Annotated in this window: 50 protein-coding genes, 7 tRNA genes, 1 other RNA gene and 3 pseudogenes (1 of these 61 only partly in view); 32 read left to right on the top strand and 29 right to left on the bottom strand. The window is 56.5% G+C overall.

Translation table 11 applies throughout. The features are described 5' to 3' along the window. Positions 1-24: 24 nt before the first annotated feature. Together cysK and cysZ are read right to left on the bottom strand one after the other, a co-directional pair. Positions 25-996, bottom strand: a complete 972-nt coding sequence (gene cysK / locus EDF75_RS11575; protein WP_041146648.1) for a cysteine synthase A — start codon at positions 994-996, stop codon at positions 25-27. A gap of 221 nt (positions 997-1,217) precedes the next feature. Then, positions 1,218-1,979, bottom strand: a complete 762-nt coding sequence (cysZ, locus tag EDF75_RS11565) for a sulfate transporter CysZ (protein ID WP_133599341.1) — start codon at positions 1,977-1,979, stop codon at positions 1,218-1,220. A 230-nt stretch (positions 1,980-2,209) separates the two neighbouring features. On the opposite strand from cysZ, the gene zipA reads away from it, so the two are divergent. From zipA to EDF75_RS11550, 3 genes are all read left to right on the top strand, one after another. Further along, positions 2,210-3,223, top strand: coding sequence for a cell division protein ZipA (gene zipA, locus EDF75_RS11560; RefSeq protein ID WP_166646158.1), 1,014 nt, complete (start codon positions 2,210-2,212; stop codon positions 3,221-3,223). 74 nt (positions 3,224-3,297) lie between these two features. Next, complete coding sequence (gene ligA, locus EDF75_RS11555; RefSeq protein ID WP_133599339.1) at positions 3,298-5,313, top strand: NAD-dependent DNA ligase LigA; 2,016 nt, start codon at positions 3,298-3,300, stop codon at positions 5,311-5,313. 1 nt (position 5,314) lies between these two features. Beyond that, positions 5,315-5,533: a DUF3820 family protein gene (locus EDF75_RS11550; protein WP_041147715.1), complete on the top strand. Its 219-nt coding sequence runs from the start codon at positions 5,315-5,317 to the stop codon at positions 5,531-5,533. On the opposite strand, the gene EDF75_RS11545 is transcribed toward EDF75_RS11550, so the two are convergent. Next, a complete protein-coding gene (locus EDF75_RS11545; protein WP_128877474.1) occupies positions 5,530-6,528 on the bottom strand; it encodes a bile acid:sodium symporter family protein in 999 nt (332 codons plus the stop codon). The two genes, EDF75_RS11550 and EDF75_RS11545, sit on opposite strands and share 4 nt — an antisense overlap. A gap of 89 nt (positions 6,529-6,617) precedes the next feature. Between EDF75_RS11545 and EDF75_RS11540 the strand changes: the two genes are divergently transcribed. Further along, positions 6,618-7,544: a LysR family transcriptional regulator gene (locus tag EDF75_RS11540; protein ID WP_133599337.1), complete on the top strand. Its 927-nt coding sequence runs from the start codon at positions 6,618-6,620 to the stop codon at positions 7,542-7,544. Positions 7,545-7,555: 11 nt separating this feature from the next. Continuing rightward, positions 7,556-7,714, top strand: a complete 159-nt coding sequence (locus EDF75_RS27085; protein ID WP_166646157.1) for a hypothetical protein — start codon at positions 7,556-7,558, stop codon at positions 7,712-7,714. Between the two features lie 51 nt (positions 7,715-7,765). Here the strand turns inward: EDF75_RS27085 and EDF75_RS11535 are convergent. From EDF75_RS11535 to EDF75_RS11515, 5 genes are all read right to left on the bottom strand, one after another. Continuing rightward, positions 7,766-7,902: non-coding RNA, RtT sRNA (locus EDF75_RS11535), on the bottom strand. 43 nt (positions 7,903-7,945) lie between these two features. Beyond that, positions 7,946-8,021 (bottom strand) — tRNA-Lys (locus tag EDF75_RS11530). Positions 8,022-8,025: 4 nt separating this feature from the next. Continuing rightward, positions 8,026-8,101: transfer RNA gene (locus tag EDF75_RS11525), tRNA-Val, on the bottom strand. Between the two features lie 46 nt (positions 8,102-8,147). Continuing rightward, positions 8,148-8,223: transfer RNA gene (locus EDF75_RS11520), tRNA-Val, on the bottom strand. A 44-nt stretch (positions 8,224-8,267) separates the two neighbouring features. Then, positions 8,268-8,343: transfer RNA gene (locus tag EDF75_RS11515), tRNA-Val, on the bottom strand. Positions 8,344-8,602: 259 nt separating this feature from the next. Here EDF75_RS11515 and gltX point away from each other — a divergent pair. Continuing rightward, positions 8,603-10,021, top strand: a complete 1,419-nt coding sequence (gltX, locus tag EDF75_RS11505) for a glutamate--tRNA ligase (RefSeq protein WP_133599335.1) — start codon at positions 8,603-8,605, stop codon at positions 10,019-10,021. Positions 10,022-10,063: 42 nt separating this feature from the next. Here the strand turns inward: gltX and EDF75_RS11500 are convergent, their stop codons facing one another. Then, positions 10,064-10,465 (bottom strand): YfeC-like transcriptional regulator, encoded by a 402-nt coding sequence (locus EDF75_RS11500; RefSeq protein ID WP_076947760.1) that lies wholly within the window; start codon positions 10,463-10,465, stop codon positions 10,064-10,066. A 4-nt stretch (positions 10,466-10,469) separates the two neighbouring features. Further along, the gene (locus EDF75_RS11495; protein ID WP_045856178.1) at positions 10,470-10,823 is read right to left on the bottom strand and encodes a YfeC-like transcriptional regulator; all 354 of its coding nucleotides are present in this window, start codon (positions 10,821-10,823) and stop codon (positions 10,470-10,472) included. A 219-nt stretch (positions 10,824-11,042) separates the two neighbouring features. Between EDF75_RS11495 and EDF75_RS11490 the strand changes: the two genes are divergently transcribed. From EDF75_RS11490 to EDF75_RS11480, 3 genes are all read left to right on the top strand, one after another. Continuing rightward, positions 11,043-11,118, top strand: a tRNA-Ala gene (locus tag EDF75_RS11490). 40 nt (positions 11,119-11,158) lie between these two features. Beyond that, a tRNA-Ala gene (locus tag EDF75_RS11485) sits at positions 11,159-11,234 on the top strand. Between the two features lie 208 nt (positions 11,235-11,442). After that, positions 11,443-13,623: a sensor domain-containing phosphodiesterase gene (locus EDF75_RS11480; protein WP_133599332.1), complete on the top strand. Its 2,181-nt coding sequence runs from the start codon at positions 11,443-11,445 to the stop codon at positions 13,621-13,623. Between the two features lie 41 nt (positions 13,624-13,664). Here the strand turns inward: EDF75_RS11480 and EDF75_RS11475 are convergent, their stop codons facing one another. Continuing rightward, positions 13,665-14,867, bottom strand: coding sequence for a NupC/NupG family nucleoside CNT transporter (locus EDF75_RS11475; RefSeq protein ID WP_041146639.1), 1,203 nt, complete (start codon positions 14,865-14,867; stop codon positions 13,665-13,667). 344 nt (positions 14,868-15,211) lie between these two features. Here EDF75_RS11475 and EDF75_RS11470 point away from each other — a divergent pair, with 344 nt between their 5' ends. Then, positions 15,212-16,450 (top strand): Nramp family divalent metal transporter, encoded by a 1,239-nt coding sequence (locus tag EDF75_RS11470; protein ID WP_045856173.1) that lies wholly within the window; start codon positions 15,212-15,214, stop codon positions 16,448-16,450. 61 nt (positions 16,451-16,511) lie between these two features. On the opposite strand, the gene EDF75_RS11465 is transcribed toward EDF75_RS11470, so the two are convergent. Next, positions 16,512-16,859, bottom strand: a complete 348-nt coding sequence (locus tag EDF75_RS11465; RefSeq protein ID WP_045856170.1) for a DUF2502 domain-containing protein — start codon at positions 16,857-16,859, stop codon at positions 16,512-16,514. A gap of 144 nt (positions 16,860-17,003) precedes the next feature. Next, positions 17,004-17,996: an L-glyceraldehyde 3-phosphate reductase gene (gene mgrA / locus EDF75_RS11460; RefSeq protein ID WP_133599331.1), complete on the bottom strand. Its 993-nt coding sequence runs from the start codon at positions 17,994-17,996 to the stop codon at positions 17,004-17,006. Positions 17,997-18,172: 176 nt separating this feature from the next. Between mgrA and EDF75_RS11455 the strand changes: the two genes are divergently transcribed. After that, a complete protein-coding gene (locus tag EDF75_RS11455) occupies positions 18,173-19,834 on the top strand; it encodes an alpha-keto acid decarboxylase family protein (protein ID WP_133599329.1) in 1,662 nt (553 codons plus the stop codon). On the opposite strand, the gene EDF75_RS11450 is transcribed toward EDF75_RS11455, so the two are convergent. After that, positions 19,831-21,066 carry an ion channel protein gene (locus tag EDF75_RS11450; RefSeq protein WP_133599327.1) on the bottom strand — a complete coding sequence of 412 codons (1,236 nt, stop codon included), beginning with the start codon at positions 21,064-21,066 and terminating at the stop codon, positions 19,831-19,833. The genes EDF75_RS11455 and EDF75_RS11450 overlap by 4 nt on opposite strands. 264 nt (positions 21,067-21,330) lie before the next feature. Between EDF75_RS11450 and glk the strand changes: the two genes are divergently transcribed. Continuing rightward, complete coding sequence (gene glk, locus EDF75_RS11445; protein WP_133599325.1) at positions 21,331-22,296, top strand: glucokinase; 966 nt, start codon at positions 21,331-21,333, stop codon at positions 22,294-22,296. 38 nt (positions 22,297-22,334) lie between these two features. Here the strand turns inward: glk and EDF75_RS11440 are convergent, their stop codons facing one another. Both EDF75_RS11440 and EDF75_RS11435 read right to left on the bottom strand, forming a co-directional pair. Then, positions 22,335-23,078, bottom strand: a complete 744-nt coding sequence (locus tag EDF75_RS11440) for a LytR/AlgR family response regulator transcription factor (RefSeq protein ID WP_123710394.1) — start codon at positions 23,076-23,078, stop codon at positions 22,335-22,337. An 11-nt stretch (positions 23,079-23,089) separates the two neighbouring features. Further along, positions 23,090-24,769 (bottom strand): sensor histidine kinase, encoded by a 1,680-nt coding sequence (locus tag EDF75_RS11435; RefSeq protein ID WP_166646170.1) that lies wholly within the window; start codon positions 24,767-24,769, stop codon positions 23,090-23,092. A gap of 399 nt (positions 24,770-25,168) precedes the next feature. On the opposite strand from EDF75_RS11435, the gene alaC reads away from it, so the two are divergent. Next, positions 25,169-26,407, top strand: a complete 1,239-nt coding sequence (gene alaC / locus EDF75_RS11430; RefSeq protein WP_133599322.1) for an alanine transaminase — start codon at positions 25,169-25,171, stop codon at positions 26,405-26,407. A 69-nt stretch (positions 26,408-26,476) separates the two neighbouring features. Here the strand turns inward: alaC and ypdK are convergent, their stop codons facing one another. Continuing rightward, positions 26,477-26,548, bottom strand: coding sequence for a membrane protein YpdK (gene ypdK / locus EDF75_RS11425; RefSeq protein ID WP_115193904.1), 72 nt, complete (start codon positions 26,546-26,548; stop codon positions 26,477-26,479). Between the two features lie 360 nt (positions 26,549-26,908). Beyond that, positions 26,909-28,114, bottom strand: a complete 1,206-nt coding sequence (locus tag EDF75_RS11420; protein WP_279538254.1) for a cyanate transporter — start codon at positions 28,112-28,114, stop codon at positions 26,909-26,911. Between the two features lie 217 nt (positions 28,115-28,331). Between EDF75_RS11420 and cynR the strand changes: the two genes are divergently transcribed. Further along, positions 28,332-29,234, top strand: coding sequence for a transcriptional regulator CynR (gene cynR / locus EDF75_RS11415; protein ID WP_133599319.1), 903 nt, complete (start codon positions 28,332-28,334; stop codon positions 29,232-29,234). A gap of 7 nt (positions 29,235-29,241) precedes the next feature. Here cynR and EDF75_RS11410 read toward each other — a convergent pair whose 3' ends face one another. The 3 genes from EDF75_RS11410 to EDF75_RS11400 all read right to left on the bottom strand — a co-directional run bounded on the left by EDF75_RS11410 (position 29,242) and on the right by EDF75_RS11400 (position 31,498). Further along, positions 29,242-30,042: a MipA/OmpV family protein gene (locus EDF75_RS11410; RefSeq protein ID WP_133599318.1), complete on the bottom strand. Its 801-nt coding sequence runs from the start codon at positions 30,040-30,042 to the stop codon at positions 29,242-29,244. 186 nt (positions 30,043-30,228) lie between these two features. Next, positions 30,229-30,705 carry a WbuC family cupin fold metalloprotein gene (locus tag EDF75_RS11405; protein ID WP_133599317.1) on the bottom strand — a complete coding sequence of 159 codons (477 nt, stop codon included), beginning with the start codon at positions 30,703-30,705 and terminating at the stop codon, positions 30,229-30,231. Between the two features lie 145 nt (positions 30,706-30,850). Beyond that, entirely contained in the window at positions 30,851-31,498 is a 648-nt protein-coding gene (locus tag EDF75_RS11400; protein WP_133599316.1) for a TetR/AcrR family transcriptional regulator, read from the bottom strand. A 127-nt stretch (positions 31,499-31,625) separates the two neighbouring features. On the opposite strand from EDF75_RS11400, the gene EDF75_RS11395 reads away from it, so the two are divergent. Both EDF75_RS11395 and EDF75_RS11390 read left to right on the top strand, forming a co-directional pair. Next, positions 31,626-32,285 (top strand): O-methyltransferase, encoded by a 660-nt coding sequence (locus EDF75_RS11395; protein WP_123551793.1) that lies wholly within the window; start codon positions 31,626-31,628, stop codon positions 32,283-32,285. A gap of 85 nt (positions 32,286-32,370) precedes the next feature. After that, positions 32,371-33,591 carry an arabinose transporter gene (locus tag EDF75_RS11390; protein WP_200851453.1) on the top strand — a complete coding sequence of 407 codons (1,221 nt, stop codon included), beginning with the start codon at positions 32,371-32,373 and terminating at the stop codon, positions 33,589-33,591. 19 nt (positions 33,592-33,610) lie between these two features. Here EDF75_RS11390 and EDF75_RS11385 read toward each other — a convergent pair whose 3' ends face one another. Together EDF75_RS11385 and EDF75_RS27330 are read right to left on the bottom strand one after the other, a co-directional pair. Continuing rightward, positions 33,611-34,006, bottom strand: coding sequence for a VOC family protein (locus EDF75_RS11385; protein ID WP_133599459.1), 396 nt, complete (start codon positions 34,004-34,006; stop codon positions 33,611-33,613). A gap of 63 nt (positions 34,007-34,069) precedes the next feature. Continuing rightward, positions 34,070-34,305 (bottom strand): annotated as a pseudogene (locus tag EDF75_RS27330) (xylose isomerase); the annotation flags it as partial. Positions 34,306-34,729: 424 nt separating this feature from the next. On the opposite strand from EDF75_RS27330, the gene EDF75_RS11375 reads away from it, so the two are divergent. The 5 genes and pseudogenes from EDF75_RS11375 to EDF75_RS27080 form a co-directional block, all read left to right on the top strand. Further along, complete coding sequence (locus EDF75_RS11375) at positions 34,730-36,169, top strand: MFS transporter (RefSeq protein WP_166646169.1); 1,440 nt, start codon at positions 34,730-34,732, stop codon at positions 36,167-36,169. Between the two features lie 60 nt (positions 36,170-36,229). Next, complete coding sequence (locus tag EDF75_RS11370) at positions 36,230-37,909, top strand: glycoside hydrolase family 43 protein (protein ID WP_133599310.1); 1,680 nt, start codon at positions 36,230-36,232, stop codon at positions 37,907-37,909. A gap of 428 nt (positions 37,910-38,337) precedes the next feature. Further along, positions 38,338-39,726, top strand: a complete 1,389-nt coding sequence (locus EDF75_RS11365; protein WP_133599308.1) for a carbohydrate porin — start codon at positions 38,338-38,340, stop codon at positions 39,724-39,726. A gap of 419 nt (positions 39,727-40,145) precedes the next feature. Beyond that, positions 40,146-40,418, top strand: a pseudogene (locus EDF75_RS11360) (PAAR domain-containing protein); the annotation flags it as partial. 629 nt (positions 40,419-41,047) lie between these two features. Continuing rightward, a pseudogene (locus tag EDF75_RS27080) lies at positions 41,048-41,349 on the top strand (type VI secretion system domain-containing protein); the annotation flags it as partial. 153 nt (positions 41,350-41,502) lie between these two features. Here EDF75_RS27080 and EDF75_RS11350 read toward each other — a convergent pair. Both EDF75_RS11350 and EDF75_RS11345 read right to left on the bottom strand, forming a co-directional pair. Next, positions 41,503-41,577 (bottom strand) — tRNA-Arg (locus tag EDF75_RS11350). A gap of 74 nt (positions 41,578-41,651) precedes the next feature. Further along, a complete protein-coding gene (locus EDF75_RS11345) occupies positions 41,652-42,560 on the bottom strand; it encodes a formate/nitrite transporter family protein (protein WP_133599304.1) in 909 nt (302 codons plus the stop codon). A gap of 270 nt (positions 42,561-42,830) precedes the next feature. Between EDF75_RS11345 and mlaA the strand changes: the two genes are divergently transcribed. Further along, on the top strand, positions 42,831-43,592 hold the full coding sequence (gene mlaA / locus EDF75_RS11340) for a phospholipid-binding lipoprotein MlaA (protein WP_076945824.1): 762 nt from the start codon (positions 42,831-42,833) through the stop codon (positions 43,590-43,592). 62 nt (positions 43,593-43,654) lie between these two features. On the opposite strand, the gene fadL is transcribed toward mlaA, so the two are convergent. Next, positions 43,655-44,995 carry a long-chain fatty acid transporter FadL gene (fadL, locus tag EDF75_RS11335; RefSeq protein WP_045856135.1) on the bottom strand — a complete coding sequence of 447 codons (1,341 nt, stop codon included), beginning with the start codon at positions 44,993-44,995 and terminating at the stop codon, positions 43,655-43,657. A 91-nt stretch (positions 44,996-45,086) separates the two neighbouring features. Beyond that, positions 45,087-45,260 (bottom strand): hypothetical protein, encoded by a 174-nt coding sequence (locus tag EDF75_RS27075; RefSeq protein WP_159236779.1) that lies wholly within the window; start codon positions 45,258-45,260, stop codon positions 45,087-45,089. Between the two features lie 106 nt (positions 45,261-45,366). Here EDF75_RS27075 and EDF75_RS11330 point away from each other — a divergent pair, with 106 nt between their 5' ends. The 4 genes from EDF75_RS11330 to sixA all read left to right on the top strand — a co-directional run bounded on the left by EDF75_RS11330 (position 45,367) and on the right by sixA (position 49,959). Further along, positions 45,367-45,651: a YfcZ/YiiS family protein gene (locus EDF75_RS11330; protein ID WP_133599300.1), complete on the top strand. Its 285-nt coding sequence runs from the start codon at positions 45,367-45,369 to the stop codon at positions 45,649-45,651. 158 nt (positions 45,652-45,809) lie between these two features. After that, complete coding sequence (gene fadI / locus EDF75_RS11325) at positions 45,810-47,120, top strand: acetyl-CoA C-acyltransferase FadI (RefSeq protein ID WP_133599298.1); 1,311 nt, start codon at positions 45,810-45,812, stop codon at positions 47,118-47,120. Continuing rightward, positions 47,120-49,264, top strand: coding sequence for a fatty acid oxidation complex subunit alpha FadJ (gene fadJ, locus EDF75_RS11320; protein WP_133599296.1), 2,145 nt, complete (start codon positions 47,120-47,122; stop codon positions 49,262-49,264). Before fadI ends, fadJ begins: the two co-directional genes overlap by 1 nt. A gap of 209 nt (positions 49,265-49,473) precedes the next feature. Continuing rightward, positions 49,474-49,959, top strand: a complete 486-nt coding sequence (sixA, locus tag EDF75_RS11315; protein WP_133599294.1) for a phosphohistidine phosphatase SixA — start codon at positions 49,474-49,476, stop codon at positions 49,957-49,959. Between the two features lie 21 nt (positions 49,960-49,980). On the opposite strand, the gene smrB is transcribed toward sixA, so the two are convergent. After that, positions 49,981-50,532 (bottom strand): endonuclease SmrB, encoded by a 552-nt coding sequence (gene smrB, locus EDF75_RS11310; protein ID WP_045856128.1) that lies wholly within the window; start codon positions 50,530-50,532, stop codon positions 49,981-49,983. A gap of 166 nt (positions 50,533-50,698) precedes the next feature. Here smrB and prmB point away from each other — a divergent pair, with 166 nt between their 5' ends. Genes prmB through EDF75_RS11280 form a run of 6 tightly spaced genes read left to right on the top strand, consistent with a single transcriptional unit; the run spans position 50,699 to position 55,244 of the window. Further along, positions 50,699-51,631: a 50S ribosomal protein L3 N(5)-glutamine methyltransferase gene (gene prmB / locus EDF75_RS11305; protein WP_041146611.1), complete on the top strand. Its 933-nt coding sequence runs from the start codon at positions 50,699-50,701 to the stop codon at positions 51,629-51,631. A gap of 35 nt (positions 51,632-51,666) precedes the next feature. After that, on the top strand, positions 51,667-52,752 hold the full coding sequence (aroC, locus tag EDF75_RS11300) for a chorismate synthase (RefSeq protein WP_133599292.1): 1,086 nt from the start codon (positions 51,667-51,669) through the stop codon (positions 52,750-52,752). A 3-nt stretch (positions 52,753-52,755) separates the two neighbouring features. Then, positions 52,756-53,580, top strand: coding sequence for a penicillin-insensitive murein endopeptidase (mepA, locus tag EDF75_RS11295; protein WP_133599289.1), 825 nt, complete (start codon positions 52,756-52,758; stop codon positions 53,578-53,580). After that, positions 53,580-54,389, top strand: coding sequence for a sulfite exporter TauE/SafE family protein (locus EDF75_RS11290; RefSeq protein WP_133599287.1), 810 nt, complete (start codon positions 53,580-53,582; stop codon positions 54,387-54,389). The genes mepA and EDF75_RS11290 overlap by 1 nt, the downstream gene beginning before the upstream one ends. Continuing rightward, positions 54,389-54,937: an elongation factor P hydroxylase gene (locus EDF75_RS11285; RefSeq protein WP_133599285.1), complete on the top strand. Its 549-nt coding sequence runs from the start codon at positions 54,389-54,391 to the stop codon at positions 54,935-54,937. Before EDF75_RS11290 ends, EDF75_RS11285 begins: the two co-directional genes overlap by 1 nt. Before the next feature lie 31 nt (positions 54,938-54,968). After that, positions 54,969-55,244: a YfcL family protein gene (locus EDF75_RS11280; protein WP_123709424.1), complete on the top strand. Its 276-nt coding sequence runs from the start codon at positions 54,969-54,971 to the stop codon at positions 55,242-55,244. Between the two features lie 81 nt (positions 55,245-55,325). On the opposite strand, the gene mnmC is transcribed toward EDF75_RS11280, so the two are convergent. After that, a protein-coding gene (gene mnmC, locus EDF75_RS11275) for a bifunctional tRNA (5-methylaminomethyl-2-thiouridine)(34)-methyltransferase MnmC2/FAD-dependent 5-carboxymethylaminomethyl-2-thiouridine(34) oxidoreductase MnmC1 (RefSeq protein ID WP_166646156.1) crosses the window boundary here: on the bottom strand, positions 55,326-56,757 show its 3' portion. Its footprint extends 557 nt past the window's final position; the window shows 1,432 of its 1,989 coding nt (coding positions 558-1,989); its start codon lies beyond the right edge, outside the window — the gene reads right to left on this strand; it ends in the stop codon at positions 55,326-55,328.

Genomic DNA, 56,757 nt, shown 5'->3' with positions numbered 1-56,757 from the left:
TTACACGATACTTACAAGCTGGCATCACTGTTGCAGTTCTTTCTCGGTGAAGAGATCGGCAAACAGGGCTGTGCTTAAATAACGCTCACCAGAAGAAGGTAGGATAACCACTATATTCTTATTGGTAAAGGCCTCATCTTCCTGCAGCTTAAGCGCGGCGGCGACGGCAGCGCCGGAGGAGATACCGGCGAGGATACCTTCTTCATCCATCAGGCGACGGGCGGTCGAGATAGCCTCTTCGTTGGTGATGGCCACGACTTTATCGACCAGCTTCAGATCGAGGTTGCCTGGAATAAAACCGGCGCCGATCCCCTGAATTTTGTGCGGGCCTGGCTTGAGCTCCTGGCCCGCCAGCGCCTGAGCGATCACCGGTGAATCGGTCGGCTCGACCGCAACGGTAATCAGATCTTTTTTGCCCTTGGTGCCTTTAATGTAGCGACTTACGCCGGTAAGCGTACCGCCGGTGCCGACGCCGGAGATAAAGACGTCAACCTGACCATCGGTATCTTCCCAGATTTCCGGGCCGGTGGTCTTTTCATGGATTTCCGGGTTTGCCGGGTTGCTGAACTGCTGCAGCAGCAGATATTTTTCCGGGTTGCTGGCAACGATTTCTTCGGCTTTTTGAATCGCCCCTTTCATGCCTTTCGCGCCTTCGGTCAGTACCAGGTTGGCACCCAGCGCTTTCAGCAGCTTACGGCGTTCGATGCTCATGGTTTCCGGCATGGTCAGCGTCAGCTTGTAGCCGCGGGCTGCGGCGACGTAGGCGAGGGCGATACCGGTGTTGCCGCTGGTCGGTTCTACCAGCTCAACGCCCGCTTTCAATACTCCGCGTTTTTCAGCATCCCAAATCATATTGGCACCGATACGGCATTTAACGCTAAAGCTCGGGTTGCGAGATTCAACCTTTGCCAGGATGCGTCCGTTACCGATTCGGTTCAGTCGGACTAGCGGCGTATGACCGATAGTCAGGGAGTTATCTTCAAAAATCTTACTCATGGCCCGTCCTTAACTGTATGAAATTTGGGAGTACGGCTTCAGCATACCCGCTTAAAGAATATGCGGAAGTAAGGATTTAGCATATCTATATTCGTAAGGGAAATAATGGCAAGCCAGAAGGAATAAGGCGCGGCATAAGCCGTCGCCCGGTAGCGCTGAAAATGAGGGCCGAGAAGTCGCGATTTTTGGCCCATCCCTGGACCTGGCTCATCCGTCAGGGCCTATTTCCACATCGCATGTTTATCGCGATAGCAGTCGACCCACATCGCCGTTGCGCCGCAAATGGCCACCGGCAGGATAACGAGGTTGAGGACCGGGATCATGGTGAACAGGCTGGTCAGCGCGCCAAACTGCATGTTGGTGATTTTGCGCGTACGCAGCGCCTCACGCATGGTTTTAAACGGTACCTTGTGGTTATCAAACGGGTAGTCGCAGTACTGAATGGCCAGCATCCACGCGCTGAACAGGAACCACAGCACCGGCGCCACGGTCTGGCCGATGCCTGGAATGAAGTACAGGATCAGCAGGATGATGGCGCGCGGCAGATACCAGGAAAACTTTTGCCACTCACGCTTCATGATGCGCGGAACATCTTTCATGATGCCGAATACGCCGACGTCGGGAGGCGTTGCGCCGGTTAGGCGCGCCTCCAGCTGCTCTGCCAGCAGGCCGCTAAAGGGGGCGGCAATCCAGTTGGCAATGGTGGAGAAAAAGTAGCCGAAGACCAGCAGAATCGAGATGACCATGACCGGCCACAGCAGATAGTTGAGCCAGTTCAGCCATTCCGGCACGTGGCTCATCAGCGAGGGGATCCAGCTATCAAGGCGCGTGAACAGCCACCAGAAGGCGCCGCCCATCAGGATAATATTGACTAATAAAGGCAGAAATACGAAACGACGAATTCCCGGCAGCCCGATCAGTTTCCAGCCCTGCGAAAAATAGTAAACGCCGCTACGCGGGGAAGTGGTGGATGTTGAAACCATGGTCAGGCGATGCTCCTTTTTTGGCATTCAGGCTGAATGCCCGCTTATTTTATCGGGTTGCCGGACAATAACCAGTTAGGAAATGTTCGAAAAAGCAGCAAAAAGCACGATTTAGTTCATCTTTATGTAGTGAAAGCGGTAGACCCACTTGCACTCGGCGTAATCGACAAATACTCTTAGTAAGTAAATGTTTGCCGTGGTGGCAAGGTGTTAGAACAACAGAGAATATAATGATGCAGGATTTGCGTCTGATATTAATCATTGTTGGCGCGATCGCCATAATCGCTTTACTGGTACACGGTTTCTGGACCAGCCGTAAAGAACGTTCCTCGATGTTTCGCGATCGCCCACTAAAACGTATGAAGTCTCGCGATGACGAAGAGTCTGAAAGCGATGGCTTCGATGACGATGTTGAAGGCGTAGGTGAAGTTCGCGTTCATCGGGTTAATCACGCCCCAAATGGTCACAATGGGGAGCAAGAGGCACCTCGTCAGACGCCGCAACACCAGTATCAGCCGCCTTACGAACGTCAGGTGCAGCCGCCCGTGCGCGCGGAAGAACCCGTTCGCCAGCCGCAGCCTGCCCATCACCAGCCGCAGGCCCCGCAGCCGCAAACCAGCGCGCCTCAGCATCAGCCGGTACCGCAGCCCGCGCCGCAGCAGCCAGTGCAGCATCAGCCAGTAGCGCAGGCGCCACAGCAGCCGGTAGCGCAGAGCGCACCGCAGCCTGCTCCGGTCCAGCCAGCCGCCGCCGCACCGACTCAGCCAGCGCCTGAACCGGCGATTGCGGAACCCGCGCCGGCAGCCCCTCAGCCAAAAGAGCGTAAAGAGACGGTCATCGTGATGAACGTGTCTGCGCATCAGGGCTCGCAGATCAACGGTGAGGTGTTGATCAACAGCATCCAGCAGGCGGGCTTCAAATTTGGTGATATGAATATCTTCCATCGTCATCTCAGCCCGGACGGCAGCGGCCAGGTCCTGTTCAGCCTCGCGAATATGGTGAAACCCGGTACCTTCAACCCGGACAGCATGGCGGATATGACGACGCCTGGGGTCACTATCTTTATGCAGGTGCCGTCCTTCGGCGACGAGCTGCAAAACTTTAAGCTGATGCTGCAGTCTGCACAGTACATCGCTGACGAAGTCGGTGGCGTGGTGTTAGACGATCAGCGTCGGATGATGACTCCGCAGAAAATGCGGGAATATCAAGACCGTATTCGTGAAGTGAAAGAGGCTAACGCCTGATTCACTGACCTGCGTTTCGTCTCCCAATCCTGAACCCCCGCCCGTCGGGGGTTTTTTATCATTGATGGTGCGATATGGAACCGATCGAACAAAAACTGACTGAACTGCGAACCACGCTTCGCCATCATGAATATCTGTACCACGTTATGGATACCCCTGAAGTTCCCGATGCGGAATATGACCGGCTGATGCGCGAACTGCGCGAGCTGGAAGCCGAGCATCCCGAACTCATCGTCTCCGACTCGCCGACCCAGCGCGTGGGCGCGGCTCCGCTGGCCTCCTTTAGCCAGATTCGCCATGAAGTACCGATGCTTTCGCTGGATAACGTCTTTGACGAAGAGAGCTTCCTCGCGTTTAACAAGCGCGTTCAGGACCGGCTGAAAAGCAGCGACGATCTGGTCTACTGCTGTGAGCTGAAGCTGGACGGATTGGCGGTGAGTATTCTGTACGAAAACGGCGTGCTGGTGCAGGCGGCAACGCGCGGCGACGGCACCACCGGCGAGGATATTACCTCTAATGTGCGGACGATTCGCGCGATCCCGCTGAAGCTGCGCGGTGACAATATTCCTGCGCGCCTGGAAGTGCGCGGCGAGGTGTTCCTGCCGCAGGCCGGGTTCGAAAAAATTAACGACGAGGCGCGTCGCAGCGGCGGCAAGGTCTTTGCTAACCCGCGCAATGCGGCCGCAGGTTCCCTGCGCCAGCTCGACCCGCGGATCACAGCGAAGCGACCGCTTACTTTCTTCTGCTACGGCGTGGGGGTGCTGGAAGGCGGCGAGCTGCCGGCGAGTCACTCCGGACGTCTGCAGCAGTTTAAGGCCTGGGGATTACCGGTTAGCGAGCGCGTAACGCTCTGCCGCACTCCAGAGGAAGTACTTACTTACTATCGTAAGGTTGAGGAGGACCGCCCGACGTTAGGTTTTGATATCGACGGCGTGGTCATCAAAGTGGATTCTCTGGCGCTTCAGGAGCAGCTCGGCTTTGTTGCCCGCGCCCCGCGCTGGGCCGTCGCCTTTAAGTTCCCCGCTCAGGAGCAGATGACCTTCGTGCGCGACGTGGAGTTCCAGGTTGGCCGTACCGGAGCAATCACGCCGGTGGCGCGCCTCGAGCCGGTCCATGTGGCCGGCGTGCTGGTGAGTAACGCCACGCTGCATAACGCCGATGAAATTGAACGCCTGGGTCTGCGAATCGGCGATAAGGTGGTGATCCGCCGCGCCGGGGACGTTATTCCTCAGGTGGTTAACGTCGTGCTCTCCGAACGTCCGGAAGATACGCGTGAAATCCTCTTCCCGACCCACTGCCCGGTATGTCATTCAGACGTTGAGCGCGTGGAAGGCGAAGTGGTGACGCGTTGTACCGGCGGATTAATTTGCGGCGCGCAGCGTAAAGAGGCCTTAAAGCACTTCGTTTCCCGTCGTGCGTTAGACGTTGAGGGCATGGGCGACAAGATAATCGACCAGCTGGTTGAGAAAGAGTACGTGCATACGCCGGCCGACCTGTTCCGCTTAAGCCCGGGTAAGCTCACCGGTCTTGAGCGCATGGGGCCAAAGTCGGCGCAAAACGTGGTCAATTCGCTGGAAAAATCGAAAGAAACGACCTTTGCCCGCTTCCTGTACGCGCTTGGCATTCGTGAGGTCGGCGAAGCAACGGCCGCGGGGCTGGCGGCGCATTTTGCGACGATTGAGGCGCTCGAGCAGGCATCCATTGACGATCTGCAGAAGGTGCCGGACGTCGGCATTGTGGTGGCTACCCACGTGCGTAATTTCTTTGCTGAAGAGAGCAACCGTGAGGTTATCGCCCAGCTGCGCGCGGAGGGCGTCCGCTGGCCCGCGCCGGTGGTGGTCAATGCCGAAGAGATCGATAGCCCGTTTGCCGGCAAAACCGTGGTCCTGACCGGCAGCCTGAGCCTGCTGTCCCGTGATGATGCCAAAGCGCGGCTGGTGGCGCTGGGGGCGAAAGTCGCGGGCAGCGTATCGAAGAAAACCGATCTGGTGATTGCCGGGGAAGCGGCGGGGTCGAAGCTGGCTAAAGCGCAGGAGCTGGGGATTGCGGTGATCGATGAAGCCGAAATGCTGCGGCTGTTGGGAGATTAACGTGGATAAGGAACGGCTTATCGAGATTGCCAATACGGAAATGCCGTTTGGCAAATATAAAGGCCGTCGTTTGATTGACGTGCCTGAAGAGTATTTGCTGTGGTTTGCCCGTAAGGAGCAGTTTCCCGCCGGGCATCTTGGCGAGCTGATGGCGTTAACCTTATTGATTAAAACCGAAGGGCTGACCCAGCTGGTTCAGCCCCTCAAGCAGCCGCGTTAAGCCTCTGGCGCGCTGGCGCTTTCACGCGCCAGCCGCTCTTCCGCCTGTCGTTTATAGCGTCGTGCCAGCACGGCGCACACCATCAGCTGGATCTGATGGAAAATCATCAGCGGCAGCACCATGATCCCCAGAATCGAGGTTGGAAAGAGAATATTGGCCATCGGGATCCCGTTTGCCAGGCTCTTTTTCGATCCGCAGAAGACAATGGTAATTTCATCCGCTTTATTGAAGCCGCATTTGCGCGCCACAAAGATGTTAATGGCGATAACGATGGCCAGCAGCACGATGCTGACGGCGACGATGAAAAGCAGCGAGCCTGGACCGACTTTATGCCAGATACCGTTCACCACCGCCTCACTAAACGCCGAGTAGACCACCAGCAGGATAGAGGTCTGGTCGGTTTTTGAAATCCATTTTTTATGCCGCGCCACCCACGCGCCAATCCACGGACGGGACAGATGACCGAGGACGAACGGCAGCAGAAGCTGCAGCATAATCTTGCCGACCTGCTCCAGGCTGCCGCCGGCGCCGTGCAGATTCATCAGTAGCCCGACCAGCAGCGGTGAAATGAAAATTCCCAGCAGGCTCGATGCCGAGGCCGAACATACGGCCGCCGCTACGTTTCCGCCAGCCAGCGAAGTGAAGGCGATCGCTGACTGTACGGTAGCGGGCAGAATGCAGAGATAAATAAAGCCGGTATAGAGCGCTGGATCGACGTTTATCGGCGCCCACCACGCAAACAGCACCCCCAAAACGGGGAAGACGATAAAGGTGCTGCACATCACCCACAGATGCAAACGCCAGTGGCCGCCGCCGGAGATAATCGCCTCGCGGGAGAGCTTTGCGCCGTGCATAAAGAACAGCAGGGCAATGGCCGCGGTGGTGAGGTGCTCAAAGAAGGGGACAAATTCGCCGCGCGCCGGGAAAAAGGAGGCCAGCAGAACGACGGTAACCAGGGTAAGGGTAAATGGGTCAAGAATGCGGAAAAATTTCATAATCGCTCCTGAAAATCGATTTCGCTATTGTGCTTTTTTTAGTTTGAGAAATAAAATTGATTTATTGCATCTATTCATGAATAAAAAAGATGAATTATTCGCTGCGTCAGTTAAAGGTATTTGTCACCGTCGCCAGGGCGAGAAGCTTCAGCCGGGCAGGGGAGATGATTGGGCTCAGCCAGTCGGCGGTGAGCCATAGCGTCAAGGAGCTGGAGCATCAGACCGGCGTGCGGCTGCTCGACAGAACCACCCGGGAGGTGGTGCTGACGGAGGCGGGGCATCAGCTGGCGGGTCGGCTTGAGCGGCTGCTGGACGAGCTGAACAGTACGCTGCGCGACGCCGGACGCGTGGGCCAGCAGCTGACGGGAACCGTGCGGGTTGCCGCCAGCCAGACGATTTCCGCTCACCTCATCCCCCAGTGTATTGCCCACAGCAATCAGCGTTACCCGGAGATTGATTTTGTGCTCCACGATCGCCCTCAGCAGTGGGTTCTGGAGAGCATTCGCCAGGGAGAGGTAGATTTTGGCATTGTTATCGATCCCGGCGCCGCGACGGATTTGCAGTGTGAGACGGTCCTGTCTGAGCCGTTTTTGCTTTTATGCCGGGAGGACCATCCCTTTGCCGAAAGGACATCGGTGAGCTGGCAGGATCTTCAGCACCAGCGGCTGGTATTGCAGGACTATGCCTCCGGCAGCCGGCCGCTGATTGACGCCGCGCTGGCGCGCTTTGGCATTGACGCCAATATTGTGCAGGAGATTGGGCATCCGGCGACGCTGTTTCCGATGGTGGAGTCAGGCATTGGTATCAGCATCCTACCGGCGCTGGCGCTACCGCTGCCTCAGGGCAGCCATTTGCGGGTCAAGCGGCTAACCCCGGTTGTTGAGCGTCAGCTGATGCTGGCGCAGCGTAAGAAGCGCTCGCTCTCAACCGCCGCCCAGGCGCTGTGGGAGGTGGTGCGTGAAGAGGGGAATACGCTGACTGCGGGCAGAGCTGACGATCCGCTGTATCAGCGGTGAGGCGTGAGTCCGTGGAGACGGGCGTGGTATTCAGAAACGAAAAAGCGGGTGTGAAGGATATCACTCGTCTCATCCTGAGACTCGCCCTGCGGGTCGCCACAGGTGGCGATGCAAAATCGTTCCCGACGATTTTGTCGAACCTGCTGCAGGTTCTCATCCTGCACGGTTAAGCACGGTGTGCAGAAACGAAAAAAGCGCCAAAAGGCGCTTTTTTCTGAATATGGTGGGTCGTGCAGGATATCACTCGTCTCATCCTGAGACTCGCCCTGCGGGTCGCCACAGGTGGCGATGCAAAATCGTTCCCGACGATTTTGTCGAACCTGCGGCAGGTTCTCATCCTGCACGGTTAAGCATGCTGTGCAGAAACGAAAAAAGCGCCAAAAGGCGCTTTTTTCTAAATATGGTGGGTCGTGCAGGATTCGAACCTGCGACCAATTGATTAAAAGTCAACTGCTCTACCAACTGAGCTAACGACCCGAAGTGGTGGGTGATGACGGGATCGAACCGCCGACCCCCTCCTTGTAAGGGAGGTGCTCTCCCAGCTGAGCTAATCACCCACTTCGGTACTTCATTTTATTGCAAGAAATCCAGCTGGCGAGAAAGTGGTGGGTGATGACGGGATCGAACCGCCGACCCCCTCCTTGTAAGGGAGGTGCTCTCCCAGCTGAGCTAATCACCCACTTCTCAATTTCTTGCTACACGGCGGAGACTACGTAAAGTAGTTGGTGGGTGATGACGGGTTCGAACCGCCGACCCCCTCCTTGTAAGGGAGGTGCTCTCCCAGCTGAGCTAATCACCCCCGCTGTGTGGAGTCGCATTATAGGGAGAGTTGAAAATGAGTCAACGCCTTTTCTAAATAATTTGTTTGTTCGTCGTAAAATTAAACAAAACGATCGCGAAAGCATCCGCGGCGCATGATTTATAAACAAAAATGGCAAAGCGTGACGTTCAGACGGGAACTACATTGAGGAATCAGCCTACGGTGTTAGAATATTCACCCATAAATACCAACGGACTCTGCCGGTTGTCGGCATCTTTATTAAACGTAAGGCCATTTCATGAAAATCAAAACTCGCTTCGCGCCCAGCCCGACAGGCTATCTGCACGTTGGCGGCGCGCGTACTGCTCTCTACTCCTGGCTTTTTGCCCGCAACAACAACGGTGAGTTTGTACTGCGTATTGAAGACACCGATCTCGAGCGCTCCACGCCGGAAGCAATCGAAGCCATTATGGATGGGATGAACTGGCTGAATCTGGAGTGGGACGAAGGTCCGTATTTCCAGACTAAACGTTTTGACCGCTACAACGCCGTTATTGATGAAATGCTGGAAGCGGGCACGGCCTATAAATGCTACTGCTCTAAAGAGCGCCTCGACGCGCTGCGCGAAGAGCAGATGGCAAACGGCGAGAAACCTCGCTACGACGGTCGCTGCCGCCATGGTCACGAGCATCATGCGGACAACGAACCGTGCGTGGTGCGTTTTGCCAACCCGCAGGACGGTTCCGTTATTTTTGACGATCAGATCCGCGGACCGATTGAGTTCAGTAACCAGGAGCTGGACGATCTGATCATTCGCCGTACCGACGGTTCTCCGACCTATAACTTCTGCGTTGTCGTGGATGACTGGGATATGGAAATCACGCACGTGATCCGTGGTGAAGACCATATCAACAACACCCCGCGTCAGATCAACATCCTTAAAGCATTGAACGCGCCGGTGCCGGTCTATGCGCACGTTTCGATGATCAACGGCGATGACGGTAAAAAGCTCTCTAAGCGCCACGGTGCGGTGAGCGTGATGCAGTACCGCGACGATGGCTACCTGCCTGAAGCGCTGCTGAACTACCTGGTACGCCTGGGCTGGTCCAGCGGCGATCAGGAGATCTTCACCCGTGAAGAGATGATTAAGCTCTTCTCCCTCGGCGCGGTCAGCAAATCCGCCAGCGCGTTTAACACCGAGAAGCTGCAGTGGCTGAACCATCACTACATTAACTCCCTGGCACCGGAGTATGTGGCAACGCATCTGCAGTGGCATATCGAGCAGGAAAATATCGATACCCGTAACGGTCCGCAGCTGGCTGAGCTGGTGAAGCTGCTCGGTGAGCGTTGCAAAACGCTGAAGGAGATGGCGGCGAGCTGCCGTTACTTCTATGAAGAGTTTGCCGAGTTTGACGCCGACGCGGCGAAAAAACACCTGCGCCCGGTTGCGCGTCAGCCGCTGGAAGTCGTACGCGATAAGCTGGCTGCGGTGACCGACTGGACGGCTGAAAACGTTCACCACGCTATTCAGGCGACGGCGGATGAGCTGGAAGTTGGGATGGGTAAAGTTGGGATGCCGCTGCGCGTTGCGGTAACCGGCGCCGGGCAATCTCCGGCCCTCGACGTGACCGTTCATGCGATTGGTAAATCCCGCAGCGTAGAACGCATCAATAAAGCGCTGGCGTTTATTGCTGAACGCGAAAGCCAGCAGTCCTGAGCATCATAAGCTACGCATAACGGCAGGCACTCCTGCCGTTGTTTACTCTTTTGACCGCTCGCCGCTAATTCCCAAGCGCGATAAAAATCCGCTGATACCCTCCCTTGCAAGAAAGTCCCGCAAATGCTGCTGTTCTTCCGGCGTCATGAGATGAAGCGTCTCGGCAATTTGTCGCCAGATAGCTCCGGCATCGTTAATAAAGTAGTGGCCAGGCGGCTCTGCCAGCTGATAATCGGCAATCAGGTGCCGCAGCGCGGGAATATTCGTCAGAAAATCGAGCACCGGCCTGTCGATAACGATGAGACGGGCGCGCCCACCTTTGACGCCGGGAATGGCCTCCGTACGCCACTTTTGCTCTCTGACCCAGCGGTTGATCGTTTGTCTGGCAAGGCCGAGACATTCCGCAAGTTCTGCCGGGGTCATCTTATCTTTTAATTTCATCATCATGTTACTGGTCGCGAATGTCCAGGCGCTGGAGTAAACCGGTGATACCTTCACGCAGCAGAAGCGACATCAGCTTTTTCTGTTCGCCGGGGGTCATCTCTTTGCTCAGCGTAAGCAGCAGCGGTTCAAGGTCGTTTTCTACGGTGGCGTAGGAGGGCGGCGTTTCAGCCACTCGCTGTGCGCTGCGAATAAAATCGCGCACCTGCTCGTTGACGTGTACGAGGCGGGCTTTGCCTCCCTGCACGCCGGGCCGGGGGGATGTTTGCCATCCTTCTTTGCGTACCCATTTATTGATTGTCTGCCGGCTGAAGCCGGTGAGATGGGCGATTTCTTCAGGTGTCATTCGTTCCTTGAGCATACTATTTCCTGAGTAAAAATGTGGGAATTAGTTGTTCATGTTATAGCATCCTTTTAGATGAAAGAGTGACATGTTTAACTTCTCCCTGCGATAAGCTTCGCAATGTCAGCTATTTGCCTGCTTTTTCAGCGATCAAATTCAGAGGGGTGATTTTGCCGTTGACACCTGACGAAGGAATTCATATTATGCCGCCCGTCAACACGACACGTTTTATGTTACGGGGCTATAGCTCAGCTGGGAGAGCGCTTGCATGGCATGCAAGAGGTCAGCGGTTCGATCCCGCTTAGCTCCACCAAATCCTGTTCCCATCAGGTTTGGTTGTAAAACGTACTGTTGGGGCTATAGCTCAGCTGGGAGAGCGCTTGCATGGCATGCAAGAGGTCAGCGGTTCGATCCCGCTTAGCTCCACCAAATTCGAAACCCTCGCTACGGCGGGGGTTTTTTGTTTTCTCCTCCGCTAATGTAAAGCACTTTGTGCTTACGTCAGAAAATCTTCTGCCAGTAGAATGAAGTGTAATTTAAGAATTTTCCCTGGCTTATTACCTTGCCTGCCATAATTAACCAACATAGTATTTATATATTAAATATAATTCCGGCGCGGGACCTTTAATTAACAATAATGATAGGCAAATTTAACATTAATATCAGAAGATCTTTACTCGCGCTGATCGTTTGTTTAATTACGATTCCATTAGCCAGGTTTATTTCACCTCAGGCATTGATTGACGGCAACCAAATTTTCCTCGCCTGGCTACCGCTAAGTATGATGTACGCGGTCATCTTTATATTTGGCCGCTATGCGGTCGGTCCGCTGATTATCGCTTTTGCTATCACTAACGTCTGGGTAATCCCTCTGACGATACCGCAGGCAGCAATTTTATTATTCTGTCAGCTATTCTCGGTGCTGGCGTCGTGCGCCGTTGTCCGCATGCTGCTCGGCAAGACGTGGCGCAGTGGGTTAACCGCAAAGCGGATGGGCATCAGAATCTTTTGGGGCGGATTTTTTGCCCCCATATTAATGAAAGTCACCATGTATCTGGCGGGGGTGTTTTTTTCTTTCCCTCTGGTTATATCGAGTTATTTCAAAGGTATGCCGGCAATTTATACCATTATTGATATTCAGAGTTTGATTTGCGCGGCGTTAATTTTTACGACCTTCTTTTATTATCCGTTGCGGATGATTATCAATCCGCGTTTTGCCCGCACATTCTGGCTTCATCATTGTCAACCGTGGCTTACGCGCGAGCGTCGGGTATTTACGCTGTACTGGTTTATGACGCTTGCAGCAATATTGGTAGTGCTCTGCGCGCCTTATGATTCTGTTTTTATCGCCGGTTATTTGGTGCCACTTATTTTTATCCTTTATTTTATTGGTATTAGCCGGCTGGGTCATGCGCTGATCCGTATTTCATGGTCCGTTTCAGCATTCTTGCTGGTTGCCTATAATCAAAATTTCCTGCAGGGCGTCAAAACCGAGTACGCATTATCATTCGTGCTCTCGGTGCTCATCTCGTTCACCATCTGCTTGTTTTATATGCTGGATATTTACGCTCAGAACGAGCGAATCAAGCTCAGATGGCGGGATCAGGCGCAGGAGGACCCGCTGACCGGATTGCCTAATCTGCGCGCGCTGGAGTGCCATTTACGCCGCAATCCTGAGGTCGCCGTCAGCAGCCTGCGAATTGATAACCTGGACTTCCTCAGCCGCCATTACGGCATGATGATGCGCGTGCACTGCAAGCGGCAGGTAGCCGGTAAGGTGCAGCCGCTGCTGGGGGCGGGGGATAAAATATTTCAGCTACCCGGCAGCGAGCTGCTGCTGGTGCTGTGTGGGCCGGAACCTGAGGCGCGGCTAGGCCACATCGTGGCGATACTTAACCACAATAAATTTAGCTGGAATAACCAGACGCTGGATCTGGAATTCGGCGCATCGTGGGGCCGGCACCATGGCGTCGAGGCGGAGCTTCACCCGATGCTGGGCCAGCTGAGCTGGCTTTCGGAGCAGGCCTGCGCGACGCGGCGGGTGCTGGCACTGGACGCGACGCAGGGGCAGGTTTCCGATCAAACCAGCGAGCAGGTGCTGATGCTGACCCGGGTGAAGCAGGCGCTCAGCAAACGCGATCTCGTGCTGTATGCCCAGCCGATCCAGAACGCAGCGGGGGAGGGCTATTACGAAGTGCTTACGCGGATGCAGTGCGGAGAAACCGTTATTACGCCGGACCGCTTTATTCCGCTCATCGTGCAGTTCAACCTGAGCCAGCGTTTCGACATGCTGGTACTGGAAACGTTGTTCAGCACCCTGCATCGTCATCCGGGCCAGCACTTCTCCGTTAATCTGCTGCCCTACACGCTGATGCAGCGCGATAGCGCGGCGCAGATTATTGCGTTGTTCAGGCGCTACCACCTCCAGGCCGAAGCGATCACCATCGAAATTACCGAAGAGCAGGCATTCTGCGATGAGCAAACCAGCCTGCACAACATCCAGCAGCTGCGGGATTTTGGCTGCGCCATTGCTATCGATGACTTCGGTACCGGCTATGCGAACTATGAGCGCCTGAAGCGGCTCCAGGCGGATATCGTGAAGATTGACGGCTGCTTCGTGCGCGACGTGGAGACCGATCCTCTGGATGCGATCATTATTAAATCCATTATCGAGATGGCGAGGGTGAAAAATCTGACGGTTGTGGCGGAGTACGTGGAAACGGAAGAGCAGAGGGCGCGGCTGCTGGCGCTTGGCGTCGACTATTTGCAGGGCTACCTGATCGGCAAGCCCCGGCCGCTTCAGGAATTACAGGCGTAAAAAAGCCGGGACCAGCCCGGCTTTTGCACAACCTAAAGAAATTACAGTACCAGCGCGGCGATAGACGCTGAGAGCACGCTCACCAGGGTCGAGCCGTAAACCAGCTTCAGGCCAAAGCGGGAAACAACGTTACCCTGCTCTTCGTTCAGGCCTTTAATCGCCCCGGCAATAATCCCGATTGAGGAGAAGTTGGCGAAGGAGACCAGGAAGATGGAGATAATGCCTTCCGCACGCGGAGAGAGCGTGCTGGCAATTTTCTGCAGATCCATCATCGCAACGAATTCGTTTGAAACCAGCTTAGTCGCCATGATACTGCCGACCTGCAGCGCTTCACCTGCCGGTACGCCCATCACCCATGCAACCGGGTAGAAGATGTAGCCGAGGATACCCTGGAAGGAGATGCTGTAACCGAACCAGCCGGTAACGGTCGCGAACAGGGCGTTCAGCGCAGAGATTAACGCGATGAAACCAATCAGCATCGCCGCAACGATAATCGCCACTTTAAAGCCTGCCAGGATGTACTCACCCAGCATTTCAAAGAAGCTCTGACCTTCATGCAGGTTCGACATCTGCAGATTTTCTTCGCTTTCATCAACGCGGTAAGGGTTAATCAGCGACAGTACGATAAAGGTGCTGAACATGTTAAGAACCAGCGCCGCAACGACGTACTTCGGCTGCAGCATGGTCATGTACGCGCCGACGATAGACATGGAAACGGTGGACATCGCGGTAGCCGCCATGGTGTACATGCGGTTACGCGACATTTTGCCGAGGATATCTTTATACGCAATAAAGTTTTCCGACTGGCCCAGAATCAGCGAGCTGACGGCGTTGAATGATTCCAGCTTACCCATGCCGTTGATTTTGGACAGCACGGTACCGATCGCGCGAATGACGATAGGCAGGATGCGGATATGCTGCAAAATACCGATCAGCGCAGAGATGAAGACGATTGGGCACAGAACCTTGAGGAAGAAGAAGGCGAGGCCTTTATCGTTCATATTGCCGAAGACGAAGTTGGTCCCTTCATTAGCAAAGCCGAGAAGTTTTTCGAACATCTCGGAGAATCCTTTCACGAAGCCCAGACCGATATCGGAGTTCAGGAAGAACCAGGCCAGCAGGACTTCAATGACTAGTAATTGAATAACATAACGAATACGAATCTGCTTACGGTTGTGGCTGACCAAAAGGGCCAAAATAGCCACCACGACGATCGCGAGAATAAAGTGCAGGACGCGGTCCATATTTGCTCCAAATATGAGGCAGGTTAAATTTCTGTGCACATTCTATGTAACAAGCCCAAAGAAAACGAGATCAAATCCACACTATTGCAAGGAACTGTGACTAATCACCAAAATAGTGATCGAACATACATTTTTGTTATGTTGCGTAAAGGTTTTAAAAGTTGCTTAGTTGTACTAATCTGATGACCAGGCGGGATGGGCTCCATCACTGCCACCTTTTCGTTGTTAGCCGCTATCGTTCCCCCCTATCAAAGCAATAATTATCGCCGTTACAAATGAACTTGATAATCATTCGCATTTTGGTAGCATTAAACATAGCAAAGGCTATATTTCTGAGGCAGAAAATGACAAGTAGTCGCGTTGAGAATAGCAGCGGTCGCGCAGCGCGCAAGATGAAGCTCGCTTTGATGGGGCCTGCCTTTATTGCTGCCATCGGGTATATCGATCCCGGTAACTTTGCGACCAATATCCAGGCGGGCGCCAGCTTCGGCTACCAGCTGCTGTGGGTGGTGGTGTGGGCAAACCTGATGGCGATGCTGATTCAGGTGCTGTCGGCAAAGCTGGGAATTGCGACGGGTAAAAATCTCGCGGAGCAGATCCGCGACCACTATCCGCGCCCGGTAGTGTGGTTCTATTGGGTGCAGGCGGAAATTATCGCCATGGCGACGGACCTGGCCGAGTTTATCGGCGCGGCGATCGGCTTTAAGCTGCTGCTTGGCGTCTCTTTACTGCAGGGCGCCGTGCTGACCGGTATCGCCACGTTTTTGATTTTGATGCTACAGCGTCGCGGGCAAAAGCCGCTGGAGAAGGTCATTGGCGGGTTGCTGCTGTTCGTTGCCGGCGCCTATATCGTGGAGCTGATTTTCTCCCAGCCGGCGCTGGCGCCGTTGGCGAAAGGGATGATTATCCCGAGCCTGCCTAACGGAGAAGCGGTGTTCCTGGCGGCCGGGGTGCTGGGGGCCACCATTATGCCTCACGTCATCTATCTGCACTCGTCGCTGACCCAGAACCTGCATGACGGCACGCGCAAAGAGCGCTATAACGCCACCCGCTGGGATGTAGCGATTGCCATGACCATCGCCGGCTTTGTTAACCTGGCGATGATGGCCACCGCCGCCGCCGCGTTTCACTTTAACGGTCATACCGGCGTCGCCGATCTTGATGCCGCCTACCTGACGCTGGAGCCGCTGCTGAGCCACGCCGCGGCAACCATATTCGGCCTCAGCCTGGTGGCTGCCGGGCTGTCGTCGACGGTGGTAGGGACCCTGGCGGGCCAGGTGGTGATGCAGGGGTTTATTCGCTTTCATATCCCGCTGTGGTTTCGCCGGGCGATTACCATGCTGCCGTCGTTTATCGTCATCATGATGGGGCTCGATCCGACCCGTATCTTAGTGATGAGCCAGGTGCTGCTGAGCTTTGGTATTGCGCTGGCGCTGGTGCCGCTGCTGATTTTTACCAGTAACCCGAAGCTGATGGGCGATCTGGTGAATACGGCATGGATTAAGCGAACCGGCTGGGTCATCGTGGCGATTGTGGTTGCGCTGAACGGCTGGCTGCTGGTGGGGACGGTGCTGGGATTATAAGCGGGTAATAAACGGGGGAGCTGCAAGGCTCCCCCGTTTGATTAAACTGATTGCAGGACATTCAGTGATGGCCGTGACCGTGTCCGCGACCTCCCGGTCCACGCCCCCAGCCGCCGCGACGGTCGTCGCGATCGTTCCAGCCCTCACGGTAGCCGCGTTCATAAGCTTTGCGCTTATCCCAGCCGCGGTGACGGCCGTTGTCATGATGACGCCAGCGGTTGTCGCGCCATTCGTAGTTACGACGCCAGTAATCACGGTCGCGCCAGCCGCCACCGTCCCAGTAATTACCGTAATTGTCGCGATCGCCTATTTGTAATTTTACAGATGGCAGCAGGGTGATTTCACCAGCGTTAGCAACTAATGGCGCTGAGGCCAGCAGCACGGCAGCCAGTATCAGTGACCTGAACATACTCTTCTCCTTCACGATCGAGCCTTGCGGCTTGTGAACGTGATATTACGAGGCGGTGAAGCCCCGCAGCATTGGATGAACTCCTAAATCGCGGATAAGAGCACTTTTTGCTAAAGTGACTTTTTTGCTAAAGTAACTTTTTGTTTACGCCGCCAGAATCATGTCTATTTTCGCGCACTCATCAGGGCTGAAGTGGCGGTTGGCGAGCATCCCAACGGCATCGTCAAGCTGGGCCGTTTTGCTGGCCCCGATCAGCACCGAGGTCACTTTTTCCCCGCGAAGCACCCAGGCCAGCGCCATCTGCGATAGCTTCTGTCCGCGCGCCTGCGCCAGGGCGTCCAGCTGACGGACTTTCTCCAGTTTTTCTGCCGTCAGCTGATCCGCCTGCAGGAAGCGGCTGCCGCTGGCGGCCCGGGAATCTGCCGGGATACCGTGTAAATAGCGGTCGGTCAGCTGGCCGCCGGCCAGCGGTGAAAACGCAATGCTTCCGACCCCCTCGGCCTGCAGGAAATCCAGCAGCCCGTCTTCAACCCAGCGCTCTAACATGGAGTATTTTGGCTGATGAATAATGCACGGCGTGCCGAGATCGTTGAGAATGCTAACCGCTTCCGTCGCCTGGGCGAGGGGGTAGTTGGATAGCCCGACGTAAAGCGCTTTACCCTGACGCACGATATGGTCCAGCGCGCGCATGGTTTCCAGCAGCGGAGTCTCGGGATCGGGGCGGTGATGATAGAAGATATCGACGTATTCCAGCCCCATCCGTTTCAGGCTCTGATCGAGGCTGGCAATCAGATACTTGCGCGACCCCCAGTCGCCGTAAGGCCCGTCCCACATGGTGTAACCGGCCTTGCTGGAGATAATCAGCTCATCGCGATAAGGTAAAAAATCCTCCCGCAGGATGCGGCCGAAATTGCTCTCAGCGGAACCCGGCGGCGGCCCGTAGTTGTTGGCCAGATCGAAGTGCGTAATGCCGAGATCGAAGGCGTGACGCAGCAGCTGGCGGCTGGTTTCTACTCGCGTTTCGTCACCAAAGTTATGCCAAAGGCCGAGAGAAACTGCCGGCAGCTTTAGCCCGCTCTGGCCGCATCGGCGGAACTCCATTGTCTCATATCGCGTCGCATTTGCCTGGTAAACCATACTTCCTCCGCAGATAAAACAGCTTGTGTATACGTTTACACTAAAGAATGTTCAGCCCGGAGTACACACCCCAAAGTCGTAAATTTTGCTTTCCACCTCATATATTCGACACAATCTGGACAGTTCGATCGCTTATTCAATACTCAAATTACCTGCACGGGATGAGGAGTATGGCTATGCAACCGACTTACACGATTGGCGATTATCTGCTGGATCGCCTTGTAGATTGCGGCATAGACCGCTTGTTTGGCGTACCGGGAGATTACAACCTGCAGTTCCTCGATCGTGTGATTGCGCATGAGGCGCTGGGATGGGTCGGCTGCGCGAACGAACTGAACGCCGCCTATGCGGCCGACGGCTATGCGCGTATTAAGGGCGCCGGCGCGCTGCTGACGACCTACGGCGTTGGCGAGCTGAGCGCGCTTAACGGCGTGGCGGGCAGCTATGCCGAACACGTCCCGGTTCTGCATATCGTGGGCGCCCCCTGCAGCGGCGCCCAGCAGCGGGGGGAGCTGCTGCACCACACGCTGGGGGACGGCGACTTTACCCATTTTGCGCGCATGAGCGAGCAGATTACCTGCACTCAGGCCACCCTGACGGCGGGCAACGCCTGCCATGAAATCGATCGCGTCCTCAGCGAAATGCTGGCCCACCATCGCCCCGGCTATTTAATGCTGCCCGCCGACGTCGCAAGGGCCAGCGCCACGCCGCCCGCGCGTCGTCTGGTGATTGAGGGTCCGCCGGCGGACGAGAATCAGCTGGCCGGCTTTCAGGAGTATGCGGGACAGCTGCTGCGGGGCAGCCGGCGGGTATCGCTGCTGGCGGATTTTCTCGCCCAGCGCTATGGCCTACAGGAAACGCTAAGAACCTGGGTCGAAAAAACGCCGATCGCTCACGCCACCATGCTGATGGGCAAGGGGCTCTTTGACGAGCAGAATCCCGGTTTTGTCGGGACCTACAGCGGCATCGCCAGCGCGCCCCAAACTCGCGAGACCATTGAAAACGCCGATACCATCATCTGCGTCGGCACGCGCTTTACCGACACCATTACCGCCGGATTTACCCAGCATTTACCGCCCGAGCGCACCATTGAGATCCAGCCGTTCGCCGTCAGGGTAGGGGAGCGCTGGTTTAGTCGGATCCCGATGGATCAGGCGCTGGCGGTCCTGATCGGGCTCTCCGCCAGCCTGGCGGCGGAGTGGACGCTGCCGCCGGTCTCGCTGCCGGAGGTTGGCGGCGCTACCGGCGGCACGCTGACGCAAAAAAGCTTCTGGAGCACCGTACAGGAGCAGCTGAGGCCGGGGGATATTATTCTCGCCGATCAGGGAACTGCGGCATTCGGCGTCGCGGCGCTGAGGCTGCCCTCGGATGCGACGCTGCTGGTTCAGCCGCTGTGGGGGTCGATAGGCTTTACGCTGCCGGCGGCCTACGGCGCGCAGACCGCCGCGCCGGATCGAAGGGTGGTATTGATTATCGGCGATGGCGCAGCGCAGCTCACGATCCAGGAGATGGGCTCGATGCTGCGCGACAAGCAGCGGCCGCTCATACTGCTGCTTAACAACGAAGGCTATACGGTTGAGCGGGCGATCCACGGGCCGGAGCAGCGCTATAACGATATCGCCCTCTGGGACTGGAACCGCCTTCCGGAGGCGTTTGCCCCCGACGTTCCTTCGCGCTGCTGGCGCGTGACGCGCACCGCGGAGCTGAAGGAGGCGATGAACGACAGCCTGGCCTCCGACCGGCTGACGCTGGTCGAGGTGATGCTGCCAAAAATGGATATCCCCGACTTTTTGCGGGCGGTGACCGAGGCTCTTGAGGAGCGCAACAGCCGCGTTTAGTCGGGGCGTCGTTTAATCATCATCAGCGGCTTCCCGGCCAGCAGCAGCCAGGCCGGGAGCATCACCATGCACAGCAGCGGCAGCAGCGTGGTGTCCGGCACCACGACGGCGGCCATAAACAGGCTCAGCCAGCCGTCACGGGTGACCACCAGCGTCATTCCGAGAATCGCGCAGGAAACCGTAATCGCCGCCGGGACGGCGTCAACGTGCGCGTGCAGCATCAGGCCCAGCGCCACGCCGACGAAGACCGCCGGGAAAATTCGCCCGCCGCGAAAGCCGCTGGCGGCAGCGATCGTCAGCGCCGCCAGCTTCACCAGCGCAATCAGCATAAAGTCGCCGCCGCTCAGGGTCTGGCTGAACGCCATTTGCTGCATCTCATCCAGCCCTTTAAACAGGGTGATATGCCCGCCGACGGTTCCGAGAATGCCGAGCAGCAAACCGCCGATCCCGAGCGTTAAAACGGGGCTTTTCAGGCGGTGCATCAGCGCATGCAGGCGCGGCAAGCACCAGACGGCAACCATGCCTACGGCAATCGCGATCAGCGTGACCACCGCGCCGCTAAAGATATCCACCAGCTGCATCTGCGGATAGTGCGGGATCGGTAGCGAGAAGTGGGGGTTGAAGAACAGGCTGGTTGTCAGGGCGCCGGCCGCCGCCGCCAGCAGCGGGGCAAAAAGGCGGTCCCACAGCGGGACGTCGTTGCTGCCGTTAAGGGTTTGCGAAAAGATCAGCGCGGCGGCAACCGGCGTGCCAAACAGGGCGCCGATAGTCCCGGAGGCGGCGAGGATCGTCCAGTCAAGCGAGCTGACGCGGGGAAAGAGGCGCGAACCTATGGCCACCGCCAGGGCGATATTGACCACCATGATGGGGTGTTCTGGCCCAAGGCTGACGCCGCCCGCGAGGCCTAAAATGAGCGCGGCAATCAGCCCCGGCAGGGCGCTGGTGCTGACCGGCGCGCCGACCAGCGATTCAGCCGCCGGGTCGGGCCCGGCGTGGCCTGGGCTAAAGCGGATAACCAGACCGACGGCAATGCCGGTGAGCGTCAGAATGGCAATGGTCCAGAGATGCCCGCCGGCGTTAAGGCCGAGGCTCAGCGGCAAAACGCTCCAGAGGATATTCTGCAGGACGCTCGCAACCTTCATCGTCACAATCAATACCAGGCTGGACGCAATCCCGATGATAACCGCCGGGACCGATAGCAACAGCATTGTTCTGGCGCGCGGATGCAGCATGAAAATTTCCTTATGCAGGTTGCGGAGCACTACTTTGCCTTCGCGCCAGGAGAGCGTCGATGCAAATGGTGCTGAAACGATAAACTTAAGGCTATGCCTGACGATCGCAGCGGCGCGAGATAAACCATTTTGCACAGATTACAGCCTAAGTGTGATATAGGTCGCTAAACTGTGGGCGCTTATACGTTGGTCGTTGTTGTTAGGGCATCATGAATTTACAGTGTGCCAAAAGAATCATTTTGACTTTAGTGGAGCCGTAACGGAATGACAAAATTTGCTTTAGTAGGGGATGTCGGCGGAACCAATGCCCGACTGGCATTATGTGATATGGCGAACGGGGAGATCTCCCGCGCCAAAACCTATTCCGGGCTCGATTATCCCAGTCTCGAAGCCGTCGTTCGCGTCTATCTCGACGAGCACAGCGTCGACGTCGAGGACGGCTGCATTGCTATTGCCTGCCCGATCACCGGCGACTGGGTGGCGATGACCAACCATACCTGGGCGTTTTCCATCGCCGAAATGAAAAGCAACCTCGGGTTCGCCCATCTGGAAATCATCAACGATTTCACGGCGGTATCAATGGCGATTCCGATGCTAAAAGTCGAGCACCTGATTCAGTTTGGCGGCACGGCGCCGGTAGAGGGGAAACCTATCGCCGTCTATGGCGCGGGGACCGGCCTCGGCGTGGCGCATCTGGTCCACGTTGATAAACGCTGGGTCAGCCTGCCGGGCGAGGGCGGCCACGTCGACTTCGCGCCGAACAGCGAAGAAGAGGGCATTATTCTGGAAGAGCTGCGCGCCGAGCTGGGACACGTTTCCGCCGAACGCGTGCTCTCAGGCCCGGGTCTGGTATACCTCTATCGCGCGATAGTGAAATCTGACGGTCGTTTACCGGAAAATCTGCAGCCGAAAGACGTGACCGAACGCGCGCTTGCCGACTCCTGCACCGACTGCCGCCGCGCGCTGTCGCTGTTCTGCGTGATCATGGGCCGTTTTGGCGGCAACCTGGCGCTGACGCTGGCGACCTTTGGCGGCGTGTATATTGCGGGCGGTATCGTGCCGCGCTTCCTCGAATTCTTTAAGGCGTCCGGCTTCCGCGGCGGTTTTGAAGATAAAGGGCGCTTTAAAGCCTTCGTGCAGGATATTCCGGTGTACCTGATTGTCCATGACAATCCGGGGCTGCTGGGATCCGGCGCGCATTTACGCCAGACGCTCGGCCAAATCCTCTAAACCACGCCTCCGGGCCCTCGGGCCCGGATAAGCGCCGGCTACAGGTGCATCAGCTGGCGGAACTCTTTGACCTTGCTGCGGCTCACCGGCACCTGAAACTCCAGATCCCGCAGCCGCAGAACGTAGGTGTTATTAAACCACGGCTCAATTTCGCGAATTTTGTTCAGATTGACGCAGTAGGAGCGGTGGCAGCGGAAGAAGTGCGCCGGCGGCAGTTTGGCGCAAAACTCCGTAATGTTCATCGGCATCACGAACGACTCCCGCCGGGTATAGACAAACGTCATTTTTTCATGCGCTTCCGCGTAGTAGATATCGTGAATGCTGGTGACGATAATCCGCTCGTCTTTGATCAGATTGATGGTGTCGTTTTCCCGCTGCGGGTTCGGCGCCGCGCTGGCGCTGGCCGCCGGAAGCTGCTGCTGTTGCCAGGCGCTGCTTAGCTTCTGCAGCATGTTGATAATGCGTGATTCCTGATAGGGCTTGAGGATGTAATCGAACGCCTCCAGCTCAAATGCCTCTACGGCGTGCTCTTTCCAGGCGGTGATAAACACAATAAACGGCTTGTGGGCAAACTGGCTGATGTTCTGCGCCAGCAGAACGCCGTCCAGCGAGGGGATGTTGATGTCGAGAAAAATGGCATCAACCCTGTTGTGCTGCAGAAACTTCAGCACGTCCAGCCCGTCGTCAAAGGTACCGACAATCTCCATCTGGCTGTGGGTGTTAATCAGCCAGGTCAGCTCCTGTTGCGCCGGGAACTCGTCCTCAACGATGATGACTTTCATTTTTTCTCCGCTCATGGCAGCAGCGACATCGGCGTAGGCTGAGGGGCGTTGCGGTTGGGCACGTAGAAGGTGATCTCCGTACCCGGGGTCATGCGCCTGATATGCAGCCCTTCACCGTACAGCAGTTTGACCCGATGGTGAACGTTGAGCAGGCCGATTTTATTCCCCGGCATTTCATCGGCCTCCACCCGGGCGACGACGGCCGGATCGATGCCGTTGCCGGTATCACGGACGCTAATCCGTACCCGGTTCCCACACTCGTTGATGCCAATCGTGACCACGCCTTTTCCCTTGCAGGGCTGGATCCCGTGAACAATCGCATTTTCTACCAGCGGCTGGATCAGCAGGCTGGGAATGACGCAGCTGACTTCATCATCGATATCATAGATAACGGTGAGCTTGTCGCCGAAGCGCGCCTGTTCAATGGCAATGTAGTCCTTGATTTGGTACAGCTCCCTTTTAATATCAATCTGCTCGTCGTCTTTTAATTCAATGTTATAGCGTAAATAGCGCGATAAATTAAAAATAAGCTGACGCGCGGTATCCGGATTCATGCGAATCGATGACGAAATGGCGTTGAGCGCGTTGAAGAGAAAGTGCGGATTGATTTTACTCTGCAGCGCGCGCAGCTCGGCCCTGTTGGCCATTTCCCGCAGCTGCTCCGCGCGGGAGACCTCCAGCTGGGTGGAGATAATTTGCGACAGGCCTATCGCCATCTCCTGCAGCGACGAAGTGATGCGGTGCGCGTGGCAGTAGTAGATTTTCAGCGTCCCGGTGACGACGCCTTTTTCCCGCAATGGGATCACCAGCATCGAGTGAATTTCCGGAGTTCTGTACGCCTCATCGTTGTTCTTGATGATAATTTTTCCACTCTCAATCGCCTGGCGAGTGGTGGGGCTAATGGCGTTGTCGCGGTCGTGATAGTTGCCCTCGCCAAAGCCAACGTAGGCCAGCACCCGATCGGTGGTGGTGATCGCCACCGCATCGGCGTTGATATCACGGCGGATAATGTCGCAGACCTGGCGGAGCGACTCGCTGTTAACGTGGCGAAACAGCGGCAGCGTTTTGTTGGCAATATCCAGCGCCAGCTTGGCCTGGCGCGCGGCGCTGGCCTCTTTTTCTCCCTCGACGCTCTGCACCAGCAGGACGATAAAACCGATACTGACGCTGCCGAGGATCATCGGAATACCGATTTTCGAGACGATATCGAGGCCCAGTGAAAAGGAGGGCGCCCACAGCACCACGAGGATCATGGTCAGCGTTTCGCAGAGCATCCCGGCGAGGATCCCGGCCTTCCAGCGCTGGGCCTTGGGCACCCTGCGGCCGATCAGTCCGGACAATAGCCCGGCGATGATGCTGGTGATAAAGCAGGGGATGGCGGTAACGCCGTCGATATCGATCAGGTAGCGGTGCACCCCGGCAATGACGCCAACGATGGCGCCGACCCACGGGCCAAACAGGATGCCGCCGGACATCACCGCAATGATGCGCACGTTGACCAGCGAACCCTCCACCGGTACGCCTGACCAGGTACTGAACAGGGCAAACAGGGAGAAGATGGCGGTGACGGCCAGCAGCTCCTTCGGCGTATGGGCAGATTTATGCAGCAGTTCGCGAAACAGCCGCAGGCGGATAAGGAAAAAAAGACAAATCAGCATCAGTGCCGCGCGGTCAAAAACTGCGAGCAGCATGGTGAATATTTCGTGCATGGAGGCGCCGTGTCATTCGCGGGAAAACGCTATGATAAAAAACCTCGCCCCAGAAGGCCAGCCGCAGACAATAATAGGGAACAGGCACACGTTTAAAAGGGGATCTTCAGCAAACGGCGGGCGGCCGCGAAGGCGAGAGTCCTGCGGCTAAAATCAGGTAATATAAAAGATATTAAGATGTTACTTTCAACGATCGTATTGGCTAAATCCGGATCCGCCGCTGCCGTATTTACTGGAACGAGTACCCGTTTTTTGTGCCAGATTTTATTTTTTCTCTGCCCTCTCGACAGCGTGAATTTTTTCGGGTTATTTTCTTAACGTGTCGCAACAGCGGCAGCGTCGCTCGGACGGTCCGGGCGCTCACGTTAATCCGAGGAATCTATGGCTGAATTCAGTCCTGAACGCCGCTTTACGCGTATCGATCGTCTCCCCCCGTACGTTTTTAACATTACCGCTGAACTGAAAATGGCTGCGCGTCGGCGCGGCGAAGATATTATCGATTTCAGCATGGGCAACCCGGACGGCGCGACGCCGCCGCATATCGTTGAAAAACTGTGCACCGTTGCCCAACGCCCGGATACCCACGGCTACTCGACCTCTCGCGGCATTCCACGCCTGCGCCGGGCTATCTCGCGCTGGTATCAGGATCGCTATAACGTCGAGATTGACCCGGAATCGGAAGCCATTGTGACTATCGGCTCGAAAGAGGGGCTGGCGCATCTGATGCTGGCGACGCTGGATCACGGGGACACGGTGCTGGTGCCTAATCCCAGCTACCCTATTCATATTTACGGCGCGGTGATTGCCGGCGCCCAGGTGCGTTCGGTGCCGCTGGTGGAAGGCGTTGATTTCTTCAACGAGCTGGAACGCGCGATCCGCGAAAGCTATCCGAAGCCGAAGATGATGATCCTTGGCTTCCCTTCTAACCCGACCGCGCAGTGCGTCGAGCTGGAGTTCTTTGAAAAAGTGGTGGCGCTGGCCAAGCGCTACGACGTGCTGGTGGTGCATGACCTGGCCTATGCCGATATTGTCTATGACGGCTGGAAGGCGCCTTCCATTATGGAAGTACCCGGCGCGCGCGACGTGGCGGTTGAGTTCTTCACGCTGTCGAAAAGTTACAATATGGCCGGCTGGCGCATCGGCTTTATGGTCGGCAACAAAACGCTGGTCAACGCGCTGGCGCGAATTAAAAGCTACCACGATTACGGCACCTTCACTCCGCTGCAGGTGGCGGCCATCGCCGCCCTGGAAGGCGATCAGCAGTGCGTGCGCGATATTGCGGAGCAGTACAAGCGCCGTCGCGATGTGCTGGTTAAGGGGCTGCACGAAGCGGGCTGGATGGTGGAGTGCCCGAAAGCGTCCATGTACGTGTGGGCAAAGATCCCTGAGCACTATGCGGCGATGGGATCGCTGGAGTTCGCCAAAAAGCTGCTTCAGGATGCCAAAGTGTGCGTATCGCCGGGCATCGGCTTTGGCGACTACGGCGACACCCACGTGCGCTTCGCCCTGATTGAAAACCGCGATCGCATCCGTCAGGCTATTCGCGGCATAAAATCGATGTTCCGCGCCGACGGACTGCTTCCTGCCGCGGGCAAGACGGCGGGCGAAGGCCAGGAATAAGTGCGGGAATAAAAACAGGAATAAAAAAAGGGAGCCGCCGGCTCCCTTTCTTTTAACTCTTCACGCTGCTTAGATCATCAGGGCAAAGGTGCCGGCCCAAACGATGACCATAAAAGACACGCCCATAAAAAAGTATTTCACGTCTCATTACTCCGCATTCTCGGCGAAACGCCAAACGAATTTTGTTTTCATTGTTTTCCATGAACTGTCGCAGGAAAAACCAGAGGCTTCTGGCGGCTGCGGCGGTTCGGAATTACAGGCTGTAACTGCTCCAGCTGGCGCTAATGTACGCCTAAAAAATGGGGGAAACAAGAGGCATTTTTTTATTAATTTTTAGTTACTTACGAGTGTCGTGATTCGGCGACACATTAATTTCACTCGGTAATAAATACGATTCTGGCGAAGGCAATTGGCGGCGATAGTTTTAACGCGGGTAGCGGTTTGATTTTTGGCTTTTTTCTCTGCGGGAAGGGTGCGAAAGCGGCCCTTCCGCACCTGACGTTATCGCGCCCGATCGCCAGTCAGCGGCGTTTTTCGCCACTCATGCGGGTAGCGTGCCGGCACAAAACGCAGCGTTATCACCATCAGGAGCGCCACGCAGACGGCGTGAAAGGCCCAGTCCAGCACGTAATTCCCGCTCAGGCTGCGCAGCAGGCCCGATAGCCATGGCGAGAGGCCGGCGACGATAAAGCCAATTCCCTGCATAAAGGCCACCAGCCGTCCGGCAATCGCCGGATGTCGGGAGTGGTCGAGCGCCAGCACCAGGCACAGCGGAAAGGCGCCGCCTAAACCAACCCCGCAGCTTATCGCCCACAGCTGCGGCAGGTACAGCGGCAGCCAGATAAACCCGCAGAAGCCAATCAGCTGCAGCAGCAGCGTCAGCATCAGCAATTTGCGCCGATCCTCATGCCGGGCCAGCATCGGCAGCAGCAGGGCGCCGGCGGTTTGGCCCAGCGTCATCACGGCCAGCAGGGTGCCGCTAAGCTGCGCGCTGTAGCCTGACTGCATGTAGTAGGGCGGCAGCCAGGCGATCAGGCTGGCGTAGCCGCCGTTAATGAGGCCGAAGTACAGCCCGAGCGTCCAGGCGCGACGGCGGCGGAAAATAGCGGTTTCCGGCGTCGCTGAGGCGAAAGGCGCTTCCCGCGCGGGCGCGCGGTTAACGGACCACCAGCCGAGGAGCGCCAGCACCGCGGGCAGCGTCCACCAGGCCAGGGCGTGGTACCAGACGGCGCTGCGCTGCGCCAGCCACGGCGTCAAGGCCGCACCGAGACCGCCGCCGCCCATCAGCGCCGCTGACCATAGCCCCATCACCTGGGGCGTATGCTGCGGGAAGCGGCGTTTTATCACTCGCGGGATCGTCGCCTGAATAATACCGATGCCGATCCCCCCGAGCAGGGCGCTGCTCAGCAGCAGCCCGCTGCGCGGAGCGAGCTCGCGAAGCAGCGCGCCGGCGGCGATTGCCAGCAGGCTCAGCGCGATCCCCCGGTTTTCGCTGAGGCGCCGGTCAATCCACGGGCTGGCCAGCGCCAGCGCGCCCATCGCGACGACCGGGATGGCGGTGAGTAGCGAAACGAGGGTAAAGCTCATACCGCTGGCCTGCTGCAGCTGAGGAAGCAGGGGGCCGATTGAGGTCAGCAGGGGGCGCATATTGATGCCGACGAGGACCAGTACCAGCAGCATCAGCCGGCCGCGCGCCGCGTGGCTCATAGCGACCCGCCTGCCCGCTGCGGATGCGGGCCAGGGCGGCCGACGGACGCATGCTGAACAACGTTAACCTCGATGGGCATAAAGGCTCCTGCAAATAGGGACGCGGCGCGCGGGGAAAGCGCCGGGATTAAAGGTGCCGACAGGTTACGTATCTTATTCCATAAGTTAAAAGACTTATTTATGATGAGTTCAATTTGAATTGCTTATGGATACCGGCATGCTGCTGCGTCATCTCACCTGTTTTCTGGCGGTTGCCGAACATCGCGGCTTTACGCGCGCCGCAACGGCGCTCCATATCTCGCAGCCGGCGCTATCGCAGCAGATCCGCCAGCTCGAAGAGACGCTGGGGGCCCAGCTTTTTGACCGCAGCGCGCGCAGCATCCGCTTAACGGATGCCGGGGAGGTGTGGCTGATCTATGCGCGCCGGGCGCTGCAGGATTTAGCCGAGGGAAAGCGCGCCATCCACGACGTGGAGGACCTTCAGCGAGGGACGCTGCGGGTGGCGATGATGCCGACCTTTACGACCTATTTTATGGGGCCGCTGGTGGGCTCTTTTTATCAGCGCTACCCCAATATCTCGCTGACCCTGCGCGAAATGGATCAGGATCGAATGGAAGCCCTGCTGCGCAACGATGAGCTGGATCTTGGTATTGCCTTTGACGGTGGCGGCTCGCGAGATATCCTGTCCCGCCCTTTGCTGACGGAAACGCTGGCGCTGGTGGTGGGCCGCCACCATCCGCTGGCGGCGCAGCGGCGGGTGGAGCGGGAAGCGCTGAGCCAGGAGTCGCTGATCTTGCTTAGCGGAGAGTTTGCGACCCGGGAGCGGATCGATCGCTATTGCCGCCGGTACGGGATTGAGCCGCAGGTTCGGATGGAGGCGAACTCGATTAGCGCGGTACTGACCGTTATCCAGCGTACGCCGCTATCGACCCTGCTTCCGGCTGCCGTTGTGCGGGAGCGCGACGATCTGGTGGCCATTGAGCTAATGCCGGCGCTGCTGGAAAGAACGGCCTGCCTGCTGCAGCATAAGGATGCCTGGCAGAGCGCGGCCGCACGGGCGTTTAGCGCCATGGCGCTGGAGGTGGCCGCAGGGCTGAACGCTGAAGGAGAGGGGCGGTAGCGGGGGCTTACCAGGTGTAGCCGACGGCGAGAATACCGTACAGCTCGCCGCTGTGCTGGACGATAGGGCTGTCGGCGATGTCCTTATCGTAGAGCTCGTAGTTAGCCGCGAACATCCCAACCCAGTGGGGGCTAAAGCGGTAGCTGGTGACAATGGCCGCCATCGGCGAAACGGTTGTGCCGGTGTCCCACTGCTGGCGCTGGTCGATAGCTTCCGCGGACGAGACGCCGCCAAAATAGTAGTTCGCCATATTTTTACTGCGGATCATCAGCCCCATCCCCGGCATGATCAGCAGATTGTTTTTGATGATGGGGAAGTCGGCCCATAAAAGCAGCTCCTGCCCGTCGCTGCGACCGGTGACGTCGGAGCTAATGCGTGCGCTGAGCAGCGCATACGGGGCGATCAGCGTCGCGCCGATCCCCGCTTCAAACTCTCCCTTGCGCTTTTCCATTCCGCTGAACGCATCGCTATCGCTGGGATCTAAATTACCAAAACGCCAGCGGCCGTAGCCGTAGGCCGCCACCGTGTCATCGATATGAAAATAGTAGCGGGCGCGATCGCCAAGGTAGATAAAGCGGTCGCCAAAATAGAGCCCGCCGGGGATCAGGTGCGTATCGTTATCCTGCTTTTCGTAGCGCGCGGTGCCGCTGATGGCGGCGGCACCCAGCACGAACCCTTTGGGTACCGGACTATTGGGGTTATTTGCCGAGAAAATATCGATAGAGCCCAGATCAACCTCGGCGCTGGCATAGGTGCAAGATAAACATAACGTGCAAAGTACGGCGACCGGGCTGAGATAGGGTTTCATCCATATTCCAAAAATGGCTAGCGGCGGTGAAATGAACGCAGAAAAGCGTTTTTTGAATATATACCAGGTTGGGCGGGTACGCGGGTTGGTTTTTGTTTTTTCTTAATTTTTCACGAAGTACGCTGCGGTAAGGACGCCGCCTGCCGTGTGTCGGCTGAAGGCGTCTTGTCTGAGGAGCCGGCGTTTCTAGAAGGTAAAAGCGCCGTCGCCAACCTGCGCCTGGCGGTACCACGCCATCAGCTCTGCGGTGCCCGCGTCGCCTTCAGCCGGCGCCCAGGAGACATAATCCTCGGCCGCCACCGGCCGATAGCCGCCGTGTTTCACTTCGAAAATAATCCCGCCGGGATCTAACGAGAGTACCGCATGCCAGGTCCCGGCATCCATCTCCAGCGCCGTGCACTCTTCCCCTAAAATCACCCGGCGGGTGACGTAGCCCTGGTCATCAAAATTCAATACCAAAAAGCGTCCGCTAAGCGGTAGCAGCAGCTCAAAGGTGTGCGGGTGGCGGTGGGGGCGAACGTAGGTTCCGGGCTCCATCGCAACGGCTAAACGCTGTACCGGATCGCTTAATTGTGGGTGAAAGTTACGGTGCGCGCGCAGGCGCGGTGAATTCGCCGCCGCTTCGCGCTGTTGTTGCATATCGCTGAGGGTAATTTGCTTCATTTATCCGCCTGGCATCAGGTCTGAAAACGGGAGACTCGGGCCTTATCGTCAGAAAGACCGGGTGCCGCATTGTACGCGCTAAACCCTGGGCTGTCGGGCTAAATTTGTCGCCCCGCCGGCGGTTTGCAGGTAGAGAGCTTTGCCCTTACCGCCGCGCGGCGTCCTCCTGCGCGGACTCTCTTAGCCAGGCGCTGAACATATCCGCCAGCGCATCAGAGAAGCGGCTAATTTCTTCGGCCGTGCGCGGGCTGGATGAGAAACCGCTACCCACCGAGCTTAGCGTTGTCGTCAACAGCTCGCAGGCCAGCTGCTGCCTGGCCGCCGAGGCGTCGGGAAGGACTTCCTCAATAAAGTGGCGATAGACGCTATCGGCCGCGGTTCTATTTTCTGTGGCCTCGGGCGCGTCGCGATAGAGCGGGGCGGCGTCGTTGAGCGCCTGGCGCAGTCCCGCCTCTTCGCACTCCGACTGGATAAAGGCGTGCACCAGGGTGCGTAATCGGTCGAGCGGAGGACGATCGGCATTACCGAGGATCCCGCTGAGCATGGTCGTTGTCTGCTGCCATTCATCGCTTTGTAAGCGAAACAGAATCGCCGCTTTGTTGGGAAAATACTGATATACCGACCCGACGCTCACTCCCGCCTTTTCAGCCACCCTCGCGGTGGTAAAGCGCACCGCCCCCTCTTTTTCTAAAACCTGAAGCGCGGCCTGAATAATCGCCGATACCAGCTCGGTTGAACGGGCCTGTTTTGGATTTTTCCTCAATGAAATCAACTTGCTTTTAGCAGGCGACATGGCGCTTCTCTCCCGAGTCGGAACGCGAATAGTTAATGTGAATAATTGATCGTATTCTTTAAAAGGTGACGAATCATTCGCATTTTATGCCGCAGGCGTAAACCACACAACTTTTGAAGGATTTATTATGTCAACCACGCTGACATCCGCGCCGCTGGCGGCATTACTAGAACGCCTGTTTAAACAGGCAAACGGGGCCGCAAGCGCGGCGTTCTCCAGCATTCCTCGCGCCGACCGCGAGCGGATGATGACCAGCAAAACCGAATATCGCGAGCTTTATGGTCATCTGAAGGATCTTTGGCTCCCCGTCGCCGCGGAGACCGGGACGTTGCTCTATATGCTGGCTCGCAGCATTCGGGCGCAGCATATTGTAGAGTTTGGGACCTCGTTTGGTATTTCCGCGCTCCATCTGGCCGCCGCGCTAAAGGATAACGGCGGTGGCCTGCTGATAACCAGCGAGTTTGAGCCGAATAAGGTGCTGCGGGCCCGCGAGCACCTGAAAGAGGCCGGGCTTGATGCCCTGGTCGATGTTCGCGAAGGCGATGCGCTGCAAACTCTGGCGCAGAATTTGCCGGAGACCATCGATATGGTGCTGCTGGACGGCGCCAAAGCGCTGTATCCGGAGATTTTGGCGCTCCTCGAAAGCCGTCTGCGCCCCGGCGCGCTAATCATCGCCGATAATGCCGACTACAGCGCCGAATATCTGGAATACGTGCGCGATCCGCAACACGGTTACCTGTCCGTGCCCTTTGCGGATGACGTTGAGCTCTCGCTGCGCACGAGATGAAAAAGAGCCCGCAACAGGGCACAAGAGCCGAAGGGGAGGACGCCCTTCGGCCCGCTATTTATCCCCGCATTGAATGAATTCACTTATGACTGAACAACAAAATCAAACTTCTGCGGCGTTGACTGACGCCGTACCGCAGGCCAGGTCCGTGTTCCTGACCTTACTGCCGATTGTGATATCGGTTTATATTGGTTTCCTGATTATTGGCATGCAGCTGCCAGTATTACCGCTGCACCTGCACGGTACGCTGGGGCAGAGTACGCTGGTGGTGGGGCTGGTCATCGGATCGCAGTTCGTGGCCGCGCTGCTTTCGCGCTCCTGGGCCGGCAACTTTGCCGATATACACGGCGCGAAACGCGCGATGGTTATCGGCCTGCTGGTGACGGCCGGGTCCGGGATCCTGTATCTGCTCTCGCTGCTGTTTACGACCAGCCCCGGCGTTAGCGTGTGGATCCTGCTGGCCGGACGCATCGTGCTGGCGCTGGGCGAAAGCCTGCTGGTGACCGGCGCGATGGGCTGGGGTATAGGGCTGGTGGGCCCGCGAAACGCCGGGAAAGTGATGTCCTGGAACGGGATTGCGATGTACGGTGCCTACGCGTCAGGCGCTCCGCTCGGGGTGGCCTTTAACGCCTGGGGCGGCTTCTTTGGCCTGTCGCTTGCCGTGCTGCTGGTCCCCTTTATTGCTCTGCTGGCCATTGCCAGAGTCCGCGGCGTTGCCCCGCTGGCGACGGAGAAAACCTCGTTCTATACCGTCCTTAGCGCCGTCTGGAAGCCGGGATTAGGCCTCGCCCTGTGCAGCGTCGGCTTCGGCGTTATCGAAGCGTTTATCGCGCTGCTGTTTACCGCCCATCGCTGGGGTAACGCGTCGCTGGCTTTTACCGCTTTCGGCCTGGCCTTTATTGCCGCGCGGATTGCCTTCGGTCATCTGCCCGACAGGCTGGGCGGCGCAAGGGTTGCGCTGATCTGCGTGGTGATTGAGGCCGTGGGTCAGCTGTTTATCTGGCGAGCAGATACGGCCTCCCTGGCCTACCTTGGCGCGGCGCTTACCGGATTTGGCTACTCGCTGGCTTTTCCCGGATTTGGCGTGGAAGCCGTACGCCGCGCTCCTCCGCAAACCCGCAGTTTGGCAATGGGGGCGTACGTTGCTTTCCTTGATGTTTCTTTAGGGGTAACCGCTCCGCTGGCCGGCGCCCTGGCGGGCAAATGGGGCATTAACGCCGTCTATCTGGCGAGCGCGGCTGCCGTTGCGCTCTCCGCCGCCGTCGCGCTGGCGCTGCTGAACAGAGGCACAAACCGTGCGGGCTGAGCGGTTCTACGCGTTGATTCTAGACCGATGACCAGGCTCTGTTCTGCAGGACCACCCGATAGCCATCGTCATCGGCAAAGGTCCGCCCGCTAACGTCCCAGTAAGGATTAAACGAGCTCACCGGGGTAAACCCGGCCAGCTCCATTTTTGCGCACGCCCTTTGCCACTCATCCCGTTCGGGGTAGTACAGCACCAACAAGTCTTCCGCCGTCTGCGCAGGGCGGACCGGGTGATGATGACAGAGGGTCAATTCGATATGCCAGGGTAAATCTTTACGGCCCAGCATGATCCCGCTGAAGCCGTCGTGATCCGCGAAATCGGCAATTTTTTGTAAACCTAAGCCCTCGGCATACATCCTGAATGCGTGCTCAAGGCGGGTGACGGGGCGGGCAATGCGCAGGTGGGTAAAAGACACCATAAGCTCCTGTAACGGTTGTTGCGTGCACGATGTCGTTAGTATACGCGGCACCGGGCCTGGTGCATCGCCAGCCTTCAGCCAGGGGCGTTCAAAAGAACCTTTGCCAAACATCTCTGCGCCATTCCAGCACAAGATGTGCCAATACCAGGCGGCAAAGCGCCGATGCTCTGCCGGCCGTTTGCCGGCACAATTTCATCCGGGCAGCAATGGCGAAAAGCCAGCGGGTTTGTTGCCTTAGGGGCTGCAAAACGTACGCCGTCGAGTCGATCGAAATAAGTTTGCACAATGAACTCCATCATTCAGGGCGCGAAAGGTCAATAGCTGCGGCTATCCTCTATTTTTCATCATCGGTTGATCAATTACGTTATTTCATTCGCAGATTAAGAGATTGCTCAAATGTGAGCAATATCGCAAAAAGTTGAGTCATGTATTCCCTCCGCTGACGGTCATGTAGAATTCAGCTTTCGGAGGGCGCTGATCAGCGCTGAAATAAAATGCTGGTTTTGTCGAGTACATGCGTCCTGCCCGGACATTGGGGGATACCAGGGCCATATTTTTGTTGCGTGGATTAAGAAACCCTGCGTTTTAATGATCACAAAAGTAAAAAAACGTAACTAATTAATATAAAAACGCAATAGATTCTCCGCGGTTATCTGTGTCAAAAAGTGCTTCACATTTACAAAAACAATCGGAGACCTGATTAGAATGCGTAAAGACATAATTCCAAGTCGGCATGATGAGTACCACAAATTAACGCGGGGTGAGCGCATTGGTTATGGAATGGGGGATTTTGCGCAAAACCTCGTCTTTGGTACAATTGGCGGTTTTCTCGCTCTACACATGCTGACGGTAAATACCATCAGCACCGCAACGGCCGGGTTTATATTTCTTTTTGTCCGCATAGTTAACGTTTTTTGGGATCCGATGGTCGGGACCTACGTTGACAGAAGAAGCTCCAGTGCTGGCAAATATCGCCCCTGGCTTTTAAGAGCGGGTATTCCGCTCGTTATTCTTGCCGCATTGCTGTTTGCTCCTATTCCTGGCGTCCGGGGTTCCGTTCCTTTTGCCTTTATTATTTATTTGGCACTGGATTTAGTCTATTCAGTGGTGAATATTCCTTATGGTTCTCTTAACGCGTCATTGACACGCGATCCTGAGTCCATTGATAAACTGACCAGTACCCGAATGATGTTGGCAAACAGTGCGAACCTGCTTGTCTATACCCTGTTCCCGATGTTTGTACAAATTGCTTCACCCAAAGATCGAAGCCTCAAGGATACCGGTTTTTTTGGCTTTGAACTCAATATGGGGAACTATACCGATCCATCCGCGAATTACGCGTGGTTTGGCGTGTACTCAGTTTATATGGTGCTAGGCGCAGCGGCACTTTTCTTCTGTTATAAATTTACCAAAGAGCGCGTGGTCGCGACGGCAGAACAAACGGCCAACGTAAAAACGACCGATCTATTTCTTGAACTGAAAAACAACCGGCCGCTTGTCATTCTGGGGCTGTTTTTCATGCTGGCCTTTACCTTTATGTTCTTCATGAATACGGTGAACGGCTTCTTCAATCAGTTTGTTGTCGGCCATTCAGAATGGATGGGGGCAGTTGGTCTTGTTGCCTCAATTCCGGGTATTGTCTTCCCTATTTTTTGGCCCAAACTCAAGAAGTTTTTTGGCAAAAAAGGGTTCTTCCATCTTTTCCTTGCCATGTTTATTGTGGGTGAATTGTTGACTTACGTTTGGTCACGAGAAGGCATGCATGATGCCCTGTGGCTCGCCTACATCGCCACGTTCATTAAACAATGGGGCTTAACCTCGGCTACGGGCTTTATGTGGGCGCTGGTCCCTGAAGTGATTGCCTATGGCGAATTGAAATCAGGCAAGCGCAATGCGGCGATTATTAATGCGATCATGGGCCTTTTCTTCAAGATTGGGTTTACTATTGGCGGCGCTATTCCACTGTGGTTACTGGCTGCGTATGGCTTTAGCGAAACCGGTGCTCAACAAAGTGCCAATGCTATCGATGGAATTATTATGACAGCGGTTTGGATCCCGATTGCTTTATCCGTTGTTTCGATGATTGTCATTCAACTCTATCCTATCTCAGATAAAAACGTCACAGAGATCAACCGTCAGCTTGACGAGGTACGGGTATAGCTAAAGTTTGAATTAAATTGCAAAAAATTAAATTAGAGAATTATATAAAGGAAGATTGTTATGACTCTTATTCAAAATCCTGTGTTATCTGGATTTAATGCGGACCCCAGTATTATCCGTGTAGATGACACCTACTATATCGCAAACTCTACATTTGAGTGGTTCCCTGGCGTGCGTTTACATGAGTCAAAGGACCTGCAGCACTGGGATCTTCTCCCCAGCCCCTTGTCCACAACCGCGCTGTTAGATATGAAAGGTAACCCTTCATCAGGTGGCATCTGGGCTCCGGCGCTTTCTCATGCTGATGGCAAATTCTGGCTAGTGTATACGGATGTGAAAATCACGGAAGGTGCCTTTAAAGATATGACCAACTATCTGACCACCGCGACGGATATTCGTGGTCCATGGTCAGATCCTATCAAACTCAATGGCGTTGGCTTCGATGCTTCACTGTTCCATGACGATGACGGGCGTAAATATATCGTTCAGCAAACCTGGGACCATCGAGAATATCATCACCCCTTCGATGGCATTACGTTGACTGAGCTTGATACCCGGACATTAAAGTTAAAACCGGAAACAGCGCGAACCCTCTATCGCGGCACGGCCGTTGCGCTTGTCGAGGGGCCACACCTCTACAAACTGAACGGATATTACTATCTTTTCGCCGCTCAGGGAGGGACCGTATTCACCCATCAGGAGGTTGTCGCGCGTTCTAAGACCTTAGATGCCCACAGTTTTACCACGGCACCGGGAGAAGTTTTCCTAACCAACGTCGATACGCCGGACAGCTACATCCAGAAGCAGGGCCACGGCTCTTTGGTTTCAACGCCTGCTGGCGAATGGTATTACGCTTCGCTCTGCGCGCGTCCGTGGAATCGTCCAGGCGAGTCTGTCTACGATCCTCGCGGCTGGTCAACGCTGGGCAGAGAAACGTCGATCCAAAAAGTGTACTGGGATGAAGAGGGCTGGCCGCGCGTTGAAGGCGGCCACGGTGGAAAAACGTTTGTTGAAGGTCCAGAGGATGCCATTTACACCGAAAGCGCAACAGATCACAGTCAGCATGATGCCTTTACAACGTCGACCCTCGATCGCAACTGGAATACGCTCCGCGTTCCGTTCACCAAAAAAATGGGTACCACAGGCGATGGCAAACTGACGTTGATTGGTCAGGGTTCTTTAGCGAATACCCATGACCTGTCGCTTATTGCCCGACGTTGGCAAGCCTTCTATTTTGATGCCCAGGTTAAGGTCAAATTTAATCCATTCAGCTATCAACAAATGGCGGGGTTAACGAATTTCTATAACGATCGTCACTGGAGCTTTGTGTTCATCACCTGGAATGAAATTAATGGCTCAGTCATCGAAATAGGTGAAAATAATCGCGGAAAACACACCTCTTATTTAAAAGATGATGCCATCAAGATCCCCGAAGGTACCGAGTATGTCTGGTTCCGCACCAAAGTTCGCAAACAAACGTACAGCTATGAATATAGCTTTGATGGGATCAGCTTCACTCAAATTCCGGTCACGCTGGATGCCGCAATACTTTCAGATGATTATGTCCTGCAAAGCTATGGTGGGTTCTTTACCGGAGCATTCGTTGGCCTGGCGGCAGTCGACTACTCTGGCTATGAGGTCAGCGCAGATTTTTATGATTTTGCTTATCAGGAGCTCGGTGATTCGTTAACGGCTACTGGCGATTATGGCTGGGACGCAGGGGAGTTACGCTCTAATTAAATAATAAACGAAATACCCGCTTACTGTCGTGAAGAAAGGGGGGCCGCTGATGAGCGCTGCCCGCCTTACGTTAGCGCGCGATAGAGAATGCCAGAGATTTGCTGTGGGATGCCGATGGCGCTCTGCGGTAGACTCGGCAGAGCGGCAAGGCTGTAAGCGAAATACGGCAGTCTATGACCTCGACCGTGGTGCAGATGTCGGGCCGCCATCATTTTTGTTCGTGCGTGGATTATTGCAACAGACTATTCATCGATATCCATGCTGATATTTAATTATATCGAATAGGGAGAAGCCTATTACCCGATTTATTTAACTGTACCTCTGCGCAAATAAAAATAAAATCAGCTTGTTTTGGTGGTATCTTTTCAACTTACCCCAGAACGGGATGGTTATTGTCTGAAAATATAATTAATTAATTTGAGATAACCATGAAAAATATAAAAAAGCTGCCATTAGTCATGGCGGTTATTGCCGCGCTGTGCCCGCTTTCCTCTGTCATGGCACAAGAATTTACGCAGGAACAAATCGACGCCATTGTGGCGAAAGCCGTGGATAAAGCGCTGGCCGACCGTCAGGCTAAGATGGATGCCGCCGCTGCGAAGAAGGTGGATCTGGAAACCAACCCGCAAACCGCCGCGGCCACGCCGGATATGGCTATTCCATTCGGCCTGAAGTTTAGCGGCTACGCGCGCTACGGCGCCCAGTTCCAGACCGGTGACCAGAAGTTCGTCGGCGTCGACGGCTCCTACAACGGCGCGTCGGCAATCGGCCGTCTCGGCAACGAAGGCAACGGCGGCGAATTCCAGATCACCAAAGCCTTTAAGAGCAGCCAGGGCGCTATCTGGGATATTAACGTTATGTTCGACCACTGGAGCGACGAAGTTAACCTGAAAAAGGCCTACGTCGGCGTCACTAACGTCCTCGAATCAAACCCCAACGCCTATATCTGGGCCGGTCGCGACTTCCACCAGCGTCCGCAGCAGGGGATCAACGACTACTTCTGGATGAACCACGACGGCCAGGGCGCCGGGGTGAAAAACTTTGATATCGGCGGCGTGCAGTTTGACGTGGCGGGGGTCTCACAGGTTGAGTCCTGCAGCCCGGAGGTGATGGCCGATGAGTCCAACCCGTCGCGCATCACCTGTACCGGCGGCTCGGACACCGGCGATGACGGCCACTACGCGCTGACGTCAAAAATCCACAATATGAAGGCTGGCCCAATCGACGTTGAGGTGTACGCCAACTACGGCTTTGATTCAAAAGCGGTGGATAACGACGCGCAGCTCGATGCCTGGCAGGGCGGCCTGCTGTTGAGTCACACCAACGGCGACGACAGCGGCGTGAACAAGGTTATCCTGCGCTATTCCGATAACGCGGATAACAGCGTCTATAACAAAACCGACGGGCTGACGGCTATCTACGCCAGCTTCGAAGGCAACTATAAGTTCACCCGGCAGGCGCAGGTTGAATACCTGCTGGCCTTCCATGACTACGACAACGGCAAGGACAATACCGATAACCGTAAAAACTACGGCGCGATTGTGCGCCCGATGTATTTCTGGAACGACGTGCATTCAACCTGGCTGGAAGCCGGCTATCAGCGCGTTGACTACGATCGGGGTGGCGACAACAAGGGCTGGAAGCTGACGCTGTCGCAGAACATCGCGATTGGTATGGGGCCTGAGTTCCGGCCGATGCTGCGCTTCTACGTCACCGGCGGCCAGGTGGATAATAAACATACCGCTAAGGTCAACGGCACCAGCAGCGACCAGCTGGATTCTCTGAACGTCGGCGGCATGTTTGAGGCCTGGTTCTAAGTTAGTTTGAGTATCCTGTGTCAGGACCTGAATGGAGTAGTTGCATACGGCTGAGTGACCTGCAGGGATGAGCGTTCCTGTCGGTCACTGCCGCCTGGCGGAAGAGGGATGAGACTTCCTGAGTCATTTGCGAGTTTGCATAAAACCTCAGGAAGTTCTGCCGCTGTAAGGGCTGTAAGGAAGGGGGACAGGCTATTACCCCGCGCGCGAGTCACCCTGACACCGTAGCTGCGCGAGCATAGCCTGGCTGAAAGCCACGGTTAAGTGCTGATTGTCGGGAATGATCTTAAAACGGAGTCGGACACAGGAAGAAATGGATCTGTATGCTCTGGCTGAATGGGGCCGCAGACAGCGGAAATGGCGTTATGCACAGACAGAAGTACAGAAACGGATGAAAGTAAAAAAGTAAGGGCAGAGTGATGGCGGTTGGACATTTTTTGTTTCAGGACGATAAGACAAGCTGCGGTGGGACGATCACAGAAGGAATGCCCGATCACATGCATTTCGGGAGATTGCAGGCCTGCGAGGAGCACTGTGTAACCTGTGGTAAGCATCCCGGCCTTTTTAAAATCATGGGGGGTTTACCTGACGATTTTATTCATGGCCGCCGTATTGCCGGTACGCTGCACAGCAGAAGCACCTGCCCGTGCCGGGCTGAGTTTATTCCATCGATATATACCGACACATATGAATTTACTCCCCAATAGAGCAAAGGCGGCAATAACCCAAGGATAACCCTGTCAATGTCGGACTATCGGTATTCGCAGCGAGGCCGTACTTCTGAGCGTGCCGCGGCCGTTACCACACAATCAATACAACAACTGGCGCACCATTTACTGGGATGCCGTGAACACAAAAATGGAAAGGTCGGGAATATGGCTGTATCCCCCGTGACTTCCGCTAAGGAGGGTGAGGCATGAGGCGATTCCTCTTGCTGTTTAAGAAACCGGAAATTGTATTCTGGCTTTTGGCGTTAATCACGATGGTCGGCAGTATTGTTGTGGCGGGCATCGTTTACTGGCAGCCTGAAAGGCTACAACTCATCAGGCATACTTCTGCCTGGTATGCTTGGTTGAGTGGTACTGTGGCAGCCAGCATTGCTCTGGCCTTAGTTGGAATCTTTCTGCTCTTTGGTGCTCGCGCTGATGGTAAGCGTAGTTTCAGCAAAGAACTGCAATGTGCGCAGGGTGATGATGTTAAGGTGTCACCAAACGAAGATGCGGCCCCCGTATCTACTGCTATGACGATCAGTCAACAAATTCGCACTCACCTTCACCGTCGATATGCCTTCTTCTGGCACCACAAAGTCCGTATATTGTTGGTTACCGGACTTGAAACGCTGGCGTTTAACGACACGACAGTGCGCCATTTGCTGATGAGATCACGCTGAACTGGATTAATGAAAAAGTACTCGCTGATATGTCCGGCTGGCGCGATGAGCCGGTCAGTGCCACCAGCATGGCTGACAACGATATCCAGGGGCTTGAGCCGGAAGCGCTGGAGAAAGCCGACAGCGAAGGTCTGGATGCCACGCTCCACTGGCTGCATACACGCCCGAGTACCGACGCCATAAAAGACAAATGGCTACTGCGCCCGCCGATGGCCCGCGTGGCCGAGCAGAAAGTTTTGGGGGCTTGCCGGAGGTTGAACAGGATCGGTTTGCCAAATGCCTGTTGATTCGCGCTGAATCGGGTAGACGTTACACCCAGGGTTAAGCGCTTTTTGCCGGCCATCAGGGGGTTTATCGAATTCGGTAGGTATCAGGAGAGCTCAAAATGGTGTCCCCTGCAGGAATCGAACCTGCAACTAGCCCTTAGGAGGGGCTCGTTATATCCATTTAACTAAGGGGACGAAGCGGCGGGATTATAGCGTTTTTTTCCTTATAGGTTAAGCCGCTATCGGCTGACTGCTTAATCTATCGCCACTTAGCGCGTTTTTTTAGCTTTAGCCCGCGCTTTTTTCTCATTACTGATGTCGTTACGGATCTGGGCATGGCTGAGCAGGGCGAAAATAAACGTCCCGCCGCAAATATTGCCAGCCAGCGTCGGCAGGGCGAATGGCCAGATAAACTCCTGCCACGGCAGCGAGCCGTTAAAGACCAGATAAAATATTTCGACGCTGCCGACCACAATATGAGTGGTATCGGCGAGTGCAATAAGCCAGGTCATCATAATTATGACCACGATCTTTGCCGCACCGGCGGCGGGGAACATCCACACCATCGTTGCTACCAGCCAGCCGGAAATAATCGCGTTGGCAAACATTTCGCCCGGCGTGTTCTGCATGACCTTGAAGCTGATCTTCTCAAAGGCGTCGCGGGTGGCAGGGTCAAATATGGGCATAACGTCAAAGGCCCACGCGGCGATGGCCGTGCCGATGAGGTTGCCCGCCAGCACGATGCCCCACAGACGTAATAACAGGCCGATGTTACCGAGGGTCGGCTTATGCATGATTGGCAGCACGGCGGTCACGGTATTCTCGGTAAACAGCTGCTGGCGGGCCATGATAACGATGATAAAACCGAAGGTGTAGCCGAGGTTTTCCAGCAGGTACCCGCCCGCTACGTCGGTAAGATGCACGTGAAAAATGCCTTTTGCTACCAGCGAGGCGCCCATCGACAGGCCCGCAGCGACCGCTGACCAAAGCAGAGCCATGCCGTCGCGCTCAAGCTCCTTCTGCCCCTCCTGGCGGATCTCCTCATGCGTGGCCATGGCGCGAGAGGGGAGACGATCCTCATCCACCTCTATTTCCTCGCCCTGCTGTTTCTCGTCGCTCTCAACCTCTATCTCTTCTTTACCGCTGCGGCGATCGGGCGATTCCGGGTATGGAGTCATGCCGTTTCCCTCAATGATTTTTCATTATCATAAGCGTAGAGATATTTTTCGCGGACGGCGCTGGTGAACATCCTATTTTTTGTGCAATGGCAAGAATAGCAATACGAATATTGCAAAATATGTATAGAATCAGGACGCAACAATTATACCAAAGAGGGCTATGCTGAAAGCAGGCACCAGAGTGCACCTTGCTTCGGGCGATATCTTCATGGAGGCTGCAGTCCCCGGATGACCCACAGCGATAGCCAAAATTAACAGGGAGACACACCTATGAATTATCGCCTGTCGGCGCTTGCGCTCGGCGCCACACTGCTGGTGGGATGTGCCAGTTCCAGCCCTGGCGATTCGCCACAGGGGCGTTCAGACCCGCTTGAAGGGTTTAACCGTACGATGTTCAACTTCAACTTTAACGTGGTGGACCCGTACGTTCTGCGTCCGGTAGCCGTGGCATGGCGTGACTATGTCCCACAGCCGGCGCGTAATGGGCTGAGTAACTTTACCAGCAACCTTGAAGAACCGGCGGTGATGGCCAACTACTTCCTGCAGGGCGATCCCTATAAAGGTATGGTGCACTTTACCCGCTTCTTCCTTAACACTATTCTCGGGATGGGCGGCCTGATTGACGTCGCCGGGATGGCGAACCCGCAGCTGCAGCGCGTCGAGCCGCATCGCTTTGGTAGCACTCTGGGTCACTACGGCGTTGGCTACGGCCCGTACGTGCAGCTGCCGTTCTACGGAAGCTTTACGCTGCGTGATGAAGGCGGTGATATGGCCGATGGGCTCTATCCGGTGCTCTCCTGGCTGACCTGGCCGATGTCTATCGGTAAGTGGGCGGTTGAAGGGGTCGAGACCCGAGCCCAGCTGCTGGACTCCGATGGCCTGCTGCGCCAGTCTTCAGATCCGTATATCCTGGTGCGTGAAGCTTACTTCCAGCGCCATGACTTTATCGCCAACGGCGGTAAGCTCACGCCGGCAGATAATCCGAATGCCCAGGCGATTGAGGGCGATCTGAAAGATATCGACTCGCAGTAATCGGGTGATATAAATAAAAAGGGTGAACATGATGTTCACCCTTTTTTTATGCCGTCAGCTTATCAGAAGCGGTAGTTGAAGTTTGCGCCGTACAGCCAGGCCTTACCTTCAGAACGGAAGGTGTAAGGACCTTCTTTGATCTCTACGTGCTGGCCGTGCATGTAGGAGACGCCCACGTCTACGGATGCATCTTTATTGAAGGCGTAGGTGGTACCCGCGCTCAGCCACAGACGGTCCTGATCCGGAATGGAGATGGAGCGGTTAGAGGCTGGAACCGGGCTATCATCGAAGGCGATACCGCTACGGAAGGTCCAGTTATCGTCGTAGTAATAGGTGGTACCCAGCGCGATACGGTAGGCGTCCTTAAAGCTCTCGTCTTTATAGAACAGCGTTTGGCCATCGGAACCGGTCGCTTTCAGCTCCTGGAACTGGCTCCAGCTGGTATAAGCAAGGCTATAGTGCACGGCCCATTTTGGCGCGACGCGGTTGTAACCTGACACCTCCCACATTTCTGGCAGGTTTAGCGTCAGAGAGCCCGGGATTGTCGAACCGCCGGTTGGGTAAGGGAAGCCCGGCACAGCCGTATTCATATTGCTACGATAATCGCCGTCGAAATCGATTTTAACTTCAGACCGGTAGGTTAGGCCGTAGCGGTTGTTTTTGTCCACTTCATACAGAATACCCGCGTTCCAGCCAAATCCCCACTTATCACCTTTCAAGCGAGCAATCTGTTGATCCGCAGGAATCGCTGCGAGCTGCTGCGCTTTGGCAATTGCCGCTGGCCGCGCAGCCGCTGGTAAATTCGGCACCTGCTGCATAATCTGGCCCGCAGCGAGCATACCGGCATCGCCAGCATAGCGTTCAATTTTCGCCTTGGCGTAGACCGCATCAAAGCCAAGACCAAAACTCCAGTGGTCGTTAAGGCGATAAGCGCCGCTCAGGTTCAGGTTGAGAGTTGTCAAATCTGTTTGGCCGCCCATGGTCCCGGCAGCATAATCGTCGGCGTACTCGGTAGCCAGACCGTAGTTAGAGGTAATTGAAGCTCCCCAACCAAACTGATCGTTAATCGGGGCAACGTAATGTAAATTCGGCACCCAGGCGGTTGGAGCGATATTGTCAGCATTCAGACTTTTGCCGGATGGCGACTTGCCAGAAATATTCACGTCGGGATCAATAAATATCGCACCGGCGGACATGGTTGGGCGATCGAACATCATAATCAATGCCGGGTTACGGCTGGCATTGCCCGCATCGTCAGCAATTGCGCCTTCACCGGAATAGGCGCGACCCAGGCCTGATGAAGAGAATTCGTTTAACTGAAAGCCTGCTGACCAGGCCTGTGTGGAAACAAGTGCTACAGCCACTGCGAGGGCAGATTGGGTAAAGCGGGTTTTCTGGCTCATGCCCATAACCTCATTGAGTTATTTTTATTCAAACTATGTTACATGCCGTAACAGAAGCGCGAAGTGTAGGGTCTGCTTTACGACAGAGAAATCAGACCAGTGCGCTGAGTATAGGTCTGACCAGATGATATGTTGCAAGTTTGTTTATGGAATTTTTCAATTGTGATACGAAAAAAGCGATCCAGCCGGCAAATTTGCCTTCGCCCAGGGGGGCTGATTCGGGTAATTCTTGTTTTGGATCATTTTTAAGTGTGATTTCGGTCACTTAGCGCCGTTGTCATCATTAACGACTGGAGGCACTCCTCGCCCGGGCGTAAAATAAGCCTATTAATTGTCTGGCACCTTGCGTGCATATACAGAGGAAATCTACGATGAGTAAAGTTAGTGCAGATGAAACCCCGGTTTGCTGCTGTATGGATGTTGGCACCATTATGGACAACACCGATTGCACCGCCTCTTACAGCCGCGTGTTTGCCAACCGCGCTGAAGCCGACGAAACCCTGGCGGCGTTGAGCGAAAGAGCCCGCGGCGTGGAATCCGATCCGTGCAAAATTACCCCGACCTTTACCGAGGTTGAAGGCGGCGTGCAGCTGGATATCGATTTTGTATTCTGCTGCGAAGCGGAAACCCTGATTTTCCAGCTCGGCCTGCGTTAATTCCGTTCTGACGCCCCCTTTCTGCGGGGCGTCATCTTCTCCTTTCAATGTGTTTTGGCTCCCACTTTTTTGCTTCTCCGATTGGCTTAATGTAAAAAATTAGTTAAAACTGTTATCAGGTCAGACCACTTGGTTTTATCGGTTAACAGGGGAGAGTTATGAGTCAGGCACTACCGCTTGTCACCCGTCAGGGCGATCGCATAGCCATCGTCAGCGGTTTACGTACTCCGTTTGCCCGTCAGGCAACGGTATTTCACGGCGTTCCCGCGATTGATTTGGGAAAAATGGTCATCAGTGAAATGCTGGCTCGCAGCGATATTCCCCCGCAGATTATTGAACAGCTGGTCTTTGGCCAGGTGGTGCAGATGCCGGAAGCGCCGAATATTGCGCGCGAGATCGTGCTCGGCACCGGCATGAGCGTGCACACCGATGCCTATAGCGTCAGCCGCGCCTGCGCGACCAGCTTTCAGGCCGTCGCCAACGTCGCCGAAAGCCTGATGGCCGGAACGATCCGCGCGGGCATTGCCGGTGGCGCCGACTCCTCATCGGTGCTGCCTATCGGCGTAAGTAAAAAGCTGGCCCGCACGCTGGTGGATGCCAATAAGGCGCGTACCCTCGGCCAGCGGCTGAAGCTTTTTTCCCGCCTGCGCCTGCGCGATCTTTTACCGGTACCGCCCGCCGTCGCCGAATACTCGACCGGGCTGCGGATGGGCGACACCGCCGAGCAGATGGCAAAAAGCTGGGGCATCAGCCGTGAACAGCAGGATACGCTGGCGCTTCGCTCACACCAGCTGGCGGCCAAAGCCTGGGAGGAGGGAAAGCTTTCAGCAGAAGTGATGACCGCCTACGCGCCGCCGTTCCGCGAGCCTGTAGAAAGCGATAACAATATTCGTAAGAATTCTACCCTTGCTGATTACCAAAAGTTACGTCCGGCCTTCGATCGCAAGCACGGCACGGTCACCGCGGCCAACAGTACGCCGTTAACCGACGGCGCCGCGGCGGTGATAATGATGACGGAATCCCGGGCGAAAGAGCTGGGATTAACCCCGCTGGGCTATCTGCGCAGCTACGCCTTCACCGCCAACGGCGTTCAGCAGGACATGCTGCTGGGGCCGGCGTGGTCAACGCCTCTGGCGCTGGAAAGGGCGGGGCTAACCCTCGCCGATTTAACCCTTATCGATATGCATGAGGCTTTTGCCGCGCAAACGCTGGCCAACCTGAAGTGTCTGGCAAGCGATCGTTTTGCCCGCGAAGTGCTTGGCCGCTCGCAGGCCACTGGCGAAGTGGATGACAGCAAGTTTAACGTCCTCGGCGGCTCTATTGCCTACGGCCATCCTTTTGCGGCGACCGGCGCGAGGATGATCACGCAAACGCTGCACGAGCTGCGGCGCAGAGGGGGCGGGTTTGGTCTGGTCACCGCCTGTGCGGCGGGCGGTTTAGGCGCCGCCATGATTCTGGAGGTGGAGTAATGACTCCTGCATCGGCGTTTACTCTCGATATTCGTCCGGACAACGTGGCGGTAATTACCATCGATACGCCCGGCGAAAAAATGAATACCCTGAAGGCCGAATTTGGCAGCCAGGTTCGGGCTATCATCCGCCAGGTCCGCGATAATAAATCCCTGCGCGGCGTAGTGATTATTTCTGCTAAACCGGACAACTTCATCGCCGGGGCGGATATCAATATGATTGCCCGCTGTACCAGCGCGGAAGAAGCGGAGGCGCTGGCTCGTCAGGGGCAGCAGATCATGGCCGAGCTCCACGGGCTGACAATTCCGGCAATCGCCGCTATCCACGGCGCCTGCCTTGGCGGGGGCCTTGAGCTGGCGCTGGCCTGCCACGGGCGAGTCTGTAGCGATGATGATAAAACTCGCCTTGGTCTTCCTGAGGTGCAGCTGGGTTTGCTGCCGGGTTCCGGCGGCACGCAGCGGCTGCCGCGGTTGATTGGCGTCAGCAGCGCGCTGGAGATGATCCTCACCGGCAAACAGCTGCGCGCCAGACAGGCGCTTAAGGCCGGGCTGGTGGACGATGTGGTACCGCAGGCTATTTTACTGCAAACGGCGGTGGAGCTGGCGCTGAAAGGGCGTCCGGCAAGCCGCAATATGCCAATGCGCGAGCGCGTTCTTGCCGGCCCGCTAGGGCGTAATCTGCTGTTTCGCCTGGTGGCGAAAAAGACGCAGCAGAAGACCCAGGGCAACTATCCCGCCGCGAGAAAAATTCTGCAGGTCATTGAGAACGGGCTGGCTCATGGCTGCAGCAGCGGCTACGCCGAGGAGGCGAAAGCCTTCGGCGAGCTGGCGATGACGCCGCAATCGCAGGCGCTGCGCGCTATTTTCTTTGCCAGCACCGAGCTGAAAAAAGATCGCGGCGCCGAGGCTGAAGCCGGGCCTTTAAACAGCGTCGCCGTTCTCGGCGGCGGTCTGATGGGCGGGGGAATAGCTTACGTTACCGCCAGCAAAGGCGGATTGCCGGTGCGAATCAAGGATATTCAGGCCACCGGGATTAACCATGCGTTGAAGTACAGCTGGGCGCTGCTGGACAAGCAGGTACGCCGCCGCTATATGCGCGCCAGCGAGCGCGACCGCCAGCTGGCCCTTATCTCCGGGACCACGGATTATCAAGGGTTTGCCCACCGCGACGTGGTGATCGAAGCCGTATTCGAGGACTTAGCGCTTAAACAGCGCATGGTTGCCGAAATAGAACAACATTGTGGCCCGGAGACGATCTTTGCCTCCAATACGTCGTCGCTGCCGATCGCCGGGATCGCGGCGCAGGCCAGCAGGCCTCAGCGGGTGATCGGCCTGCACTATTTCAGCCCGGTTGAAAAAATGCCGCTGGTGGAGGTTATCCCGCACCAGCATACGGACCCGCAGGCCGTCGCCACGGTGGTCCGGCTGGCAAAAATGCAGGGCAAAACGCCGATCGTGGTGGCGGATAAAGCCGGCTTCTACGTCAACCGCATTCTCGCCCCCTACATTAACGAGGCGATGCGTTTACTGATGGAAGGTGAGCCCGTTGAGCATATCGATAACGCACTGGTTAAATTCGGTTTTCCCGTAGGGCCTATCCAGCTGCTTGATGAAGTGGGTATCGACACCGGCACCAAAATTATTCCCGTTCTGGAATCGGCGTGGGGAGAACGTTTTAGCCCACCTGCAAATATCATTAATGCGATCTTGAATGACGATCGCAAAGGCAGAAAAAATAGCCGCGGTTTCTATCTTTATGAGAAAAAAGGGCGTACAAGCAAAAAACGACCCGATGCGGCAATTTATTCGCTACTGGGGATTTCTGCCCCGCAGGCGCGACTGTCGGCGCAGCAGGTGGCGGAACGCTGCGTGATGATGATGCTCAATGAAGCGGCGCGCTGCTTCGATGAGCGGGTTATTCGCAGCGCCCGCGATGGCGATATCGGCGCCGTGTTTGGTATAGGCTTCCCGCCGTTTCTTGGCGGCCCGTTCCGCTATATGGATACATTCGGGGCGGGTGAAGTGGTTGCAATTTTGCAGCGTCTGGCCGCTCAGTACGGCCCGCGTTTTACGCCATGTGAAAATTTATTGCGCATGGCCGAGCAGGGGGCGACGTTTTGGCCCGCTGGCGAACGGACGACCTAAGTTCTGGTCAAAGAAGATAAATCCGACGATGAATGACGCTGTCGATTGGCTGTTTTGTCAACAATCATTGACTATACTTACGCCACTGAGGTAAAAAACAGCGTTTCATTCGTTGGATGGATCAGGCACAATGCCCGGCCACTGAGTCGACTGCGTATTACCTTCGCGGGCAAGACTACGGTGCTTCTGGTTAACAAAAGCGGTGCAATATGCAAGTTTTTATCATGCGTCACGGCGACGCTGCCCTCGATGCAGCCAGTGACTCGGTTCGTCCATTAACCGCATGCGGTTGTGATGAGTCTCGTCAGATGGCAACCTGGCTGAAAGGCCAGAAAGTGGATATTGAGCGGGTTCTTGTGAGTCCTTATCTGCGTGCAGAACAGACGCTGGATATCGTAAGAGAGTGCATGAACCTGCCGAAGAACGTCGACGTCATGCCGGAGCTGACGCCGTGCGGCGACGTTGGCATGGTCAACGCCTATCTTCAGGCGCTGGCGAATGAGGGTGTGGCAACGGCGCTGGTCGTTTCTCACCTGCCGCTGGTGGGGTACCTCGTCTCAGAGCTCTGCCCGGGAGAGACTCCCCCGATGTTCACGACCTCGGCCATTGCCTGCGTGACGCTCGATGCCAACGGCAAGGGCGAATTCAACTGGCAGATGAGCCCCTGCAACCTGAAGATGGCGAAAGCTATCTAATCTCCCCCCGGAGCCGACGTATTACGGAAGCTCCGGCGGTTGCCACTCTTCAATCTCAATCAGCACCAGCAGTGCGGCGTCTCCGCCGTACTCTTTTGGCGCCTGATGGAAGGCCATAATATGCGGATGCTGCGCCAGCCATAATGGCGTTTGCTGCTTCAGAATATGCTTTCCGTGGCCGTGCATCACGCAGGCGCAGAATACGTGTTCCCGGCGGCATGCGGCAATCAGCGCGCCCAGCTCCTGCTTTGCCTGCTGCTGGGTTAAACCGTGCAGGTCAAGAAACAGCTCGGGCGAATAGTCTCCGCGGCGCAGCTTTTTCAACTCAAAGTGGCTCACGTCCGAACGGACGTATTTTACCGACCCCTCGGTATTCAGCAGCGGCTGAAACTCATCCGAAAAGTAGTGGCTGTTGTCGGCCTGCTCCTGAAGCAGACGCTTCGGCGGCACTTCGGTTATTTTCTTGCGCAGCGGGCGGTGAACGATAGTGTCCTGCTTAATCTTACGCGTGCCGGTCATGAGCTGACGGAACAGCGTCTGATCCTCCACGCTAAGCGATGTTTTCTTTTTCATTGCCCACTCTCATCTTTTCTTTGCGCTAGTTTACCCGACCCGGAGTAGATCCGGGCAAGCAAAACGTACTTTTCCCCCTCAGCCTGACGTAAGAATGCTGATTTATCGCCGTCTTCGTGGCAAACTAGCCGCCGAATTTACAGTAGAGCGTGTCCTGGAGGATGGCGTGGATAAAATTTTTGTTGATGAAGCAGTCAATGAGCTGCAGACCATTCAGGACATGCTGCGCTGGGCGGTAAGCCGCTTCAGCGCGGCGAATATCTGGTACGGTCACGGCACCGACAACCCGTGGGACGAAGCGGTGCAGCTGGTACTGCCTTCGCTGTACCTGCCGCTGGACATCCCGGAAGACATGCGCATTGCGCGCCTGACCTCCAGTGAAAAGCACCGCATCGTTGAGCGCGTGATTCGCCGCGTCAACGAGCGCATTCCTGTCGCCTATCTGACCAACAAAGCCTGGTTCTGCGGCCATGAGTTTTACGTCGATGAACGCGTGCTGGTGCCGCGCTCGCCGATTGGCGAGCTTATCGAAAACCAGTTTGCCGGACTGATCGACCATCAGCCGCAGCATATCCTCGACATGTGCACCGGCAGCGGCTGTATCGCCATCGCCTGCGCCTATGCCTTCCCGCAAGCGGAAGTCGACGCGGTGGATATCTCCCCTGACGCGCTGGCCGTCGCCGAACAAAACGTGGAAGAGCACGGGCTGATCCATCAGGTTACGCCGATTCGCTCCGATCTGTTCCGCGATCTGCCGAAGGTGCAGTATGACCTGATCGTCACCAACCCGCCGTACGTCGACGAAGAAGATATGTCCGATCTGCCGGGCGAATATCGCCATGAGCCGGTGCTCGGGCTGGCTTCAGGCAGCGACGGTCTGAAGTTAACCCGCCGCATCCTCGCCTGCGCCCCGGATTACCTCAACGATGACGGCATTCTGATTTGTGAAGTTGGTAACAGCATGGTACATCTGATTGAGCAGTACCCGGATGTCCCGTTCACCTGGCTTGAGTTCGATAACGGCGGAGACGGCGTGTTTATGCTGACCAAACCGCAGCTGATCGCCGCCCGGGTGCATTTCGGTATTTATAAAGACTAAAAGTAAAAACAACACGCAAATATGACGGAGCCGTGATGGCAGGAAATACAATTGGACAACTCTTTCGCGTAACCACCTTCGGCGAGTCGCACGGCCTGGCGCTGGGCTGCATCGTCGACGGCGTACCGCCGGGCATCCCGCTGACCGAAGCCGATCTGCAGCACGACCTGGATCGCCGCCGTCCCGGCACCTCGCGCTATACCACCCAGCGTCGCGAACCGGACCAGGTTAAGATCCTGTCCGGCGTATTCGAGGGCGTCACCACCGGCACCAGCATTGGCCTGCTGATTGAGAATACCGACCAGCGTTCGCAGGACTACGGCGCGATCAAAGACGTTTTTCGTCCCGGCCACGCGGATTACACCTACGAGCAGAAATACGGTCTGCGCGATTATCGCGGCGGCGGACGCTCGTCGGCGCGCGAGACCGCGATGCGCGTTGCGGCAGGGGCGATCGCCAAGAAGTTCCTCGCGGAGAAGTTTGGCATCGTCATCCGCGGCTGCCTGACCCAGATGGGAGATATCCCGCTGGCCATTAAAGACTGGGAGCAGGTTGAACAGAACCCGTTCTTCTGTCCCGATCCGGATAAAATTGAAGCGCTTGATGAGCTGATGCGCGGCCTGAAAAAAGAGGGCGACTCGATTGGCGCAAAAATCACCGTCGTAGCCGATGGCGTGCCTCCGGGACTCGGTGAGCCGGTATTCGACCGCCTGGATGCCGACATTGCCCACGCGCTGATGAGCATCAATGCGGTGAAAGGCGTTGAGATTGGCGACGGCTTTGAGGTGGTTAAGCTGCGCGGCAGCGAAAACCGCGATGAGATAACCAAAGCCGGTTTCCAGAGCAACCATGCGGGCGGCGTGCTCGGCGGCATCAGCAGCGGTCAGCAGATTATTGCGCATATTGCGCTGAAGCCGACCTCCAGCATCACCGTTCCGGGGCATACCATTAACCGCTTTGGCGAAGAAGTCGAGATGATCACCAAAGGGCGGCACGATCCGTGCGTGGGGATCCGCGCGGTGCCGATCGCGGAAGCGATGCTGGCGATCGTGTTAATGGATCACTTTATGCGTCAACGCGCGCAAAACGGCGACGTGACGACATCAATTCCACGCTGGTAATCGATGAAAAAAACCGTTATTGCTCTGCTGGCGCTCGTGGCCAGCTCTGCCTGCTCTGCGGCAACGCCGTGGCAAAAAATCACCCAGCCGATAGGCGGCAGCGCGCAGTCTATCGGCGCTTTTGCTAACGGCTGTATTGTGGGAGCCCAGGCGCTGCCGCTGAACTCGGTAAACTACCAGGTGATGCGTACCGACCAGCGCCGCTATTTCGGCCACCCCGATCTTGTCCGGTTTATCCAGCGCCTGAGCAATCAGGTGCATAGCCGGGGAATGGGGACGATGCTGATTGGCGATATGGGCATGCCCGCCGGCGGGCGTTTTAACGGCGGCCACGCCAGCCATCAGAGCGGCCTGGACGTGGATATTTTCCTCCAGCTGCCGCAGACGCGCTGGAGCCCGGCGCAGCTGCTGAAGCCGCAGGCGCTGGACCTGGTCTCCGGCGACGGCAAGCGCGTTGTCCCGGCGCGCTGGAGCCCGCAAATTAGCCAACTGATCAAGATGGCGGCGGAAGATAGCGAGGTCACGCGCATCTTCGTTAACCCGGCCATCAAACAGCAGCTCTGCCTCGATGCCGGAAGCGATCGCGACTGGCTGCATAAGGTTCGCCCGTGGTTCCAGCACCGTGCGCATATGCACGTTCGTCTGCGCTGTCCTGCCGGAAGCCTGGAGTGCGAAGAGCAGGCGCCGCCGCCTGCCGGCGACGGCTGCGGTGCAGAGCTGCAAAGCTGGTTCGAACCCCCGAAACCCGGATCAACCCCTCCTGTGAAGAAGACGCCGCCTCCGCTGCCGCCTTCCTGCCAGGCGCTACTGGATGAGCACGTTCTTTAATGGATAGTTTTATCGACCTGTTTATGGTTTCGCCCACGGTGCTGGTAGTGCTTTTCTTCGTCGCTATTCTCGCCGGATTTATCGATTCTCTGGCCGGCGGCGGCGGGCTGTTGACCGTCCCGGCGCTGATGGCTGCGGGGCTTCCCCCGGCGCAGGCGCTGGCGACCAACAAGCTGCAGGCCTGCGGCGGCTCGCTCTCCGCGTCGCTCTACTTTATCCGCCGCAAGGTGGTGAACCTCGCCGATCAGAAGCTTAATATTGTGATGACCTTTATCGGCTCCACCGGCGGTGCGCTGCTGGTACAGCACGTGCAGTCCGATATCCTCAGGCAGATTTTGCCGATCCTGATTATCGGGATTGGCCTCTATTTTCTGCTGATGCCAAAATTAGGCGAGGCCGATCGCCAGCGTCGCTTGTACGGCCTGCCGTTCGCGCTTATCGCCGGCGGCTGCGTGGGTTTCTATGACGGCTTCTTCGGCCCGGGTGCCGGCTCGTTCTACGCCCTGGCCTTTGTCACCCTGGCGGGGTTCAACCTTGCAAAATCAACCGCTCATGCGAAGGTGCTCAACGCGACCTCCAACCTTGGCGGGCTGCTGCTGTTTATTATTGGCGGTAAAGTGATTTGGGCTACCGGATTCGTGATGATGGCGGGGCAGTTTATCGGCGCCCGCGCCGGCTCACGGCTGGTATTGAGCAAAGGGCAATCGCTGATCCGACCGATGATCGTGGTCGTGTCCGCAGTGATGAGTGCGAAACTTCTTTATGACAGCCACGGGGCGGAAATCCTGCAGTGGCTGGGAATGAATTAATGCAACAGCAACACCATTATGAGCAGCTGATCGCTATTTTTGACGGCTGCTTCGCCGGCGATTTTAATACCCGTCTGATTAAAGGCGATGACGAACCGATCTATCTTCCGGCTGATAACGACGTACCTTTTAACCGTATCGTCTTTGCCCACGGCTTTTATGCCAGCGGCCTGCACGAAATTTCGCACTGGTGTATTGCCGGGAAAGCGCGTCGTGAGCAGGTTGATTTCGGCTACTGGTACTGCCCGGACGGTCGGGATGCGATGACGCAGAGCCAGTTTGAAGACGTCGAGGTGAAGCCCCAGGCGTTTGAGTGGCTGTTTTGCGTGGCGGCGGGCTTCCCGTTTAACGTCAGCTGCGACAACCTGGAAGGGGACGTCGAGCCCGATCGTATTGCCTTTCAGCGGCGGGTCCATGCCCAGGTCATGAGCTATCTGGAGCAGGGGATCCCGGAACGTCCGGCACGATTTATTCAGGCATTACAAAAATATTATCAAACGCCGCCACTGACGGCAGAACAATTTCCGTGGCCGGAAGACCTGCACTAAGGCCACGCTTTACACTAGAAGAGGAAAGACAATGCTCGCGGAGTTTGAATCACGCATTCTGGCGCTAATCGACGAAATGGTAGACCACGCCAGCGATGATGAACTGTTTGCCGGCGGCTATCTGCGTGGCCACCTGACGCTGGCGGTAGCCGAGCTGGAAGGCGGAGACGATCACTCGCCGCAGGCGATCAGTGACCGGGTGACTCGTAGCCTGGAAAAAGCGATCGGCGCGGGAGAGCTTTCGCCGCCGGACCAGATCCTCGTTCAGGATATGTGGAATAAATTGTATCAGCAGGCAAAACGCTAAATAGCCTGCTCGATAGCCCTGGCCGCGCGTTGCGAGGTCGGGGAATAGCCCGGAGAGTGCCATCCGGGCTACCTCAACGGATTATTTCACCGCTTTTCCCTTCAGCAGTTTTCTTACCCATAGCCGATTAGGATTGAGCGCCGCCAGCGTTTCGCGATCCATTGGCAGCGGTTCACCGCTCATCTGTGTCGCCAGAATTTCCGCCGTTAACGGCGCGGAGCACAGCCCGCGCGATCCCAATGCCCCAAGAAGATAAAGATTACTATGCACCGGCGCAGAGGGCGCATCCTCCTTCTGCCCGGCAAGCTGAGCGTACCGGGCAAGCGTAGCCTCATAGTCCGGCACGTTGCCGACCATCGGTAAATGGTCGCGGGTGGCGCAGCGCACGCCGCAGCGGGCCTCGTTGGCGCTGGTATCGACCTCCTGGGCCCACTGCGCATCGGGGAAGCAGTCTACCAGGCGCTGACGGTTCTGCCGCTGGTCCTCGGCGCTGAACGCCGTTTCCGTCTGCCCGCGATGATAGCTGGCTCCGATACAGTGCTGCTGGTTCCGCGGGTTTTGCGGCGTCAGGTAGCCGTCATAGCACAGCACCTGGCGCAGCTGAGAAAGCCCCGGCGTCGTCGGGATATGGCTAACCTGGCCGCCCACCGGATAGGCCGGCAGCTGCGCGGTTTGGCTGAAGGTTGTCAGCTGATGGCCGTTCGCCAGTACCACCACCGCATGCTGCTGGCTCTGGTTCAGCTGCCAGCCGTCGTCTCCGGCGGTGAGCGTCTCCACCTTAAAGCCATAGCGCGCGTGCAGCCCTCGGGTCGCCGCCAGCGCGAGGAGTTCGGCCGTCAGCTGCTGCGGGCAGAGCCAGCCTCCTGCGGGATAGGCGATCCCGCCGCAGCCGGTCTCGACGCCGGTCGCCTGCGCCACCGCTTCGGCGCTAACGGCGGCGGCAATTTCCGCCGGTAGATTGAGCTCAAGCATTTGGGCGATTTTTTGCCCGCTTTTCTCATCCCAGGCGAGCTGCGTCACGCCGCACCACTGGTGGTCGAAGGTGACCGGCAGCGCATCGTAAATCCTGCGCGCGAAGGTAAATGCGGCGGGGAAGAAGCGGGTCAGGGCCGGGTCGTGCTGGCTGAGCAAAGGATACAGGGCTCCCTGACGGTTGCCGGATGCGCCTTTGGCGGGGGCATCGTCGGCGCAATAGAGCGTCACCTGCCAGCCGCGGCGCAGCAGCGCGAGCGACAGCAGGGCGCTGGCAATCCCGCCGCCGATAATCGCCACCTCGCGTTTTTCGCTGGCGGTGCGGGCAAACCACGGCGCGCGCGCGGGCAGGTTCAGCTCGCGGCTCATCTCGCCGATCAGCATCTCTCGCTTGCGGCCAAAACCTTTATGCTTCTGCATGGTAAAGCCGGCTTCCTGCAGGCCGCGACGCACGAAGCCTGCGGAGGTGAAGGTCGCCAGCGTTCCGCCCGGTTTTGCCAGCCGGGCCATGGCCGCGAAGAGCTCTGGCGTCCACATATCC

It is taken from the genome of Klebsiella sp. BIGb0149, assembly GCF_004362605.1.
Taxonomy (GTDB): Bacteria; Pseudomonadota; Gammaproteobacteria; order Enterobacterales; family Enterobacteriaceae; genus Klebsiella; species Klebsiella terrigena.
This window is presented reverse-complemented; position numbering and strand designations above follow the sequence as displayed.

Coding starts and splice junctions, on each gene's coding strand:
- cysK (WP_041146648.1), bottom strand. CDS start 996: ATGAGTAAGATTTTTGAAGATAACTCCCTGACTATCGGTCATACGCCG.
- cysZ (WP_133599341.1), bottom strand. CDS start 1,979: ATGGTTTCAACATCCACCACTTCCCCGCGTAGCGGCGTTTACTATTTT.
- zipA (WP_166646158.1), top strand. CDS start 2,210: ATGATGCAGGATTTGCGTCTGATATTAATCATTGTTGGCGCGATCGCC.
- ligA (WP_133599339.1), top strand. CDS start 3,298: ATGGAACCGATCGAACAAAAACTGACTGAACTGCGAACCACGCTTCGC.
- EDF75_RS11545 (WP_128877474.1), bottom strand. CDS start 6,528: ATGAAATTTTTCCGCATTCTTGACCCATTTACCCTTACCCTGGTTACC.
- EDF75_RS11540 (WP_133599337.1), top strand. CDS start 6,618: ATGAATTATTCGCTGCGTCAGTTAAAGGTATTTGTCACCGTCGCCAGG.
- gltX (WP_133599335.1), top strand. CDS start 8,603: ATGAAAATCAAAACTCGCTTCGCGCCCAGCCCGACAGGCTATCTGCAC.
- EDF75_RS11500 (WP_076947760.1), bottom strand. CDS start 10,465: ATGATGAAATTAAAAGATAAGATGACCCCGGCAGAACTTGCGGAATGT.
- EDF75_RS11495 (WP_045856178.1), bottom strand. CDS start 10,823: ATGCTCAAGGAACGAATGACACCTGAAGAAATCGCCCATCTCACCGGC.
- EDF75_RS11480 (WP_133599332.1), top strand. CDS start 11,443: ATGATAGGCAAATTTAACATTAATATCAGAAGATCTTTACTCGCGCTG.
- EDF75_RS11475 (WP_041146639.1), bottom strand. CDS start 14,867: ATGGACCGCGTCCTGCACTTTATTCTCGCGATCGTCGTGGTGGCTATT.
- EDF75_RS11470 (WP_045856173.1), top strand. CDS start 15,212: ATGACAAGTAGTCGCGTTGAGAATAGCAGCGGTCGCGCAGCGCGCAAG.
- EDF75_RS11465 (WP_045856170.1), bottom strand. CDS start 16,859: ATGTTCAGGTCACTGATACTGGCTGCCGTGCTGCTGGCCTCAGCGCCA.
- mgrA (WP_133599331.1), bottom strand. CDS start 17,996: ATGGTTTACCAGGCAAATGCGACGCGATATGAGACAATGGAGTTCCGC.
- EDF75_RS11455 (WP_133599329.1), top strand. CDS start 18,173: ATGCAACCGACTTACACGATTGGCGATTATCTGCTGGATCGCCTTGTA.
- EDF75_RS11450 (WP_133599327.1), bottom strand. CDS start 21,066: ATGCTGCATCCGCGCGCCAGAACAATGCTGTTGCTATCGGTCCCGGCG.
- glk (WP_133599325.1), top strand. CDS start 21,331: ATGACAAAATTTGCTTTAGTAGGGGATGTCGGCGGAACCAATGCCCGA.
- EDF75_RS11440 (WP_123710394.1), bottom strand. CDS start 23,078: ATGAAAGTCATCATCGTTGAGGACGAGTTCCCGGCGCAACAGGAGCTG.
- EDF75_RS11435 (WP_166646170.1), bottom strand. CDS start 24,769: ATGCTGCTCGCAGTTTTTGACCGCGCGGCACTGATGCTGATTTGTCTT.
- alaC (WP_133599322.1), top strand. CDS start 25,169: ATGGCTGAATTCAGTCCTGAACGCCGCTTTACGCGTATCGATCGTCTC.
- EDF75_RS11420 (WP_279538254.1), bottom strand. CDS start 28,114: ATGAGCCACGCGGCGCGCGGCCGGCTGATGCTGCTGGTACTGGTCCTC.
- cynR (WP_133599319.1), top strand. CDS start 28,332: ATGCTGCTGCGTCATCTCACCTGTTTTCTGGCGGTTGCCGAACATCGC.
- EDF75_RS11410 (WP_133599318.1), bottom strand. CDS start 30,042: ATGAAACCCTATCTCAGCCCGGTCGCCGTACTTTGCACGTTATGTTTA.
- EDF75_RS11405 (WP_133599317.1), bottom strand. CDS start 30,705: ATGAAGCAAATTACCCTCAGCGATATGCAACAACAGCGCGAAGCGGCG.
- EDF75_RS11400 (WP_133599316.1), bottom strand. CDS start 31,498: ATGTCGCCTGCTAAAAGCAAGTTGATTTCATTGAGGAAAAATCCAAAA.
- EDF75_RS11395 (WP_123551793.1), top strand. CDS start 31,626: ATGTCAACCACGCTGACATCCGCGCCGCTGGCGGCATTACTAGAACGC.
- EDF75_RS11390 (WP_200851453.1), top strand. CDS start 32,371: ATGACTGAACAACAAAATCAAACTTCTGCGGCGTTGACTGACGCCGTA.
- EDF75_RS11370 (WP_133599310.1), top strand. CDS start 36,230: ATGACTCTTATTCAAAATCCTGTGTTATCTGGATTTAATGCGGACCCC.
- EDF75_RS11365 (WP_133599308.1), top strand. CDS start 38,338: ATGAAAAATATAAAAAAGCTGCCATTAGTCATGGCGGTTATTGCCGCG.
- EDF75_RS11345 (WP_133599304.1), bottom strand. CDS start 42,560: ATGACTCCATACCCGGAATCGCCCGATCGCCGCAGCGGTAAAGAAGAG.
- mlaA (WP_076945824.1), top strand. CDS start 42,831: ATGAATTATCGCCTGTCGGCGCTTGCGCTCGGCGCCACACTGCTGGTG.
- fadL (WP_045856135.1), bottom strand. CDS start 44,995: ATGAGCCAGAAAACCCGCTTTACCCAATCTGCCCTCGCAGTGGCTGTA.
- EDF75_RS11330 (WP_133599300.1), top strand. CDS start 45,367: ATGAGTAAAGTTAGTGCAGATGAAACCCCGGTTTGCTGCTGTATGGAT.
- fadI (WP_133599298.1), top strand. CDS start 45,810: ATGAGTCAGGCACTACCGCTTGTCACCCGTCAGGGCGATCGCATAGCC.
- fadJ (WP_133599296.1), top strand. CDS start 47,120: ATGACTCCTGCATCGGCGTTTACTCTCGATATTCGTCCGGACAACGTG.
- sixA (WP_133599294.1), top strand. CDS start 49,474: ATGCAAGTTTTTATCATGCGTCACGGCGACGCTGCCCTCGATGCAGCC.
- smrB (WP_045856128.1), bottom strand. CDS start 50,532: ATGAAAAAGAAAACATCGCTTAGCGTGGAGGATCAGACGCTGTTCCGT.
- aroC (WP_133599292.1), top strand. CDS start 51,667: ATGGCAGGAAATACAATTGGACAACTCTTTCGCGTAACCACCTTCGGC.
- mepA (WP_133599289.1), top strand. CDS start 52,756: ATGAAAAAAACCGTTATTGCTCTGCTGGCGCTCGTGGCCAGCTCTGCC.
- EDF75_RS11290 (WP_133599287.1), top strand. CDS start 53,580: ATGGATAGTTTTATCGACCTGTTTATGGTTTCGCCCACGGTGCTGGTA.
- EDF75_RS11285 (WP_133599285.1), top strand. CDS start 54,389: ATGCAACAGCAACACCATTATGAGCAGCTGATCGCTATTTTTGACGGC.
- EDF75_RS11280 (WP_123709424.1), top strand. CDS start 54,969: ATGCTCGCGGAGTTTGAATCACGCATTCTGGCGCTAATCGACGAAATG.